Raw genomic sequence first — 50,217 nt, 5'->3', positions numbered from 1 at the left:
GGTTCTCGGCAACAAGCCTCGCCTTCATCCAGACCGCGATGATCAAGCTCATGACAAGGCGGCTCGCCCGCTATCCGCTTTCTTGAACAGACTCTCAGTGACATTCACAATTATAGGATTATTTTCTTATAAAGCAATCATTAGTTGCATAATGGTTGTATTTTTTCGTTTGCAAACAGCGCAAGCTGGGCAACGCCGCCCGCGCATACGAAGTACAAAGAGAGCTAAAGACAGATCATCACGCGATCCTTATCAGCCGCTCTTTTCCCGCACCCAACATCGTTACAAGCCAAGCAGGCCTGCACCTCGCCAGTGAGATGAATTTGAGATTCGCCTCACTATTACAGCAACCTCGAGTGCAAACTGAAAATTCGAAAAACACAATATAAACAAAACCTTGCTCATCCCTTTCTTGAATCTGACGTTCGTTCAGAGCAAGCGGAACAATGAGACGCACTTCAGATCCGGATAACTGGGGAACTTTATCCACTGTTACAAAAGCTTCAAATATCTGAAACGCAATTGTCGTGCCGAGCCGCCATAGAGCGATTGCAAGCGCGTGCAAACCTATCTTTGGCCATTATTGCACGCGCGTGCATTTTCATTTTGAATTTCACGGCAGGATACGTTTAAAGATGATCAAGCTCACCACCAAACTGACTGTAGCGGCTGCCCTTCTGGCCGTTACTGCCCTTTCTGCCCAGGCAGAAGATGTCAATATCACCGTCTGGTCCGGCGGCACCGGAGATTCGGCAAACTACCGTGTCGACAACATCGAGATCGCAGCAGACATTCTGGAGCGAGAAGCAGAAATCCGCGGCGACGATCTGAACATCAACATTGAAAAGCAGGTCTGGTCGGGCTGGGATGACTTCCGTCAGGCTGTAACGCTGGCAGGCGAAGCAGGCAACGGCCCGAATATCATTGTCGCGGGCCATGATGATATTCCGACATGGTCGCAGGCCGGACTTCTGCGTCCAGTTGAAGACTATGTCTACCTCGACACCTACCCGCTTAATCAGGTCTACTCGAACCTCTGGGATGTCGTGACCTTTAATGATCAGGTATGGGGCGTTCCGCAGGATGCCGAAGCACGTGTTATGTTCTGGTCGATCCCAGGTCTGAAGGCCATTGGCTGGAGCGATGCCGAAATCGATGCTCTGCCGGAGAAGGTCAGAAGCGGCGAATTCACACTTTACGATATGCTTGACGCTGTAAAGAAGATGCAGGACGAAGGCGTCATCGAAGAAGGCAAAGGCTTTGCACCGCGTCCGAGCAATGGGCTCGATTACTGGCAGTTCTACCAGTCATTCGGCGGCGAACTTTCCGATCCTGAAACCGGCAAGCTGGTTCTCGATACAGAAGCCATGCAACAGGCCTATCAGTTCTTCGCTGATGCGGTTTCACAAGGCGTTGTCCCGGCAACCTACCTCGGATTGCCGTGGGACACCTGGCATGGTTCGGTCGCTGACAATCAGTATGGCGCATGGCATGGCGGTTCATGGCACTATGCGCAGTGGACACGCCAGTCCGGCATGGACGATTTCTTCGGCAATGTTCAGTACACCCTGATTCCAGCTGGCGATGAAGATGGCCGCGCCAATTCCATCACGCATCCGCTGGCCTATCTCTTGTCATCTGAAGGCAGCGAAGCTGATGCAGAAATTTCCGCACAGCTGATTGCCATCGCAACCAATCCCGAGCTGAACGCCCTTCATGCCGTTAAATCCGGCCATCTGGCGATCGGCAAGGATGAAGTCAACGTTCCGCTTTATGCTGAAGATCGCTGGCTTTCCGAAGCAAGCGCATTCCTGCCAGATGCCAACGCGGTGCCTAACAACGTCAATGCGGGTCTTTACCAGAACGCCATGTTTGCAGGCCTCGAAGCTGCCTGGACGGGTGCCCTCACACCTGAAGAAGCGGTTAATGAACTGAAGGCAAAAGTTCAGGCTGATCTGGGCGACGCCATCATCATCCGCTGATTTTACGCAGCCCATCAGGCGGCCCGGCACGGACCGGGCCGCCACAATGAGATTAACCGGAATGGCGGAAACCGCATCTCCTGCATGAACCGCCTCCATCAAAAGCGAACCCGCTGAACAGGTATTGCTCAGCCTCGCTTTGTTTCCCGCAAGGCCAAGAACGCGATGCGATCAAAAGCAAATGTTCTGGGGCTGGTGTTCATGGCACCGACCCTTTTAATCCTTCTGATTTTCTTCATTGCACCGGTGATTTTCACAGGCGTTTTTTCCTTTACCAATATGAGCACCTCCACCGGCATCGGTGCAGGCGAGTACGTGCTCACGCCCAACCTCGTGCGTGACCTCAAGGCAGAAGGGGTCGACGCGAAAGCCCTCGATGCCATTTCCAGCGAAACGCTTTCCGTCGACGAAACAACGCTGAAAGCAGCGGCTGACGCCGGCGTTGACCCTCGTTTTCTGGAGGACATTCGCTCGACGCTTATCGGCCGGAGCTTTTCCAGCAGTCGCGATTTTGTGCGGGAACTTCGGGGGTTTTCATCTGCTCCACGTTCGCCGCGTCAACTGAAGGAAGCTGCACGCGCCTTCACGCTGACCGCCATGAATGAACGTTTTGCCTCAGCCGATGAACTTTCAGCCATGCTGACCGAAGTCGCTCCTGAAGTCGAAGCAGAAACCCGCGACCTAATCATCAAACGCAGCTATACCGGCCCTGTCTACACGACAGAGAATTTTGAAAAGCTTGCCACCACACCGGCAACAGCACGCCTGATCGGGAATACATTCCTCTATGTCGGACTGACCCTTGCTTTGTTCAATGTCGGCCTGGGACTGGCTCTGGCCATTATGATGTTTTACCTGCCAAAGCGCGTCAGCGGGATCTTCACCGCGCTTTGGCTCCTGCCGCGCATCACGCCGGTCGTGCTTTATGCCGTGCTCTGGAAATGGTTTACTTGGGATTCTGGCTTTCTGCCCACACTTGCAGCGCATTTCGGCCTGCCGAGCTTCAACTATATGAAGGGCTCCGTCACCTCTGCCTGGATCACGCTGATCTGTTCAAACGGCTTCATCGGCGCCTCTTTCGGTCTGATCCTGTTTTCAGGTGCATTGAGAGCCATCCCCTCCCAGCAGCTCTGGGCCTCAGAAGTCGACGGTGCCAGCCGGTTTCAGCAGGTCCGGCGCATCATTCTGCCGCAGATGCGCTGGCCGATCCTGTTCGTCACATCTTACCAGACCATGTCGCTTCTGGCCTCCTATGACCTGATCTGGCTGACCACCGATGGCGGCCCCGGCAATGCAACCACCGTCTGGTCACTGGCAGCCTTCAAGACGGCGCTCTTCAACTATACCGGAAATCTTCAATACGGCCTTGGCGCTGCAATGGCTTTGGTTCTGGTGGTTATCGGCCTTATCGCCTCCGTGCTCTATCTCCGGCTCTTCAAGTTTCATGAGCTTGTCGCCAAACCGAAAATTGAATTCTGAGGCCGTCATGACACGTAATTTTACTTTATTTCCGGTGATCGCGCTTCTGGGACTACTGAGCCTGCCGATCTTCATTATGTATGCCTTTCTGATGATCGATACGTTTTCGAACACCCCGCCTGGCGCATTGTTTCCAAATGAGTTCACGCTGGAACACTGGCGGTTCCTGTTCGATCCGTCGATTGCAGGCAACATCTGGGCCGCGACCGCAAACTCGTTGCTTTTCGCTATTTCGGTTGTCGTCATCGTGCTTCTGATCTCATCGACGGGCGGTTATGCGCTTTCGCGGCTCAACATGCCATTTCGTGCTTTCTTTCTCGGAAGCATCCTGGTGCTCCATGCCTTCCCGGCGGTCACACTTCTGATTGGTATTTTTCTGATTTTGAATTTCACCGGCCTTTACAACACGATCAGTGGCGTCGTCCTGGTTAAGGCGGCACTCACTCTGCCGCTTGGAATCTGGATCATGAAAGGGTTTTACGACACGGTTCCCTGGGAGATTGAGATGGCAGGCGTGCAGGATGGAGCAAGCCGCTTCACCGTCTGGCGGCGTCTGGTCCTGCCGCAGGTCAGGCCCGGCTTTGTTGCACTTGGTGCCTTCGCTTTTCTGGATGGCTGGGGAGAATTCCTTTTACCCCGCGTCCTCGCCCCCAGTGCCAATTTTGAAGTGCTGTCAGTTTTTCTCAGCACACTCGCTGCGCCAGACACCGTAGACTACGACTTTTCACTGTTTCAGGCGGTCGGCCTTTTCTACACCCTGCCGGTCCTTTTGCTGTTTGTGTTTTTTCAGGACCGTTTGATGAACATTTTTAACGGAGGCACGAAGGGCTGATGCGTCTCGTACTCGACAATTTTACCAAAAGTTTCGATGGCACCAACGTCATCGAAAACATGAACCTGACCGTCGAAGATGGCGAAATGCTCGCGCTTCTCGGCCCATCAGGCTGCGGCAAATCCACGACCCTATTTTCGATTTGTGGAATTCATCGCGTCAATGGCGGTCGTATTCTTTTCGGCGACAAGGACGTCTCCGATCTGCCGTCTCAGAAACGCAATGTCGGCGTAGTGTTTCAAAACTATGCGCTTTATCCGCACATGACGGTTTTTGAAAACATCGCCTTTCCGCTGGAAGTGCAGAAACGCGACAAAGCCGAAATCGAAAAATCGGTTCATGAAATCGCCGAACTGATACACATTGAGGAATTGCTGAAGCGCCGTCCGTCACAGCTTTCCGGTGGCCAGCAACAGCGCGTTGCATTGGCGCGTGCACTGGTGCGGCGCCCGAATGTGCTTTTGCTGGATGAACCCCTTGCCAATCTGGATGCCAAGCTCCGCCTCGAGATGCGCTCGGAGATCCGTCGTATTCAGCTGGAAACCGGCATCACAGCCATTCTCGTCACCCACGATCAGGTCGAAGCCATGAGCATGTGTGATCGTGTAGCAATCATGAATAAGGGCGAGATCCTGCAGATTGATCGACCGACAGAGATGTACCGTGCACCGGAAAACCGCTTTGTTGCCGGTTTTCTCGGCAACCCGCCAATTGTCTTCGTAGAAGGTTTCGTTGGGGGCAATGCGACGTTTGAAAAAGACGGGGTAATGCATCTTCCCTTGCCCGCGCATCTTTCAGGCCTTGAACACGGAAAGCCCGTTACAGTTGGCATAAGGCCGGAGCATTTCGGCACGCGCGGACACGCAGAGCTTTCCGGCAAGGTGCGCTTTATCGAACCACAGGGGCGTGAAATGCTCTTCGATGTTGAAGCCGCTCCCGGTGTTTTGCTGCGATCGATCCAGCCTGTGCGTGCCGACATCGCCGTGGGGGATGAGGTGACATGGAAGGTCGATACCGACCATTTGCTTGTCTTCGATGATCAGGGCCAGCGGCTTTGATATGAAAACAACCTCTCTGGAAACATGGCCTGCGCGTCGCTTTCGCGGCCGCCCTTCTGTCATCGCTCATCGCGGAGCATCGGCGTATGCGCGTGAAAACACGCTCGCTGCCTTTAATGCAGCCGCTGATCTTGGCGCAGATATGTGGGAGCTGGATTTGCGTCTCACCCGCGACGGTATTCCGGTGATCTCACATGATGATCATACGGGTACAGTGTTCGGAACAAATCTCACGATATCCAAAACGGATGGAGCGGAACTGTTCAAAGCGGTACCGGAGATTCCAACCCTGAAATCTGTTGTGGCACTGGCAGCGCGGCGAAAGCAGGCACTTTATATCGAAGTCAAAGCCCCCGGCGCTGGTCGTGTCGGGCTGGCCTGTCTTGAAAAATGGGGCTTTAACGATGCGGTTTTCGGCAGCTTCAACCATGCGGAAGTGCACGATATGGTTTCAGCCGGAAGCCAGTTTTCGATTTCGGTGCTGGTGCGTCAGGGCGAAGACCCTTTTGAGGCCCGGAAGCGCACCGGCGCCGGGATCGTTCACCTGTGCTGGGAAAAGGCGTCTCCCCGCCCGCAGGAACTGGTCACACCGGAACTGCTTTCCCGTGCTGAAGCCGAAAATATCGGCATCGTCTTGTGGCATGAAGAGCGCCCGGAAGTGCTGGATGCGCTCGTCCGTTTACCCGTCCTTGGCATTTGCTCCAATCAGCCGGAACTGATCGGCGGCTATTCAAGCCTTGCGGAATCCGGCATTTCTGTTGTCTGCCACCGCGGCATGAACCATCTGGCGCCGGAAAACACGACAGCTGCCGCCAGCCTGGCATTCAACCTCGGCTGTGAATGGTTGGAACTGGATGTCCGCCAGACCGCAGACGGTGAAATCGTGGTTATGCATGATCCGACACTTGAACGGACAACTGACGGTTCTGGAAAGTTGTCGGAAACACCTCTGGCTGCGCTTTCCGGCCTTGACGCCGGAGGCTGGTTTTCGTCTTTCTATCAGGGAGAAAAGGTGCAGACCTTGCGCGAGGCCATCGCCTTTAGCTGCGAGCGGGGAAAAAAGATGTATATCGAGAATAAGGATGTGCCCGGCAAAAAACTTGTCAGCCTTGTCGAGGACCTTGATTTCCTGCCCGATTGCATTTTCTGGTCGGCCAATATGCAGCTGATGGATGAGATGCGGGCCGCATCACCCAATGCCCGGCTGAAATCCAATATTGCACAACATGGGTCCCTCGAGGCCATGAAGGCCCGGCTTAACCCGGCAGTTTGCGAGATAAGACCGGAATGCTGGGAGCACGAAGCTCCCCTTTGCAGACAGGCCGGTATCACGCCGATGCTTCACTATTTTGGCGAAGACCCAGACATGTTTGAGACCATCGCACAATGGCGACCGGAAATGGTCAACCTGAACCGCGCCGACATGCTGCTGAACGTTCTGAAGGAACGGGCTGCATGAGTGACGAAGCCAGCCAGCAGGCACGGCCGGCAACCGCCGACGACGTGGCCCGGCTTGCCGGTGTTTCACGTTCGGCTGTTTCACGCACCTTCACGAAGGGGGCCAGTGTGTCCCCGGCCACGCGGGATAAAGTGCTGGAGGCTGCGGCGACGCTTGGGTATCGGGTCAACTTTCTGGCGCGGTCGCTTTCAATGCAGCGCACCAATCTGGTCGCGATGGTGGTCTCGGATATGGATCATTCGCTGCGTGCACTGCTGGTTGACCGCCTTGCCCGCAATCTGGTCGCCCATGATTTCCGTCCATTTTTGCTGCCATGGAGCACGGGCGATGAAGTCGGACGGCTCACCGATATGATGCTGCACTATAACGTCTCCGGTGCCATCGTCACATCTGATACGCCGCCGAAAGCCATTGCCGCAGAATGCGCGCGCCATAACGTGCCGTTGGTGCTGGTTGAAAAGGCCCCCATTGGCGGGCGGGTCGGCAGCGTCGGACACGATCATGAGAAAGCGGGTCGGCTGGCGGCCGAGGAGCTTTACCGCTCCGGCTGCAGACGCATCGCCTATGCAGCGCAGCACCGCCCCTCTCATTCGATCGGTGAACGTCGCCGGGCATTCGAGCAGACGGCCGCAGAGCTTGGCATCACAATTTCACACCGTTTTTACGGCGCGCGGCAGAACTATGACGGCGGCCTGGAAGCTGCGGAAGCGTTCTGGGCCGTATCCCCGTCCGTCGATGGCTTCTACTGTGCCAACGACTTTCTGGCGCTCGGCTTCATGGATGGCCTGCGCCGTAGAGAAAACATCCGGTTTCCGGATGATTTTTCGCTCGTTGCTTCCGATGATATTCCCGAAGCGTCATGGTCGAGTTACGATATCACCACAGTCCGGCAAAATCCGGATCATGTGGCCGAGGCAACGCTTGAAGCGCTCATCACCTGTATGAAGCCTGACGGAAGCGTGCCTGAAACTCAGAAGATTGATGTCGAACTTGTCCGGCGAAGCACAACAAAAACTTAAGAATAAAAAGACAGAGTATTGAATATAAATGACAATCAATAATCAGGATACACCTCGCGACGAACGTCTTGTCGCGGCAAAAACCATCATCAAAGACGCCGGTGAACTGGCGCTCCATTACTTCCGCAAGCTTGAAAGCCTCACCATTGAGCGCAAAACCAGCGGACAGGACACAGTAAGCGAGGCGGATCGCAACGTTGAAACAGCCATTCGCAAGGCTCTTGCGGACGTATTTCCGGATGACGGCTTGTGGGGCGAAGAACATGGTCGTCAGAGCGGGACATCAGGCTTTGACTGGGTGATCGACCCGATTGATGGCACCACTGCTTTCCTGCATGGAATTCCCAACTGGACCGTTGTGATTGCTCTTCTGGAGAACAACAAACCTGTCCTTGGTCTTGTGCTCGTTCCGGCACAAGGAAAACTTTACTGGGCAGAAGATGGCGCTGGCGCCTATTGCGGCGACAATCCAATCCACGTTGATGATCTCTCACCACTCGACAGCGGTCTCTTCGTCGTCGGCCCAGGTGGACGGCAGTTCTCCGATCACGTTGGCGGCATTATTACGCGACTGATGGATAAGGGCGGCATGTTTATTCGCTTCGGCTCAGCCGCCCATTCACTGGCACTGATCGCCGCTGGCCATCTCTCAGGCTTTTATGAGCCACGCCTGAATGCATGGGATTGCCTCGCCGGGCAACTTCTGGTGCGCGAAGCTGGCGGTAAAACACGAGGCTTTGATGCTGGAAGCGACTGGAGCCAGCGGCAGCCCGTCTTCGCCGCCGCCTGCGAAGTTGCAGCCGAATTTTCCGATATCATCGGGCCGGCGGTCTGATGAACGTCATCGGTCGACGACCAGACCGTCCTGCAGCGTAACACAGCGATCCATGCGGGCAGCAAGATCCAGATTGTGGGTCGCAACAAGCGCTGCCAGCCCGGACTGCTTCACAAGCGCTTCCAGCGCTTCAAAAACATAGCCAGCCGTTTCGGGATCGAGATTCCCGGTCGGCTCATCCGCCAGAAGAAGACTGGGCGCATTGGCGACAGCACGCGCAATGGCGACGCGCTGCTGTTCACCGCCGGACAATTCAGCCGGACGGTGCTCTGCGCGATGGCCGATCTTCAGATAGCTCAGCATCTGCTCGGCGCGCTCATAGGCTTCATTCTGCGGCAAACCAGCGATCAGCTGTGGCAACATGATGTTTTCACGCGCCGAGAATTCCGGCAGCAGATGATGGAATTGATAGACGAAGCCAATGGTATTGCGCCGAAGGGCAGTTCTGTCATCATCTTCGAGTGATGAAGCATCATGGCCACCGACAATGACATCGCCTGACGTCGGTTGCTCCAACAAGCCAGCGATCTGCAAAAGCGTCGACTTGCCGGTTCCAGACGGAGCGACCAGAGCCACCATCTCGCCTGCATTGACAGTCAGTTCGGCGCCTTTCAACACATGCAGTACACCGTCACCCTGCCCATAATCCTGCCTGATCGATCTCAGTTCCAGCGCTGCATCAGCCACGGAAGTGTCTCCTTATTCGTAGCGCAGAGCCTGAACCGGATCCAGACGGGAGGCCCGCCATGCCGGGAAAATGGTTGCGATGAAAGACAGTGTCAACGACATGATTACGACCGTCAGCGTCTCGCTGAGACTCATCTCTGCCGGAAGCGTGCTCAAGAAATAAACCTGCGGATCAAAGATGACCGTGCCGGATATCCAGGAGAAAAATTCGCGGATCGATTCAATGTTCAGGCAGACGACAACGCCGAGGAACACACCAGCCAGCGTGCCAACAATTCCGATTGCTGCGCCAGTCATGAAGAAGATACGCATGATCGAACCGGAGGTCGCTCCCATGGTTCTCAGGATCGCAATATCCGGCCCCTTATCCTTCACCAGCATGATCAGCCCGGAGATGATGTTCAGGGCCGCAACGATGACAATCAGCGTAAGGATCATAAACATCACGTTGCGCTCCACTTCAAGCGCAGAGAAGAACGTGCGGTTATTCTGCCGCCAGTCTGATATCATGACATCCTGACCAGCCGCAGCGCGGATCTTCGGAATGATCGCGTCTACATCGTCCGGATGATCAACGAAGACCTCAATGCTCTGAACAGTATCACCGGCATTGAAATAGGCCTGCGCTTCGGAAAGTGGCATGAAAACGATAGAGGCATCGTATTCCGACATACCGATCTCAAAAATCCCGGAAATCGGATAGGCCTTGACCCGCGGATTAACACCGAAGGGCGTGACATCACCATCTGGCGAAATCATCGTAATCTTGTCACCGGCAAAAAGCCCCAGATTGGTTCCCATTCGCGAGCCAACCAGAACGCCTGTCCCGGCAGTATAGCCGACCATATCGCCCTGAATAATGTTGTCAGAGACAGTCTGAAGCTTCAGGAGATCATCGGGCCGGATACCGCGTACCAGCGCACCGCTACCGGCACCATTAGCACCGGACACAAGGGCCTGTCCCTCCACGAGCGGGAAAGCAAGCCGCACACCATCGACCCCGGCGATACGCTGTGTCAGAGCTGCATAATCGTCGAAAGGCTCACCGGAGGGCATAACGACAATATGCCCGTTCAGCCCGAGGATCCGGCTTACAAGCTCACTGCGAAAGCCGTTCATAACCGCCATAACGATAATCAGGGTCGCGACGCCGAGCATAATGCCGACAAAGGAAAACCCTGCGATCACCGAAATGAAAGCTTCTTTGCGGCGCGAACGCAAATAGCGCCACGCCACCATGCGTTCGAAAACAGAGAATGGCCGCGCTTTGGGCGGCAGTTCAGCACTTGCCGTTTCAGTTTCGGCCGCAACCATGAAAAAGCTCTTTCGTTTTATCGACCTTCGGTCAGTTTCGCGATAGCCGCTTCAACCGTCATGGTTTCGCGCTCACCAGTTTTACGATCTTTCAACTCGATTTCGCCATTGGCGACACCGCGCGGTCCGATCACAACCTGATCAGGCACACCGATCAGGTCTGCAGTGGCAAACTTACCCCCTGCCCGTTCATCGGTATCATCATAAAGAACGTCGATACCCGCATTCAGCAGTGCCTCATAGAGACGCTCGCTGACGGCGTTGCAGGCATCATCGGAGACTTTCATATTGATCAGAGCGACCTCGAAAGGCGCGACAGAACGCGGCCAGATGATTCCGTTATCATCATGAGAAGCTTCGATGATGGCGGGAACAAGGCGGGTCGGCCCGATACCATAGGAGCCCATGTGAACAGGATGCTCCTTGCCGTCCGGCCCCTGAACCTTCGCATTCATCGGTTCGGAGTATTTGGTCCCGAAATAGAAGATGTGCCCCACTTCGATACCGCGGGCTGAAAGACGCTCGCTTTCCGGCAGTTTATCAAATGCCTCGGCCTCATGCATCTCGTCCGTCGCGGCGTAAAGCGACGTCCACTTGTTGAAAACACCTTCCATAACCTCGGTGCTGTCAAAATCGACGTCTTCCGGCGGAATATCAAAATTGACAAAATCCTTGTGGCAGAACACTTCGGATTCACCGGTTTCGGCCAGAATGATAAATTCATGGCTGAGATTACCACCGATCGGACCTGTATCTGCCCGCATCGGGATCGCGCGAAGGCCCAGCCGGTCAAACGTGCGCAGATATGCGGTGAACATTTTCTTGTAGGAGTGTTCGGCACCTTCCCGCGTCAGATCGAAGGAATAAGCATCCTTCATCATGAACTCCCGTGAACGCATCGTGCCGAAACGCGGACGGATCTCGTCACGGAACTTCCACTGGATATGATAAAGGTTCAGCGGCAAATGCTTGTAAGACTTCACATATGAGCGGAAGATCTCGGTGATCATCTCCTCATTGGTCGGGCCGAAAAGCATAGGCCGCTCCTGACGGTCAGTGATGCGCAGCATCTCCTTGCCGTAAGCTTCATAACGACCGCTTTCCATCCAGAGATCGGCAGACTGCATCGTCGGCATCAAAAGCTCGACAGCGCCAGAGCGGTCCTGCTCCTCACGAATGATCCGGTTAACCTTATCCAGAACCCGTTTACCCAGGGGCAACCAAGAATAAATGCCCTGTGAATGCTGGCGGATCATTCCCGCACGCAACATAAAGCGGTGCGAAACGATCTCCGCTTCCTTGGGGTTTTCCTTCAGGATCGGCAGAAAATACCGGGACAGACGCATGGTGCCGCTTTCTTCATCTTTGCCCCGGAAAACCGGGAATCAATATTTGCGTTCAGTTAAACCGGCATCCTTGTAGCGGCTTACCGCCGATAATTAAAGACGCCAAAGCGCCGGGCAAATGATAAAGAAGGAGCAGAAACAACATATCTTGATATATGCTAATTCATTGAAACGTTGCAGATTGCACACAGGGATATGTCAAACGCAAAAAGTGCTTTGACAGTCTTAAAAATGCAAAATAAAGGATGACAAGGCCTAATCATTAGGCTAGCTTTAGCCCATAAAACAGGCAGGAAGATTAAATTCTTGCCTCATACTTCGCGGTCAAGTCTTGGGAGGATGGATCTTGGCGCGCTCGTTCGCAGCCCCGGCAACGGAACGGATCAACGCGATACTTTGGAAAACAAGGCACTTGCTGCCTTGTTTTTTTTTGCTCATTTTTTAAGCTGATTATCACAGCAGCACTTCAGACTTCCTTAATCATCGCAACACTCTGATGCCAGCAGGAATTGACCTGGCGGCAGCACTCAAGCACGACTCCTCAGGAAAAAGCCTTTTCCGGAGATTGCTGTTGCACGCCATAGTCAAAAAACAACGTCTAAAGCGTGCAAGCGCAGCAGCACTGCTTTCAGTGTCGCTGCCGTCAATCGCACCTGCCGCCGACCTCTCTGACGTCTTTTATCTGGATCTTTCCGCCGGACCGTCCACGTTTATGCTTCACATGGATGACAGCTCGATCAACGATGCCCTTGCCAACAACTATTGGGGCATTGATGGGCGTCTTGGCCTCTGCAGCAAGGGACTGATCGGGGTTTGCGGCGGCCTGAACGGCTTCAACAGCCTCGGGAGCACCTCACAGACACTCACCAGCTCTGCTGGCGGCGGTGAAACGGAGACGGCAATTCGCTCCGTCGGCGCCTATGTTCAGGCGAAAGCCAATCTCGGCGTTATCACACTCTCCCCATATGCCGGATACAGACAGGTCTATGGCGATGTGTCGGTGAGGAATAATACGCAGTTCAGCACAAACGACATTGACACCGGCGCTTACTATGGTGGCATCGAAAGCACTATTCGTTTTCTGCCGACGAACCTCGAAGTCGGCGCACGCTTCGAATACGGGAAATCGACCGGAAACGCAGCTTTCACCGACTATAGCTACGGAGCAGGCTCGGCCTTCTTGCGAATGCGATTTTGATGGCCAGATCGCAATATTTTACTTTTAAAACAAATATTTATTCAAAATTCCGAAAGTTAACGTGCTGCGTTTAAAGCATGGTATTAACATGCCAACAACCAGCTTTATAAAAGGCTCACAAGTTATTGTTAACCATAAATTATCTACGAGCAGATTAGCTCTATCTTGACGGCTTACCAGAACAGGTTGGAGAAATCTTCAAAACCAAAGCCTTTATAAACGGCGATAAACCACCAGATTGCAAAGATAATTGCAGCAACAACAGAGGTACTGAAGATGACCCGCAGCGGCCGAAAGTGAGACGGCGCGCTTTCCGTTGTCCCCGGTACAATATCTCCCTCCTCATCCTGCGTACGCAGCCCGAAGGGGAGAACGGCGAACAGCGTCACCCACCAGATGACAAAATACACCGCAAAAGCTGAAAAAAAGGTCAATGACCGCTCCCGTTCCATGTCCCCTTTGAGCGCACGATACGGTCAAAACGCAACAGATGACAACCGCCTCTCCGCCCCCCTTTTCTGGCGACAACATCTCGCCCTTAAAAAAAGCCGGACCGCCCGACATCGGACGACCCGACCTTAAAAGCAGACGGAACCGCGGTTCGGTAAGTTTTCTTCGCGCGCCCGCCTCTCATCTTCGATGAATTTTGACGAGCATCAGGCGTTTTTGCCTGAAATAATAACAACCTTAGAGCGTCCTTTGTGCATCCAATCGAATGCACAAAGGACGCTCTTACCTTTTGAATCTGTGCATCGTAATTTCCGAAAAGCGATCCCGATTTTCGGGCCGATGCTGTAAACTGAGACTGTGCCAGAATGGCACCCGCGACTTCAGGCTTTCGTGACAAAAACCGTGACGACAGGCTTCTTGCCCCAGCACTCATTGGCAGCAGCGCGAACTGAACGGCGGACAGCCTCACGCACCATGCCGAGATCTTTGCGGCGAGACCGGGGAATGCTTTCAACGGCCCCCAGCACAGCATCAAAAAGCACGTCTTCCATCCGCTCATCGTCATCATCAAAACCCGGAAGACCGACAGGAACCACATCGGGATCACCGGAAAATTCCAGCTTGGAATTCAGAACGACATTGACCGCCACGTGACCAACGAAGGAAAGCTTGCGACGCTCGCCAATGCCAAGCTCGTCAAAGGAACCTATCAGCTTGCCATCTTTGAAAATGCGCCCTGTCTGCACTTCGCCGATGACCGACGGCTCACCGGGAGCAAGACGCAGCATATCGCCATTGCGTACGCGCGGAACGAATTTGATGCCAGCCTGCTCACCAAGCTCCTTCTGAGCCGTCAGGTGAGCGGCTTCACCATGAACCGGCACCAGAATTTCCGGGCGCACCCATTCATACATCTGTTTCAGTTCATTGCGGCGCGGGTGCCCGGAGACATGAACCAGCGCTTCGCTGTCTGTGATGATATGCACACCCTGTTCAATCAGGCCGTTCTTGATGTCCTGAATGGCTTTTTCATTACCGGGAATGGCACGTGAAGAGAAAATCACCTGATCGCCGGCTGCAAGTGAAATATTGCGCATTTCATCGCGTGAAATCTTGGCCAGCGCTGCGCGGGGCTCGCCCTGCGACCCTGTCAGAATCGCAACGACCTTATCCCGCGGGATATAACCGAATTCATCTTCATCGACGAACGGTTCAATCCCCTCCATCAGGCCGATATCACGCGCAACGGAAACGGCGCGTTTCAGCGAAGAGCCAAGCAACAGCACCTTGCGACCGGCATCGGAAGCCGCCTTTGCTATGGAACGAATGCGCCCGATATTGGACGAGAAGCTCGTAAAGGCAACGCGTCCTTCGGCGCTCTCGATGATCTTGCGCAGACTTTCCGAAACCTCCTGCTCCGATGGTGAAACGCCATCTCGCAGTGCATTGGTCGAATCGCACATCAGCGCCAGAACACCCTCATCACCGAGCGCGCGGAACCGGGCTTCATCGGTTTTGGGTTCCAGAGACGGGGCATGGTCGATCTTCCAGTCACCGGTATGCACCAGACGCCCAAGCGGTGTCCGGATTGAAAGCGCCATCGGCTCGGGAATCGAGTGATTGACGGCAATCGCCTCCACCTCAAACGAACCCGCGTGAATGGTATCACCGGCCTTGAAGATCGTAATCGGGATTTCACCGAGCGAGCCTTCATATTCCCGCTTGGCCTCAAGCAGGCCTGCCGTGAATGGCGATGCATAGATCGGCACATTCAGCCCCGGCCAGAGATCGTTGATGGCACCGAAATGATCTTCATGGGCATGGGTGATAATCATGCCTTTCAGATTGTCGCGTTGCTCACGCACAAACTCGATGTCAGGCAGCACAAGATCAACACCGGGCAATTCAGGACCGGGAAATGTTACGCCGCAATCGACCATGATCCATTCGCGCTTTTCCGCAGGCCCGTAGCCATAAAGCGCAAGGTTCATACCAATTTCGCCGAGCCCGCCGAGCGGCAGGAAAACCAGTTCAGCGTTAGGATCCGCCATTATTATTTCTATTCCAGTTCAGTTATCGAAAAAGACATCGCCAGCAGCAAACATGCGCGTGCCTTCATCGGTTTCAAGTCTCAACATGCCATCGTCATCTATACCGGAAAAACGGCCACGAACCTGCGCATTGGGCAAATTTACCGTGATACGCTCACCTATGCCATGCGCCGCTCTTCGCCAGCGCTCAACCGTATGACTGACGCCGGCTCCCTTATCCCAGATCGCCAGCTCTTCCGACATGGTCTCAAACAGGCGTGCAAACAGCATTGATGCATCAGCACCGGCAGCATAGTCACTCAGCCGTGCCACCGGATAGGGAGCACTATCCGGGCAGATCGAGACATTTACGCCAATTCCGATGACGACCGCAAGCCGCCCGTCGGCAAGGCGCTCCGCCTCAAGCAGTATTCCACTCACCTTCCGACCTTCAATCAGAACGTCGTTCGGCCATTTAATGGAGGTTATTCTCGTCAGCCCCGGTAACGACGCGGCAATCGCACGCTCGACAGCGTTTGCCGCAACCAGAGGCAAGGATCCTGTCTGCGACTGAACAGCCGGATCAATAAGCAAAAGCGAGGCATAAAGATTGCCTCGCTCTGACATCCAGCCGCGGCCTCTTCGCCCGCGCCCGGAAAGTTGCCTCGACGCTGTCAGCCACAACGCGCCCGGATCACCATTCCGAGCGCGTTGCATCAGTTCACTATTGGTAGACTGCACCGTATCCAGATGCTCGTGCCGGAAAGCTCCGGCACGCGTTTTGAGCACCTCCGAGCCCGTCATTTAGAACAGGGCTGCAGCGGCTACACCGGCTGCATTGTTCAGTGGACCACCGAACAGCAGATAGCCGATGGCAAACAGGCCCCCCAGACCAAAGACGAAACGCAGCTCACCAGCAACCCGCGAGAACTCTACCGTCGGACTGTCAAACCACATCACCTTGATCACACGCAGATAGTAGAAGGCAGCGACAACGGAGGACAGAACACCGATGATTGCCAGTGCGTAAAGCTGCGCATGGATGGCGGCGAGGAAGACAAAGTACTTGCCGAAGAAACCAGCCAGCGGCGGAACGCCTGCAAGCGAGAACATCAGCATGGTCAGAACAAATGCCATAACCGGATTGGTAGAAGACAGACCGGCGAGGTCATCAATGTTTTCAACATTGCCGCCCTCTTTCAGGCGCATCGCCATGATGATGGCAAACGTGCCAAGCGTCATGAACAGGTAGATCGCCATATAGATCGCCACCCCCTGAACACCTTCCTGACTATCCGCCGCGACGCCAACAAGTGCATAGCCCATATGCGTGATCGAGGAATAAGCCATCAGGCGTTTGATGTTGGTCTGGCCGATCGCAGCAAATGCGCCAAGAAGCATCGAGGCAATCGAAATAAAGACCACAACCTGGCGCCACTGATCAGCAGCCGGACCAAACGCCTCCATCAGAAGCCGAATGATGATTGCCATTGCGGCGATCTTCGGCGCTGAAGCAAAGAAGGCCGTCACCGGTGTCGGTGCACCTTCATAAACGTCCGGCGTCCACATATGGAACGGAACGGCCGAAATCTTGAAGGTGATACCAGCCAGTACGAAAACCATGCCGAAGATGAAACCAAGGCCAGTCTCACCGAGCTGAATCTGATTGGCAACGGCTTCAAAACCGATGTTTCCGGTAAAGCCATAAATCAGCGAAATACCGTAAAGCAGCATGCCTGAAGACAATGAACCCAGCACGAAGTATTTCAGACCGGCTTCAGTCGAACGCAGGCTGTCGCGATTGATGGCCGCGATAACATAAAGCGGCAGCGACATCAGCTCGAGGCCCATATAGAACGCCAGCATGTCGTTGGCGGAAATCATCAGCATCATGCCGGTCGTCGACAAAAGCATCAGGACCGGGAATTCGAAGCGATCCAGATATTCCGGCTCTTCATGCCCCACAGACAGGATCATGGAGAGCACAGCACCAATCAGCACAAGCACCTTCATAAAATGTGTAAAGCTGTTCGATACCACAGAGCCACCAAAGGCCGTGCCCTGACCTGACCAGAACATCACCAGACCGGCAATGATCAGAAGGGCAACTGCGAGGCCGATAATCGTCGGCCCGCTCTTTTTCCCGGCGAAAGCACCAATCATCAACAGGACCATAGCACCGATCGCAATGATCAGTTCCGGCATGATCAGTTTCAGACTTGAGAGTAAAAGTTCCGATGTCATGTCCAAATGATCCTGTATCAGTATACCGGCAGAGCGATCTGCCTGGTGGCTTCGAGTACTTCGCCATAATGCTGGACGATCAGATTAACCGGGCCATGGATGGCTGCGAAAATTGGTTCGGGATAAACACCGAAGAAGATCGTCAGGAAAATAAGCGGGTACAGAACGAATTTCTCACGCAATGACAAATCAAGCAGCGCCTTGAGGCTGTCTTTTTCGAGTGCGCCAAAAATAATGCGACGGTAAAGCCAGAGTGCATAAGCTGCGGAGAGTATGAGGCCTGTGGCGGCAAAGACCGCTACCCAGGTGTTAACCTGGAACACGCCAACCACGGTGAGAAACTCACCGATAAACCCGGACGTGCCCGGTAGCCCGACATTCGCCATGGTGAAGATCATGAATGCCACGGCAAATTTCGGCATGTTGTTCACGAGACCACCAAAGGCAGCGATGTCACGCGTATGCATGCGGTCGTAGACGACACCAACGCAGAAGAACAGTGCGCCGGAAACGATACCGTGAGACAGCATAAGGTAGATCGAACCCTCGATACCTTCCGGTGTTGCCGAGAACATCCCCATCGTAACGTAGCCCATGTGGGCAACGGACGAATAAGCGATAAGCTTCTTCATATCGGTCTGCATCAGCGCCACAAGCGAAGCATAAACAATAGCGATGACCGACAGCGCGAAAATAAACGGCGCAAAATAGTAGGATGCGTCGGGGAACATCGGCATCGAGTAGCGAAGGACACCAAAACCGCCGAGCTTCAGAAGAACCCCAGCAAGAACACCGGACGCCGCCGTCGGCGCCTCAACGTGTGCATCCGGAAGCCACGTATGCACGGGCCACATCGGCATTTTCACGGCAAAGGAAGCGAAGAAACCGAGGAACAGCCAGTACTGCATGCCGACCGGGAAGTCATAGTTGAGCAAGACAGGCACGCTCGTCGTTCCGGTTTCCCAATACATCGCCATGATGGCAAGCAGCATGAATACCGAGCCAAGGAACGTGTAGAGGAAGAACTTCAGCGAAGCATAAACCCGTCGGTCGTGCCCCCAGATACCGATGATCAGATACATCGGAATAAGGCCCGCTTCGAAGAAGATGTAGAACATCACGATATCGAGTGAAACGAACACACCGATGATCAGCGTTTCCAGAATAAGGAACGCGATCATATAAGCCTTGACCCGGTATGTAATCGCTTCCCAGGAGGCCAGAATACAAAGCGGCATCAGCACAGTCGTCAGCAGAATGAACAGTATCGAAATACCGTCAACACCGAGATGATATGAAACGCCAGTGCCCATCCACGGATGCTCTTCGATCATCTGGAAGCCCGGATTGGACGGATCGAATTTAAGCCAGACGAACAGAGAAACGATAAAGGTAAACAGCGTGGTCAGCAGCGCAACATTTCGAATGTTGCGAAGACCTGCCTCGTTATCATCCCTTGTGAAAAGGATCAGCACCACGCCGATCAGCGGCAAAAAGGTGACCGTTGAAAGAATAGGCCAGTCGCTCATTACAGCGCCCCTCCGAACGTCATCCAGGTTATAAGTCCGGCAAGGCCGATCAGCATTGCAAATGCATAGTGATAAACATATCCGGATTGAAGTTTAACGACCCTGTTGGTCACGTCGAGAACACGTGCCGCAACCCCGTTGGGACCGTATCGGTCAATAAATCCGACATCGCCCTTCTGCCACAGGAAGTGACCAAATGCCTTAGCCGGCCGGACAAACAGAAAATCATACAACTCGTCGAAATACCATTTGTTGAGAAGGAATGCATAAAGCCGCGGGAACATGTTCGCCAGAGCCTTCGCCGAAGCCGGCCTGATGAGATACATGTAAATTGCGACAACCGTTCCCAGGAGCATCGCGATGAACGGTGCAAGCTTCACCCAGGTCGGAACATCGTGATGTTCTTCAAGCACCTCGTTATGCGGCCCTGTAAACAGAGCACCCTTCCAGAATTCATCGTAATGGTGGCCGTAGAAGTAGCCAATAAAGACCACACCGGCGAACAGCGCACCAACCGACAGAATGATCAAAGGCAATGTCATGACCCACGGCGATTCATGCACGTGATGCATGACATCAGCGGAGGCACGCGGCTTGCCAAAGAAGGTCATGAAGATCAGGCGCCATGAGTAGAATGCGGTCAGGACAGCTGCAATGACCAGCGCCCAGAATGAAAAGGATGCAAGCGGGCTGGCCGAAACAAACGCAGCTTCAATGATTGCGTCTTTCGAGAAGAAACCGGCCGCGCCGAAGACCGTACCGGGAATACCGACACCGGTGATCGCCAGTGTGCCGAAGATCATCCCCCAGAAGGTGATCGGGATGTGTTTGCGAAGCCCACCCATACGCCGCATGTCCTGGTCGCCGGAAACGGCATGGATAACCGAGCCAGCGCAAAGGAACAGAAGCGCCTTGAAGAAAGCATGCGTGAACAGGTGAAAGACCGCAGCACCGTAAGCACCGGCTCCAAGCGCAGCAAACATATAGCCAAGCTGAGAACAGGTCGAATAGGCAATCACGCGTTTGATATCGTTTTGTACGAGACCGATCGTTGCCGCAAACAGCGCTGTGATCGACCCGATCAATGTCACGAACGTCAGAGCTGAAGGCGAAAGTTCGAACAGCGGAGACATGCGGGCGACCAGGAAAACACCCGCCGTCACCATCGTCGCAGCGTGGATCAAGGCAGAAACCGGAGTCGGGCCTTCCATGGCATCAGGCAGCCAGGTGTGCAGAAGAAACTGAGCCGATTTACCCATCGCACCCATGAACAGTAACAGACAGACAGCGGTAATCGCATGCATCACATCAAGGTTCATGCCAAGGAGGTGAAGAACCTCCGGCTGGGTTCCGGCTGCTTCTGCCGCCTGGTGTCCTTCAGCCAGCGTCTCGGCAGCTGCAAAAATCGGATCGAAATTCACCGTATGTGAGAGGAAAAACAACCCGGCAATGCCAAGCAGAAAACCGAAGTCGCCGACACGGTTGACGATGAAGGCTTTCATCGCTGCGGCACAGGCCGACGGCTTCTTATACCAGAACCCGATCAGCAGATATGATGCCAGGCCGACGCCTTCCCAGCCGAAGAACATCTGAACCAGATTGTCTGCCGTTACCAACGAAAGCATCGCGAAGGTGAACAGCGACAGGTAGGCAAAGAAACGCGGACGATGGGGATCGTCGTGCATATAGCCGACAGAATAGAGATGAACCAGGCAGGAGACTGTATTGACAACGACCAGCATGACAGCGGTCAGCGTATCGATACGCAAGGACCACATGACATCGATACCGCCGGAATTGATCCAGGTCATAATCGGAATCTGGATCAGCAGGTCTTCCTGATGCGAAATAAAACCGACAGAAATGAATACATACCAGGACAGAATGGCAGCAATCGCCATAAAGGCGATTGTTACCCACTCCGTAGCCTTGGCGCCAATGCGGTTTCCGAAGAGGCCGGCGATAAGGAAGCCAAGCAGTGGCAGAAAAATGATGAGTTTATAAATCATCTGAAGATCAGCCCTTCATCATATTGACGTCTTCGACCGCGATGGAGCCGCGATTGCGGTAGAACACCACAAGGATCGCAAGTCCGATCGCCGCTTCGGCCGCCGCGACTGTCAGAATGAACAGCGCGAAGACCTGGCCGACGATGTCGTTCAGGAATGCCGAGAAGGCGACCATGTTGAGATTGACCGAAAGAAGGATCAGCTCAATGGACATGAGAATGATGATCACGTTTTTCCGGTTCAAAAAGATGCCGAAAACACCGATCGTAAAAAGTATGGCACTCACCGTGAGGTAGTGGGAAAGTCCGATTTCCATTGCCTTGTCCTTAGGTCCCGTAATCCCTGCGTAATTTCTTGTTTCAGATGCCCTGGCCAGGCTTAACCTTGACCACTTCGTGCGCATTTTCCTTCGTGCGGGCGACCTGCTTGCCGATATCCTGACGCTTCACATCACTGCGATGCTTCAATGTCAGAACAATCGCGCCAATCATGGCAACCAGCAGAATAAGACCGGCGATCTGGAAGAAATACGCATAATGCGTGTAGATCACATCGCCGATGGCACGGATGCTCGACGACTGATCAAGCGGTGCCATCGGCATCGCTGTATTGGCTGTCACTTCCGGCGGAATAACCGCACCACCGACGATGACGATAAGCTCTGCGAGCAGCACGACCCCGATCAGCGCGCCCACCGGAGCATATCGCAATATGCCGGACCGCAGAGCCGTGAAGTCGATATCGAGCATCATCACGACGAAAAGGAACAGCACTGCGACGGCGCCCACGTAAACGACAAGAAGCAGCAGGCCGATATATTCCGCACCCGAAAGGATGAACAGGCCGGCGGCGTTAACGAACACAAGGATCAGGAACAACACGGAATGAACCGGGTTTTTCGCTGAAATCACCATGAATGCCGACGCCACGGCAACAAATGCGAAAATATAGAAAAAAAGAGCCTGGAGACCCATTTTGGTGCCTTCTCTTCGTGATTGCGGCGGCAAAAACCGCACGCGTTTTCCGGAAAACCTGCCTGAAAGCCAGACCGGTCTGCCATTTTAAAAGATCGATACCGGCCGGTTTTGCCACCCGCCCGGCGTTTTGCTTCAGAATTCAGCGATAAGGCGCGTCCATCGAGATGTTGCGCGCTATCTCGCGCTCCCACCGGTCGCCATTGGCGAGCAGGCGATCCTTATCGTAATAAAGCTCTTCGCGCGTTTCGGTCGCAAACTCGAAGTTTGGTCCTTCCACGATAGCATCAACGGGACAAGCCTCCTGACAGAAGCCGCAGTAGATGCATTTGACCATATCGATATCGTAACGAACCGTACGGCGCGTGCCGTCATTGCGTCGCGGTCCCGCTTCAATCGTGATGGCCTGAGCAGGACAGATCGCCTCGCACAGCTTGCATGCAATACACCGCTCTTCGCCGTTCGGATAACGTCGCAACGCATGTTCACCACGGAAACGCGGGCTGACCGGTCCCTTCTCAAAGGGGTAATTCACGGTTGATTTCTGGCCGAAGAAATAGCGCATCGTCAGAAAGAAGGCGCCAACAAACTCCTTCAGAAAAACCGAATTGAAAGCCTGAGCAACAGAACTCATTTTCAAAATCTCCAATCAGGTACTTTTGACAGCACCATCATCAGCCGATCCAGCCGGTCAGTTTGACGACGAAAGCAACAATCACAACCATTGCCAGCGACAGCGGAAGGAAGACCTTCCAGCCAAGGCGCATGAGCTGGTCATAGCGATAGCGCGGGACGAATGCCTTCACCATGCCGAACATGAAGAAGCAAAGCAGAAGCTTGATCACGAACCAGATGATGCCCGGAACCCAGTTCAGCACCGCGATGTCAACAATCGGCAGCCATCCACCAAGAAACAGCGTCGTGGTCAGCGCGCACATCAGAACGATCGCGGCATACTCACCGAGCATGAACATCATGTAAGGCGTGGAGCCATACTCGACCATGAAACCTGCAACCAGCTCGGATTCAGCTTCCGGCAAATCGAAAGGCGGCCGGTTGGTTTCAGCAAGCGCTGAAATGAAGAACACGATGAACATCGGGAACAGCGCCAGCCAGTTCCAGTCGAGGAACGAATTCGGCAAGCCAATCATCGTACCAAGCCCGGTCTGCTGCGCATAAACGATGTCTGACATGTTCAACGAACCGGCAGTCAACAGAACCGTGACGATCACGAGACCGATCGAAACTTCATAAGACACCATTTGCGCAGCAGAGCGCAGGGAGCCAAGAAACGCGTATTTCGAGTTAGAAGCCCAGCCACCCATAATAACGCCATAAACTTCAAGCGAAGATATAGCGAAGATATAAAGGATACCGATGTTGATATTTGCGATCACCCAGCCATCTGCGACCGGAACAACAGCCCAGGTTGCCAGAGCCAGCGTCACCGAAATCAAAGGGGCCAGCAGGAACACGACCTTATCCGCACTCGCAGGAATGATCGGTTCTTTCAGCACGAATTTCAAAAGGTCGGCAAAGGACTGAAGAAGACCGAAGGGACCGACGACATTCGGCCCGCGACGCATCTGAACGGCCGCCCAGATCTTACGGTCGGCCAGAAGGATGAACGCAATACCAATCAGCAGAATGACCAGAAGCAAAAGGGACTGGCCGACCATGATCAGCGCGGGCCAGAGATAGGTTGAAAGAAAAGAATCCATTTTTCGGTCCTTACTCCGCCGCAGCCTTGAAATTGTTACGCGCCAGCGCCGAGCATTCCGCCATCACAGCCGACGCCCGCGCAATCGGATTTGTGAGGTAGAAATCGCTAACCGGCGAGATGAAGGGCTGATCAGACATTTCACCACCCTTTTCAGCCGCAGCGTTGATTGCATATTCATCGCTTTCAGCGACTTCATCGATATCGGCAAAATGCGGGAATTCCGCATAAAGCGCAGCACGCAGCGCCCCAAGTGAATCGTAAGGCAACGTTTTCCCGAGAACGCCGGAAAGCGCCCTGAGAATAGCCCAGTCCTCACGTGCATCACCCGGTGCGAAACCGGCACGGCTGGTCATCTGGGCACGGCCTTCCGTGTTCACCCAGGTTCCCGATTTCTCGGTATAGGTCGCACCCGGCAGAACAACATCGGCGTTCATGGCACCGGCATCACCATGGCTGCCGATATAAACCGTAAATTTCGCCTTTTTGGCGCTCATGTCCATTTCGTCTGCGCCGAGGAGGAACAGAACATCCATGGATTGCAGCATGGTTGCCGCATCAGCGCCCCCCTCACCGGGAACAAAGCCGAGGTCAAGACCACCAACACGCGAAGCAGCCGTGTGCAGAACGGCAAATCCGTTCCAGTTTGAACTCACTGCACCAACATCCCTGGCCAGCTGAGCGGCCCTGGACAGAACAGCCATACCATCTTCACGCGACAAAGCGCCCTGCCCGATCACGATGATCGGACGTTTTGCGTTTTTCAGCGTTTCAGCGAAGGAAAGCTGCCCGCCCGCCAGATCGTTCAGTGTCTGCGGGCCAGCACCCAGATATTCATATTCATAACGCAAATCTGCATTCTCACCGATCACGCCGATCGGGAACGGGCCCTTGCGGAAACGCTTGCGGATGCGTGCGTTCAGAACCGACGCTTCGAAACGTGGATTGGAACCGATAATCAGCAGCGCATCAGCGTCTTCGATCCCTTCGATTGTGGGGTTGAAGATGTAGCTGCCACGGCCAAGTTCCGGATCAAGCTTCGTGCCGTCCTGACGACAGTCAACATTGGAAGACCCCAGAGAGGCCATAAGGCTCTTCAGCGCGTACATTTCCTCAACACTCGCCAGATCACCGGCTATAGAACCGATCTTGTCACCGCTGGTCTTGGCCACTTCGGCTGCAATCGCTTCAAACGCCTGCTGCCATGTCGCTGGCTGAAGCCGGTTCTGAACGCGGATATAGGGCTTATCGATACGCTGTGTGCGCAAACCATCCCAGATGAAGCGCGTCTTGTCGGAAATCCACTCTTCGTTGATCTCCTCATTAACACGCGGCATGATCCGCATGACCTCACGCCCACGGGTATCGACCCGGATCGCAGAGCCAAGCGCGTCCATCACATCGATGCTTTCCGTCTTGTTCAACTCCCACGGGCGCGCCGTGAAAGCGAAAGGCTTGGAGGTCAGAGCACCCACAGGGCAAAGATCAACGACGTTGCCCTGCATTTCAGAGGTCATTGCCTGTTCCAGATAGGTTGTGATCTCTGCATCCTCACCACGACCAATCAGCCCCAGCTCGGAAATACCGGCAACCTCGGTGGTGAAGCGAACGCACCGCGTGCAGTGGATGCACCGGTTCATCACCGTTTTGACGAGCGGACCAATATACTTGTCTTCAACCGCGCGCTTGTCTTCCTGATAGCGCGATGCATCAATGCCGAATGCCATCGCCTGATCCTGAAGATCACATTCACCGCCCTGATCGCAAATCGGGCAATCGAGCGGATGGTTGATCAGGAGAAACTCCATCACACCTTCACGCGCCTTTTTGACCATCGGCGTGTTTGTGCAAATCTCCGGCAGCTCACCATCACGTCCGCCACGGATATTCGTGACCCCCATGGCGCAGGATGCAGCCGGCTTCGGCGGACCATACTTCACTTCCACCAGGCACATGCGGCAATTGCCTGCAATCGACAACCGCTCATGGAAACAGAAGCGTGGAATTTCAGCACCCGCCGCCTCCGCTGCCTGCAGCAGCGTATAGTGGTCGGGAACCTCGATTTCCTTGCCGTCAACGATGAGCTTAACCATATCCGTCTTTCCCGCTTCGCCGTTGCCTTAAGCCCCGGCTCTCAAGATATCCATGACCCGGCCCCGCCCGACCGGGACCGGCAGAATTAAAAAATCACTTACTCAGCCGCTTCCATAACCGCGCCTTCCGACGTGGCATTGGCTGTATACTGATCGATCCGCTGCTCAATCTCCGGCCGGAAGTTGCGGATCAGCCCCTGAATCGGCCATGCCGCAGCATCACCAAGAGCACAGATCGTGTGCCCTTCAACCTGTTTGGTGACTTCAAGAAGCATATCGATCTCGCGCTTCTGCGCCTTGCCGACGACCATGCGTTCCATCACGCGCCACATCCAGCCAGTGCCTTCACGGCACGGCGTGCACTGGCCGCAGCTTTCATGCTTGAAGAACTGCGCCAGACGGGCAATGGCCTTGATGATGTCGGTGGATTTGTCCATCACGATCGCGCCGCCGGTACCGAAGGATGACTTGACGCTCTTGAGACCATCAAAGTCCATCTGAACGTCCATCATATCTTCAGCGCGAACTACCGGGCATGATGCGCCACCAGGAACAACAGCCAGAAGATTATCCCAGCCACCGCGAATGCCGCCGCAATGCTTCTCGATCAGCTCGCGGAACGTGATGCCGAGACTTTCCTCGACAACACAGGGCCGTTCGACATGACCGGAGACCATGAAAACCTTTGTCCCGACATTATTGGGACGGCCGAAAGAGGAGAACCAGCTGGCACCGCGACGCAGAATTGTCGGTGCGACAGCAATCGACTCGACGTTATTCACCGTCGTCGGCATACCGTAAAGACCGACATTCGCGGGGAATGGGGGCTTAAGCCGTGGCTGTCCCTTCTTGCCTTCAAGGCTCTCCAGAAGCGCAGTCTCTTCACCGCAGATATATGCGCCTGCACCGTGATGCAGGACAACGTCCATATCCCAGCCGCACTTGTTATCCTTGCCCAGAAGACCAGCGTCGTAGCATTCATCAATCGCAACCTGAAGCGCTTCACGCTCACGCATGAATTCACCGCGAATGTAAATGTAGGCGGTGTGCGCGCCCATACCGACACCGGCCAGAAGGCAACCTTCGATCAGGTGATGCGGATCGTGCCGCATGATCTCACGGTCTTTACATGTTCCCGGCTCGGACTCATCGGCATTGACTACCAGATAATGCGGCCGGCCATCGTCACCCTTCGGCATGAACGACCATTTCAAACCGGTCGGAAAGCCAGCGCCGCCACGGCCGCGCAATCCGGAATCCTTCATTTCCTGAACGATCCAGTCACGGCCCTTATCGACAAGCGCCTTCGTATTATCCCAACAGCCGCGCGCCATAGCTCCCTTCAGAGACTTATCCCTGTGGCCGTAGAGGTTTGTGAAGATGCGATCTTTATCCTTTAACATGCTTCACCTCCTGTCACGGCTTTCTGCCGAATACTTTTTCATATTCTTCAACGCCGCCGCGCGAAAGAACACCGGCCTGGCGCACCCATTCATCGCGTTCGATACGTCCACGGAACTTAAGGTAGTCATCAACCCAGATACATTCTGCAGGCGTCCAGGCCGCAATCTGCGCAAAAGTATAGACACCGAGTCCGTTGAGAAGAGATTCAATTTTCGGACCAATGCCGGAAATCAGTTTGAGATCATCTGTCTCTTCCGGCTTGTCATTAAGGACCGGCGGTTTGCTACCAGATGCAGCGGCGATCGCCTCATCCGAACCTGCGCCATCCTCTACATCATCGCTGACCGAATGATCAACAGAATCATCATTATCTGTCAGAGACGTCAAACCACCTTCAGGCGCTGAGAACCAGCGATCAATCTGCGGGCCTGTTTTAACCTGTTCGCCACGACCGGCTTCAAATTCATCAATAATCTCTTCCAGGCGTTCAGGCGTCAGATCCTCATAAGCATCCTTGAAGATCATCACCATCGGCGCGTTGGCACAAGCCCCCTGACACTCCACCTCTTCCCAGGAAAGCGTGCCATCAGCGTTGGGCTCAAAAGCCTTTGCGTTGATCTTCTTTTTACAGACGTTAATCAGATCACCCGCGCCGCGCAGCATGCAGGGCGTTGTGCCGCAAACCTGGACATGCGCCCTTGTGCCTACCGGCTTCAGCTGAAACTGCGTGTAGAAGGTCGCGACCTCCAGAACGCGAATCAAAGGCATCGACAGCATAGCAGCGACTTTTTCAATCGCCGCACGCGTCACCCAGCCTTCCTGCTCCTGCGCCCGCATCAACAGCGGGATAACAGCGGATTGCTGCCGGCCTTCGGGATATTTCCGGATCGTAGCTTCAGCCCAGGCGGCATTTTCTTCCGAAAAGGCAAATACTTCCGGCTGAACATTATCATCGGCGAGTCGACGAACGGACATGCTCTCTCACACCTCTTTGGAGGTTACTGTCACGGTTCCGGCATAACCCGACACAAAAGGCCGACTCAATGCCGGCACGGGACAGCTGGAAACGGCTTTCAATTTCATTTCAGCGCTCACGGTCACCGGTCCACCTCTCCGAACACGATGTCGAGCGTACCAATAATCGCAGTCACATCAGCCAGCTGATGGCCCTTCGACATGAAATCCATGGCGGAAAGGTGAGCGAACCCCGGAGCGCGGATCTTGCAACGGTAAGGCTTGTTCGAACCATCTGATACCAGATAGACACCAAACTCACCCTTAGGTGCTTCGACGGAGGCGTATACCTCACCTTCCGGCACATGGTAACCTTCGGTGTAAAGCTTGAAGTGATGAATCAAAGCTTCCATCGAACGCTTCATCTGACCGCGCTTGGGCGGCACGACTTTACCGTCCATCGAATTGAACGGACCGACCTTCGCATCGCCAAGCAAGCGCTCAACGCACTGCTTCATGATCTTCACAGATTCGCGCATCTCGTTGATACGTACCACCCAGCGGTCATAACAGTCGCCATGCTTACCGATCACGACATCAAAGTCGAGATCGGAATAACACTCGTACGGCTGCGCCTTACGCAGGTCCCAGGCAGCGCCTGAGCCACGAACCATCGGACCGGAGAAGCCCCATGCAAACGCATCCTCAAGAGAGATCACACCGATATCGACATTACGCTGTTTGAAAATCCGGTTCCCGGCGAGAAGCGCTTCAATGTCATCAAGCTTGGCAGGAAACTCTTCACACCACTTGCCGATATCCTCAACCAGCTCCGGCGGGAGGTCCTGATGAACACCACCTGGACGGAAATAGGCCGCGTGCATACGCGCGCCACAGGCACGTTCGTAAAACACCATCAGCTTTTCACGCTCTTCGAAGCCCCAAAGCGGCGGCGTCAGCGCGCCGACGTCCATGGCAGCCGTCGTCGTATTCAGAAGATGGTTGAGTACACGCCCGATTTCCGAGAACAACACACGAATCAACTGACCGCGAATCGGAATTTCAACGTCGAGCAATCTTTCAACTGCGAGCGCGAACGCATGTTCCTGATTCATCGGCGCGACATAATCGAGCCGGTCAAAATAGGGAACGGCCTGCAGAAAAGTCTTCGTTTCGATCAGCTTCTCAGTACCGCGATGCAAAAGGCCGATATGCGGATCCACACGCTCGACAATCTCGCCATCAAGCTCAAGCACAAGACGCAACACACCGTGTGCCGAAGGATGTTCGGGACCGAAGTTGATCGTAAAGTTACGGACATTATGTTCAGTCATGCTGATGGCCCTGTTCCGACGCATAGGCTGCAAAAAACTCTGCCGACGTCATCTTCTTTGTATCGTTGGCGAATGCGTAATTGTCCGGTTTCTCGTCAACAAAAATCTCGCTGACAAACCGGAACGCATCTGCATCATCAAAGGCCTGAGATGAAACAACGGTATCGGAACCGTCCTGCATCCGCCAGAACAACGTGCTGCCGCAGGTTTTGCAAAACACCCGCTCGCCGTATTCCGAAGACGGATAGACGCCAAGCGCGGCCTCATTCTCAACCTTGACACTGGTTCCGCATTCGACACCCAGAAATCCTGCACCACCGGACCAACGGCGACACAGACTGCAGTGACACGCCCCCATTTCCATGCTCTTTGGTACAGCCGAAAAGCGAACATCTCCACAGATACAGCCACCGGTCATATGTTCAACCATCGAAGCCACCTCAATTCGCTTTCTCATCTCCGGGAAGAACATAATCCGTTCCTTCCCAAGGACTCATGAAGTCGAAACTACGGAACTCCTGCTTCAGATCGACAGGCTCGTAAATCACGCGCTTGGCTTCCGAATCGTACCGCAACTCGACAAAACCGGTTGTCGGAAAGTCTTTGCGAAGCGGATGCCCTTCAAAACCGTAATCGGTCAGGATCCGGCGAAGATCCGGATGGCCACTGAACGGAACACCGTAAAGATCCCAGGTCTCGCGTTCAAACCAGTCTGCACCGGGGAAAATCGGCGTGATGGATGGCACAACTTCATCCTCGGCAGCCTGCAACTTCACGCGGATGCGCAAATTCTGTGTCGGCGACAGGAAGTGATAGACAATATCGAAGCGCTTTTCGCGCTGCGGCCAGTCGACACCGCAGACATCAATGATATTGACGAAGGCGCACTGGCCGTCATCGCGCAGGAATTTTGCGACATCGACAATAGCATCCGGCGACGTGAAAACGGTCAGCTCGCCGTATTCAACCTTCATATCCGTGACGCCCTGACACACTTCCCGAATATGTGCGCCAAGCTCGTTCAAAACTTCACTCATTTTGCCCTCTCGGCTTTATCGCTCGATTGTGCCTGTGCGCCGAATCTTCTTCTGCAACAGAAGCACGCCATAAAGCAGCGCCTCTGCTGTGGGCGGACAGCCCGGCACATAGATATCGACCGGCACAACCCGGTCACAGCCACGCACAACAGAGTAGGAATAGTGATAATAGCCACCGCCATTGGCACATGAACCCATCGAGATCACGTAACGTGGTTCAGGCATCTGGTCATAAACCTTGCGCAGCGCGGGCGCCATTTTATTGGTCAGTGTTCCGGCCACAATCATAACATCAGACTGGCGCGGAGATGCACGCGGCGCAAAACCGAAGCGCTCGCAATCATAGCGCGGCATCGACATCTGCATCATCTCGACAGCACAGCATGCAAGACCAAACTGCATCCACATCAGCGAGCCGGTTCTGGCCCACGTGATCAGCTGCGCTGCGGAGGTTACGAGAAACCCCTTATCGGCCAGCTCGTTATTGATCTCACCGAAGAAACGATCGTCTGAACCAACGGGCTTGCCGGTCGAGGGATCGATAACGCCCTTGGGCTGAGGTGCCACCAGCGTCTCGTTCGAGCCTACTCCCATTCCAGCGCTCCCTTCTTCCATTCATAGATAAAGCCGATGGTCAGAACTCCGAGGAAGACCATCATCGACCAGAAGCCAAACCAGCCCACATCCCCGAACGATGCCGCCCAGGGAAACAGGAACGCCACTTCAAGGTCAAAGATAATGAAGAGAATCGCGACCAGATAGAATCGGATATCAAACTTCATGCGGGCATCATCAAAAGCGTTAAACCCGCATTCATATGCCGAGAGTTTTTCCGCATCGGGTGCTTTGAAAGCCAGCGCAAATGGCGCGACCATCAAAGCAAGCCCGATGATGAGACAGATTGCGATGAAGATGACGATCGGAACGTAAGAACTGAGCATGTCAGCCATGAAATCACCCTTGCCATTGTAGAGACGCACGGGGCGCGGCGTCTGCGCAGGATAAACTGCGGTAGCAAAAATTGATAGATGTTGAGGTGTGGTTAGCGCAGCAAGCGGCTCGGCGCAAGCCATTCAGGTTTCATTTCATGGCAGCGCAGCAAGGTTTTCCCGCGCTCACCCCACCAGACATGGCATTTTTGAGGCAGAAATCAAAAACGCGTCATTTTGAAGCGGTCTACGATTATTTTACATGATTAAAATACTCAGATTTGATGACTGAGAATTTCGCGCGTTCTGACAGGCCTTTGCAAAAGCGACGACCAAAGCTTTGCAGCGCAGCGCAGCAGAACAGATTGCAAAAAAAAGCAAATTAAAGAGAAGAATGGCGCGAGTGACGGGGCTCGAACCCGCGACCTCCGGCGTGACAGGCCGGCACTCTAACCAGCTGAGCTACACCCGCGCATTTCGCTCAAACCAACGCTTGAAGCCTCTTTGCGAAGCGCGTTTCCGTCTGGCGTGAGCGGCTGTTTAAGGCCGGCACAGCAGACTGTCAAGCGGTCGTCATAAAGAAGGTTTACGAAATCGAAAAAGAATCCACACCCAAGCGAGCAGCGAGTTGCTCTGACAAAAATAAGAAGATGAGGGAAGATTAAATGGCGCGAGTGACGGGGCTCGAACCCGCGACCTCCGGCGTGACAGGCCGGCACTCTAACCAGCTGAGCTACACCCGCGCATTTCACTCAAACCAACGCTTGAAGCCTCTTTGCGAAGCGCGTTTCCGTCTGGCGTGAGCGGCTGTTTAAGGGGGGCACGCCAGACTGTCAAGCAGCATCTAACGTATTTTGGCTTTTTTATCAGGCCTGCTTTCAAAACACCCATAAACCCTGAAAGACAGACTGGCGATTTTTGGAAACACCGGCCTGCTTTTCATCAGCTTGCGGATAAAAGAGGCGCTGCTTCTTCAGAATCACTCCTCCCTCAAGACATTCTGAACCGCGCTCAAAGGTCGCTCATATCTGGTTTTCCTATTTTCCTTCGGCAAAGCTTTTGCAGCGCGCACTCATATCCGGTTCAGCACCGGTCGCATCCGGTTCCGACCGCGAGAGCCATGACGTCCTTCTTGTGGATGGTTGGCAGCTTCGCCCGTCGGTCGATCATTCAAACTCCCCTGCACCTCATCACGAACCGATCAGCGCCCCCCAAAAAAGTCACATCGCGAGGGCCGGAAAATCGGGCTTCTTCAGCGACCTTTCAAAAAAAACACAAAAAACATTTTGAAGGGGCTTGCGGTTTTCTCCGGTTCCGCATAGTTAAGCGCCACCAACGCGGTCGGGCGATTAGCTCAGTTGGTAGAGCGCCTCGTTTACACCGAGGATGTCGGGAGTTCGAGCCTCTCATCGCCCACCATTCTTCCCACGTTTGCGCAGACTATAATTGTTGTTGCTCGAGTTTCGTTTGAGGCTTATCATCCCGTTCAGGGAGAGAGCATCATGGCACGTTACACATGTATCGAATGCCAGATGATTCAAAGCACAGGACGTGTTTGCAGCCGCTGCGGGGGTTACAGCCTTGAGTCTTTGGAGACGCATGATAGCGCTCCAAGAACGAGCAAAAACCCACCGGCACGGACGGAACCCAGCAACACACCGGTCTGGCTTTCACTCATCGGCATCGCATTTCTGACAAGCTACTTGCTGGTTTTTCACCTGTGACGGCTGACACTCAGGCGCCTTTTGTTGTACGCTGCAAGCAGCAGCATCCGGCTTCAAAAACGTCTGACGTCGTCACGGAATCCAGCCGCTTGCGCTATACCGGCGGACTGGACGTGGTTCTGGCACTCAAGGATTGCTGTTTACTGAACCTGCTGGCCTTCAACAAAAGAGCATCAGCCAGCCTACAGCCTGAGACAGGCGCACACACAAGGAGAGACCTGTGCGAGACCACCTCAAAAGCGGTCCGACAGGCCAGTCAGCCCAATAAGAGCGGTATTTCAGTTTTCAGAAAAAGTTTGTCAGGCCGTACGGCTTTTCTGACCATCAGAAAACAGAGACTTGCCGTTCTGATCGATAATCTGTTTGCCTTTTTTCAGGCTCCATTCAATCGCTTCATCCTGTGAGGCGAAAAGATCAGCACGGATAAAGGTGCGCGTAAAAGTCTCGTCGCCAACCTCTTTTTCGATTCGCCCCTGCAGGCGGTACTGACTTCCCTCTTTCGTCGGCTCTGCAAAGATGATGCAATCTTCATGAACAAGCGACTTAACGGCCTGCTCGTTTTCCTGGCCAGCCTCACCTGCCCCGCCTGAAAACAAGGAACCGAGTTTCGAGAAAAACGACGCCATATTAAAAACTCCCTTTTTTGAAAGTCATACCCGATCGGGAAACCGTATGCCACCCTGCCGCAAGCCTGAAAAAGCGGCGCAGGTTAGCGTGTCATCATAAAAAGATACGCGCTATGCCTTCGATCAGATAATCAAATTCGCGAGAATTTCATTCTCGGTTATGTCCTGATATTTCAGCCCGTTGCGATCAAGGTTTGCAAAGAGAGCTGAAAAGTTTTCAGGCCGCGCGGTCTCAATCCCGATGAGAATGGAACCAAAGTTTCGGGCTGTCTTCTTGAGATACTCGAATCGCGCAATGTCATCTTCCGGCCCCAGCAGCCCCAGAAAATCTTTCAAAGCGCCCGGCCGCTGTGGCAGCCGCAGAATCAGATATTTCTTAACCCCGGAATAGCGCATCGCCCGCTCTTTCACGTCCGGAAGCCGGTCGAAATCGAAATTTCCGCCGGAAACAAGAACGATGATCTTCTTGCCTGAAATGGCCTGCCGATCCATCTGCCTGAGCGCGGTCAGCGCAAGCGCGCCGGCTGGCTCCAGAACCACCCCTTCAACATTCAGCATTTCACTCATCGTGACGCAGATTGCGTTTTCAGGCACGAGGATCACCTGCTGTGCCGAAAAGCGTTTCAGCGCCTCAAAATTGCTGTCACCAATCCGCGCGACGGCTGCACCATCGACAAAGTTGTCGACCTCATCCAGCGCAACGATTTCACCTGCTTCCAGCGTGCGTTTCAGACTTGGCGCACCACAAGGCTCTGCAAATATGAATGTCTCATCGGCAAGTCGGCCATTGAAAAAACCGGTAATGCCAGCCGAGAGACCGCCGCCACCGACTGGCATGACAACAAGATCCGGATCTCCGTCTTCATTCTGCCAGGCGTCGGCGATTTCCGCTGCAACAGTTGCCTGCCCCTCAATAATATCCGGGTGGTCAAAGGGCGGCACCATCACCCCGTTATTATCTTCAACAAACCGGCGGGCCGCCGCGTAGCAGACATCGAATATGTCGCCGACCAGTTCGATGCGGATATAGCCTTCCCCGAAGGTTTTCGTCTTTTCGATCTTTTGCTGAGGCGTTGTCACCGGCATGAAAATCACACCCTGGACACCGAAATGCCGGCAGCAGAAGGCAAAGCCCTGGGCATGATTCCCGGCAGAAGCGCAGGCAAACACACGATCATTGCGCCCAGCCGCAATCTCCTTGCGCATGAAATTAAAAGCGCCACGCAGTTTATAGGAGCGAACCGGCGTAAGATCTTCGCGTTTGAGATAGATATCCGCCCCGAAAACATTGCTCAGATGAACATTGCGCTGCAACGGCGTTGCCTCAAAAAGATCACGAAGAGCCAGTTTCGCAGCGATCACATCTTCCAGCATTTGTCATCTTTCCATTGAGCTTGTCTTGTTTCACCGGTATGGCATAAACCAGCGGCTATAAAAAAGCCCGATTGTAACTTTAGCGTCTGACGGGGAACGTCTCCTTGAACGCCACTCTTTTGCGGTCCGCCTTTTATATCGCTGCTATTTGCGGGCTTTATCTCGCTGCCGCGATGTTCGTTCCGGCTATGGCCGATCTTTATTACGCCAACCGCGACTGGCAGGTCTTTGCCATCTGTGGCTTCATGGTTGGCGGTATCAGCGCGGTAACCGCTGTCGCCATGCGCGGAAACCCGCCGCCGTTTTCACGCAGGCTTGGCTTCTTCCTCGTCAATCTGCTGTGGGTCACTTTTGCGCTCGTCGGTTCCATTCCGCTTTATCTGGCCGGACCAGACCTCAGCTTCGCGCAATCCCTGTTTGAATCCGTTTCCGCCATTACCACAACAGGATCAACCGTGCTGACAGGCCTTGATCACATGGCGCCTGGACTTCTCCTCTGGCGGTCTCTGCTGCAGTGGATGGGCGGCATCGGTATTGTCGCACTCGGTCTGTTCATCCTGCCGTTTCTGCGCATTGGCGGTATGGCATTCTTCAAGATGGAATCGTCCGATACAAGCGACAAGCCCTTCGCCCGCATGGCCAGTTTCACGCGCGCCTTTCTGGCGATTTATGTTGGCATCACGATTGTCTGCGCCATCTCTTACGATGTCGCCGGGATGTCCCATTTCGACGCGGTCAACCATGCGCTTACCACAGTTGCGACCGGCGGCTTTTCGACCCATGACGCATCGTTCGGTTATTTCGACAATCCGGAACTGTTGTGGATCGCTGCTTTCTTTATGACGGTGTGCAGCCTGCCGTTCTCGATCCTGATTCTGTTTATCGTGCGCGGACGTCTCGACACGCTTCGCGACCCGCAGATCATGCTGTTTCTGATGTATCTTCTGATCGCCGCGTTCCTGCTGGCACTCTACATCAGTCTTGATGGACAAATGAGCTTCACAGCCGGACTGACACAGGCCATTTTCAATGTCTCATCGGTTCTATCGACGACAGGATATGCCAGTGCTGACTACATGACCTGGGGCAGCTTCGCCATCGTGATGGTGTTTTTCCTGATGTTTATGGGCGGTTGCTCGGGCTCCACGGCGGGCGGGATCAAGTCCTACCGCTTTCTGGTTCTCTTCAATATGTTGAAGACAGGTCTGAAAAAGCTGATCTATCCGAACGCCGTTTATTCGGTTCGGTATGGCACGCTGACCGTCGACTCGGACACGCAGCGAGCCGTCTCGATGTTTTTCAGCGCCTACATTCTTTTGTGGGCAGTTGGCAGCATCGCGATGGCGGCTCTCGGCTACGATCTTATCACTTCAACATCGGCGGTTTTGACAGCACTTTCCAATGTCGGGCCGGGTCTTGGCGATATTATCGGTCCGGCGGGCAATTTCTCGACAATGGCAGATCCGGAATTGCTTCTGCTGACGGTTCTTATGTTGCTTGGACGTCTCGAAATTCTGACGGTCGTCGTCATCCTGATGCCGATGTACTGGCGCGGTTAGACCTTTCATCTTTCGCTCAACGGCGTGGGAAAACCGAAATTCCGGTCGCCTCGCATTTGAACTTGCGTTAATGAAGTGCAAAATCAGACTTATGTAAAAGAAAACCAAAGCGGGATTCTGGTTCCTCATGACCCTTTCAAACAGTCAGGCCATCACCCCTGAACTCATCGAAGCACACGGTTTGAAGCCGGACGAGTACGAGCACATTCTCGAGCTGATCGGCCGGGAACCCTCCTTTACAGAACTCGGCATCTTCTCCGCCATGTGGAACGAGCATTGTTCCTATAAATCATCGAAGCGCTGGCTCAGAACACTGCCGACAACAGGACGCCGTGTCATTCAGGGGCCAGGTGAAAATGCAGGCATCGTCGATATCGATGATGGTGACTGCGTCGTCTTCAAAATGGAAAGCCACAACCACCCGTCCTTCATCGAGCCCTATCAGGGCGCGGCAACAGGAGTCGGTGGTATCCTTCGCGATATCTTCACGATGGGCGCACGTCCGGTGGCTGCCATGAATGCCTTACGTTTCGGCGAGCCGGACCACCCCAAAACCCGTCACCTGGTCTCAGGCGTGGTTGCCGGTGTTGGCGGCTATGGCAACTCGTTTGGTGTCCCCACGATTGGTGGTGAAGTTGAATTTGATGCCCGCTATAACGGCAATATTCTCGTCAACGCTTTTGCGGCCGGCATCGCCAAATCCGATGCGATTTTTTATTCCGAAGCAAAAGGCGTAGGCCTGCCGGTGGTTTATCTCGGAGCCAAGACCGGGCGCGACGGCGTTGGCGGCGCGACCATGGCTTCCGCCGAATTTGACGAAGCGATCGACGAGAAGCGCCCAACCGTTCAGGTGGGAGACCCCTTCACCGAAAAATGCCTGCTTGAAGCCTGTATGGAGTTGATGACCACAGGTGCGGTCATTGCAATTCAGGATATGGGTGCTGCGGGGCTGACGTGTTCTGCCGTCGAAATGGGTGCAAAGGGTAATCTTGGCGTTGAGCTGGATCTCGATAAGGTTCCGGTGCGTGAAGAAAACATGACCGCCTATGAAATGATGCTCTCGGAAAGCCAGGAGCGTATGCTCATGGTGCTCGATCCGGAAAAAGAAGAAGAGGCCGAAGCAATCTTCAAAAAGTGGGGCCTTGATTTCGCTATTGTTGGCACGACAACCGATGATCTGCGCTTCAGGGTTCTGCATCAGGGCGAGGAAGTCGCCAATCTCCCGATCAAGGAGCTGGGTGACGAGGCGCCGGAATATGACCGCCCATGGCGCGAACCTGATACACGCGGATCGCTGCCCTCGCACCTGGTCGATGCCCCTGAAGATTATAATGCCGCTCTGCTGAAGATCATCGGCAGTGCCAACCAATCCAGCCGCCGCTGGGTCTATGAGCAATATGATACACTCATTCAGGGCAATTCGCTGCAGCTTCCAGGCGGCGATGCGGGTGTCGTGCGCGTTGACGGGCATCCGCTCAAAGCGCTCGCCTTCGTCTGCGATGTCACGCCTCACTATGTCGAAGCTGATCCTTATGAAGGCGGCAAGCAGGCCGTTGCAGAATGCTGGCGCAACCTGACAGCGACAGGTGCAGAACCACTCGCGACGACCGATAACCTCAATTTCGGCAATCCGGAAAAGCCGGAAATCATGGGCCAGCTTGTGAAAGCCATTGAGGGCATCGGCGAGGCTTGTCAGGCGCTCGAATTTCCGATCGTTTCGGGCAATGTCTCACTTTACAACGAGACCAACGGTGAAGCGATCCTTCCAACGCCGACGATTGGCGGTGTCGGGCTGATTGCTGACTGGCGCAAAATGGCGCGGATCGGCACCTTCAGTGATGGCGATGAGATCATTCTGATTGGAGCGGACGGCGATCACCTCGGAGCAACGGCCTATATGCGCGATTTCCTCGGCCTTCTGGATGGTCCGGCGCCGACGGTCGATCTCTACGTCGAGCGCCGAAATGGCGATTTCATCCGCTCAGCGATCAACAACGGTCAGGTCACAGCCTGCCATGACATTTCAGCTGGCGGCCTCGCGATCACACTCGCGGAAATGTGCATGTCAGCTGGCAAGGGTATGAGCCTCAGCCTCAACCAGGCCCGGGGCCTGCCGCATGCATTGCTTTTCGGAGAGGATCAGGCACGCTATGTCGTTGCAGTTCCATCTGAGCTGGCCAACTTCATCTGCGCCTCAGCGGAAGGAAGCGGCGTTCCCTTCTGTCGTCTGGGCAAAGCCGGTGGTGACAGTCTCCAGATTGATGACCTGATCAATATCACGGTTGAAATGTTGCAGAATACACATGAATCGTGGTTCCCTGATTTCATGGCAGCCGCCGTAAACAGTGATAACCCGGCGGAAGAACCGGCAGACAGCAAGGAGCAGTAAAATGGCTATGAGTGCGGGCGAAATCGAAGATATGATCAAAGCTGCCATTCCCGATGCCGAGGTGACAATTCGTGACCTTGCCGGTGACGGAGATCACTTTGCCGCCGAAGTCGTTTCGGAATCCTTCCGGGGTAAATCACGCGTGCAGCAGCATCAGATGGTTTACGATGCCCTGAAAGGCAATATGGGCGGCGTTCTTCATGCGCTGGCTCTGCAGACATCGGCTCCGCAATAAACTTGGCTGCACGCACCTGCCTCGGCAGGCTTTGAAAATGATATCGCAACCAATCGGTTCGAGTGGCGTTTCGCATCCTTCGGGGGTTGGCGAAACTCAATCGATCGATTATATGCTGAAAGCAGATAAACGCTTACGGACCTTGACCCGTATGTGAAAGGATTTCTCAATGAGTGACATTCAGGACTTCATCAAAAGCGAAGTCAGTGCCAACGACACGGTTCTGTTCATGAAAGGCACGCCGCAGTTTCCGCAGTGTGGCTTTTCCGGTCAGGCCGTGCAGATCCTCGAATATCTCGGTGTTGATTACAAAGGTATCAATGTTCTGGAGAGCGACGATCTGCGGCAGGGCATCAAGGATTTCTCCAACTGGCCGACGATTCCGCAGCTTTACGTCAAAGGCGAGTTTGTCGGTGGGTGCGACATCATCCGTGAGATGTTCCAGGCCGGAGAACTTCAGGAACACTTCAACAGCAAAGGCATCGCCGCGCGCGGTGCTGCCTGAGGCCTCTTCAGGCCCGGCGACTAAACAGAATTGAATTCCGGCCAGCTTTAGGCCGGTTGTTGTGCGGGGCCGTTTTCGGCCCTCCACGTTTTTTGGACAGGCGTTGCATTGGCAACGCCTTATTTTTGCTTTCAGGATATTTGTTGTGACAAACGCAGACCAGTCGATATCACCGGTAGCGGCCAAAGCACCACCGGGAAAATGGGAGCTCGTGGCGATGATGGCAGCGCTTATGGCGCTGAATGCGCTGGCCATCGATATCATGCTTCCCGGACTTCCGCAGATCGGAGCAAGCCTTGGGGTTGCCGATGAAAACCAGCATCAGTTTATCGTAACATCATATGTTCTAGGGTTTGGCATCGCTCAGCTGGCCTACGGCCCGCTTTCGGACCGTTTCGGACGAAAATTCCCGCTGATTGCCGGCCTTGCGATCTATTTTGTCGGCGCTCTTTTCTGTGCCATCGTTCCCAGCTTCACGATGCTGTTGCTTGTTCGTTTTTTCCAGGGCCTTGGCGCTGCGGCAACGCGTGTCATCTCGGTTGCTGTCGTGCGTGACCTTTACGGCGGCCGAAAGATGGCAGAGATCATGTCGCTGATCATGATGGTTTTCATGGTGATTCCGATCATTGCCCCGACGATCGGTCAAACCATCATGTTTGCCGGTGAATGGCACCTGATTTTCTTTTTCCTTGCAGGCGCAGGTCTGATCAACATCTTCTGGGTTTCGTTCCGCCTTCCCGAAACGCAGCACCCTGAAGATGTTCGTCCGCTCACACCAAAGGCCATTGCCAGCAGCTTCTATACGGTTTTATCGAACCGCATCGCCTTCTTCTATACGCTGGCAACGATGTTCATCATGGGCTGCATTTTTGGCTTTGTGACATCTGCACCACAGGTCTTCCTGAGTGTGTTTGAACTCGGCACATTGTTTCCGCTGGCCTTCGCCGGAATCGGCGTTACCATGGCGTTCTCATCACTGATGAATTCACGGATCGTTGGCAAATTGGGAATGCGCAAACTCTCTCATGGCGCGCTCATCGGCTTTACGACGACAACAGGTCTATGGCTGCTGATTGATCTGGCCTTCGGCGGGCTGATGCCCTTCTGGCTGTTTTATGTCATGTTCCTCGTCGCGTGGTTTCAGTTTGGCTGGATTGCACCGAACTTCAATTCGCTGGCGATGGAGCCTCTCGGCCATGTTGCCGGGGCCGCCTCATCCCTGCTGGGCTTTGCGACAACCGCAGGTTCGGCACTTCTCGGCTCGGTGATCGGCCTTTCTTTCAACGGTACGACAACACCGATGATCACAGGCTTCTTCTGCTTTGCTGTACTGGCGCTTGGCCTGACCGTGATCGCGGAAAAGGGCAAGCTCATGCAACCGCATAACCCTGAAGTTTAGATCGCAGATTAACAAAGGCGCGGAACATCAACCGCGCTTTTGCTTTTTCGGGCTTCGTGATGCGCTATGCTCGCAATCACCAATCTGAATTGGTTGACTTTAAAGAACGCCGCAATGACCCAGACAAAAGCCACCTCTCCGGCAGAACAGAAAAGGCTTCCGAAATGGGAGCTTGTGATCATGATGGCTCTACTGATGGCGCTGAATGCGCTGGCCATCGACATCATGTTGCCGGGCCTCCAGCAGATCGGTGCAAGCCTCGGTGTTGATGACGAAAACCAGCGTCAGTTTGTTGTCACGGCCTATATGATCGGCATGGGGCTTGGACAATTATTCTTCGGCCCGCTGTCTGACCGTTTTGGCCGCAAGCCCGCCCTTCTGGCTGGGCTGATCGTATACATATCTGCTTCGGTGTTCGCCGGTTTCGTGCCAACCTTCGCAACGTTGCTTGCGGTGCGGTTTATTCAAGGTGTTGGTTCGGCCGCAACCCGTGTGATTGCCATTTCTGTTGTCAGAGACCTTTATGGTGGACGCGGTATGGCCGAAGTGATGTCACTGATCATGATGGTGTTCATGGTGATCCCGATCATTGCACCGACAATCGGACAAAGCATTCTCTTTGTCGGCGAGTGGCACCTGATCTTTCTGTTTCTGGCGCTGTTTTCAGCCTGCATGTTCGTTTGGGTGCTGGGCCGGCTGCCGGAAAGCCTGAAACCGGCAGACAGGCGCGCCTTCAACGTGAGTTCAATTCTGGCCGGTTTTAAAATCGTCCTGTCGAACCGCACGGCAACGCTTTATATTCTGGCTACAACCTCTGTTCAGGCCTGTATGTTTGGCTACATCTCCTCCGCCCAGCAGGTCTACATCGACGTTTTCGCTATCGGACCGCTGTTTCCCATTGCCTTTGCAGGCATCGGCGTTGTCATGTCCGTATCTGCCCTTGCCAATTCGCGCATGGTCGGACGCTTCGGAATGCGACGGCTGTCCCAGTCCGCTCTGATTGGCTTCACGCTGACGATGGGCATCTGGCTCGCTGTCGATCTGCTTTATAACGGGATTATGCCGTTCTGGATGTTTTATGGCTTCTTTGCCATTGGCTGGTTCCAGTTCGGCTGGCTCGGTGCCAATTTCAATACGCTCGCGATGGAACCTCTCGGCCATATCGCAGGGCTTGGCTCTTCCATTCTCGGCTTCACCAGCACGGCGGGTTCGGCCCTTTTAGGCTCTTTGATCGGTCTGAACTTTAATGGCACAACCACACCGCTGATTATCGGTTTTTTCTGCTTTGCTATTGTGACCCTTATCATCACGATAGTCGCTGAAAACGGAAAGCTGTTTCAGGCGCCAAACGCGCCGGACTGAAGCATCGTGAAAAACAGGCAACTGAAAGGCGCGGCCTGATACCGCGCCTTTTTCTGTGCCTAGAACATCGCATGATGCTCTAGATTCCAAGGTTTGACACGTCGGGACGGCGAAAAACCAGTTTCCACTCCTCCGCCCGACGCTTTAGATCGTAAAGACTTTTTCACGCAGTTCGCGCCAGCTCTCTTTGTCTGTTGCCCCCAGCAAGCCGCCGTCGAGATTTTCAGGCCGGTAAGGCGAACCGTCATATCGGGCGATATAGCCGCCGGCTTCCTGACCAATGAGCACACCGGCAAGATGATCCCATGGCATCAGCTTCATATAGGTGAAAAAGCTCAAGCCCCCTGAAGCAAAGGCACGATACTCAACCGCCGCGCAGCGGTAGCTTGCGGCAAAACGCACTTTCGCAGTATTGGCCAGAAGCTGACCGCGCTTTTCAGACGATGTAAAGGAAACCGATGCTGCGCCAATCATCTGGTCCAGTGGGACCGGTTCCGCGACCGTCATTTTCTGCGATGAGCCATCGGACCGTTTCAGCCACGACCCTGACCCTTTTTCTGCAACCATGAAATCATCGCCCATGGGATCATAGATCAGACCGGCAATTGTTTCGCCGTTCTTTACAATGGCAAGCATCACGCCGAAGGCCGAAATGCCATTGGCGAAATTAAATGTCCCGTCAATTGGATCGACAACCACCGCAAGATCCGCATCTTTGAGCTTCGGCAACAGGTCAGGATCAGCGGCAACACCTTCCTCCCCGATAAAAAGCGCTTCTGGTAAAAGCTCAGCAATACCGGCCTTGATCACGCGCTCAGCGCCGGTGTCGGCAACGGTGACAAGGTCGCTGGGTTCTGATTTTGACGAGACCTCGCCGGTTTGCAGGTGGCGAAACCGCGGAAGTATCTCTTCTTTTGCAGCCCGACGCATAAGGACGGCGATGGCACTGATGGTGTCGCTTGAAACAGTCATATTGATATTCCGGTTCTGAATAACTTTGAAAAAGGACAGTCATGTTTAAACATGGGCACCCGGTCAGGTCTATGCTGAGCCTGGAAAAGCAACATGACGGTTCCGACCTAAGTTGACATTTTCCCGAAAGCCGACTATGTCCGCGCGAACACTGACTGAACGTCTGGTGTTACCACCGACATGTCCCGTGGTTTTCCGGGCGCTTTTTTCCGTGAAAACCTGTCAGGCTCCCGTAATCCGGGAACCAAAGGAGGGCGTGTTTCCTTGGGACCTGCCACAAGGCCGGTTCTTTTGTTTTGAGATAAGGAAATACGATGAGCAAGCGCGAATCGTCCAAGCATAAAATTGACCGCCGTATGGGCGAAAACATCTGGGGCCGTCCGAAGTCACCAGTGAACCGCCGCGAATACGGCCCCGGCCAGCATGGTCAGCGCCGCAAGGGCAAGATGTCCGACTTCGGTGTTCAGCTGCGCGCTAAGCAGAAGCTTAAAGGTTATTACGGCGAGCTGCGCGAAAAGCAGTTCCTGGCCATCTTTGAGGAAGCGAACCGCCGCAAGGGCGACACTGGTGAAAACCTCGTTGGCCTGCTCGAAAGCCGTCTGGATGCAATCGTTTATCGCGCAAAGTTCGTACCGACCGTTTTTGCTGCACGTCAGTTCATCAACCACGGCCACGTGATGGTCAACGGCCAGAAGGTCAATGTTGGCTCCTATCGCTGCAAGCCGGGTGATGTGATCGAAGTGCGTGAGCGTTCGAAGCAGCTGGCAAGCGTCATCGAAGCCACACAGCTGGCTGAACGTGATGTTCCTGAATATATCGACGCCGACCATAACAAGATGGTTGCGACCTACGTACGGGTTCCGGCTCTCGCCGACATCCCCTACCCGGTCATCATGGAACCGAACCTCGTGGTCGAGTTCTATTCGCGTTGATTTTTCAGCCGATACGATCTTTGGAAAGCCGCCTTATCGGGCGGCTTTTCTGTTTTCAGCCTTCCGTTGCTCTGCAACGATATAAGCGTAAACAGCACGAGGCCGCCATGGATCTGCAAGCCATCATCGACGACATTACTGCCGAGCTTTCCCCGCGGCTGGGAGAAGGCAATGTCGCTGACTACATCCCGGAACTGGCCAAGATCGACCCCAAACAATTCGGTATCGCGATCACGACTGTCGATGGAAACACCTATCAGGCAGGCAACGCAGGCACAGCCTTTTCAGTTCAGAGTATCTCGAAAGTCTTCATGCTCACTCTGGCGCTTGGCAAAGCCGGTGAAAGCATGTGGAAACGGGTTGGGCGAGAGCCATCCGGCTCTGCTTTCAACTCTATTGTCCAGCTTGAACACGAAAACGGCATTCCACGAAATCCGTTCATCAATGCTGGTGCCATTGTCGTAACGGACATGGTTCTGGCCGGGCATCAGCCGCGGGAGGCAATCGGAGAGTTTCTGCGGTTTATTCACTACCTCGCAAATGATGATACGATCTCGATCGACCGGCGCGTGGCAAAGTCAGAGCAAAAAACCGGTTTCAGAAACATCGCGCTGGCAAATTTCATGCGCGGTTTCGACAATATAAAACATCCCGTCGAAATGGTGCTGGGCACATATTTTCATCAATGCGCGCTTTCGATGAACTGCGTCCAACTGGCAAATGCAGGGCTGTTTCTTGCCAATCGCGGCACCAACCCGCTGACTGGTTTTTCTGTGGTTTCAGCAAGACGCGCACGGCGCATCAATGCACTGATGCTGACTTGTGGCCATTACGACGGTTCCGGCGAGTTTGCCTATCGGGTTGGTCTTCCGGGAAAATCCGGCGTCGGCGGCGGTATTCTGGCTATTGCACCGGGCAAGGCATCAATCGCGGTCTGGTCGCCGGGTCTGAACGAGGTTGGCAACTCAAAACTTGGGTCTGTCGCGCTGGAAGTGTTGGCAGCACGAACAGGCTGGTCCGTTTTTGGCCCTTGATCTGAACACAGAGACGATGCATTGCCTCAACGACTGAAAACATTTGGTGAAAGATACAAAGACGAATGAGCGATACCGCCGAACAGCAAAATCAAGATGAGATGGCGTTCCGGGCGCTTTTTGCAAATGCGCCGGACACGGTCTCTTTTGCCAAGCTGCGCAAGCGGCTGATGCGACAGACACGGCAGGCTATCGAAGATTTTTCAATGCTATCGGGACAGAAGCGATGGCTCGTCGCCCTTTCCGGTGGCAAAGACAGTTACGGGCTACTCGCGGTTCTTATGGAGCTGAAATGGCGCGGTCTGTTGCCCGTCGAAATTGTTGCCTGCAATCTCGATCAGGGACAGCCGAATTTTCCAAAGCACATACTGCCGGAATATCTGACCGAAATCGGTGTGCCTCATCGTATTGAATACCGTGACACGTATTCGATCGTCACCGACAAGCTGGCGCCGGGCTCGACCTATTGCTCCCTGTGCTCAAGGCTGAGGCGCGGGCATCTATACCGCATTGCACGCGAAGAAGGCTGCGATGCACTGGTTTTAGGCCATCACCGGGAGGACATTCTTGAAACCTTTTTCATGAATCTTTTCCACGGTGGCAAGCTGGCGACAATGCCGCCAAAGCTTCTGAATGACGAGGGTGATCTGACAGTTCTGCGACCACTGGCCTACGCCGCAGAAGACGATCTGGCAAAATTTGCCGAAGCCATGCAGTTTCCGATTATTCCCTGCGATCTTTGTGGCTCACAGGACGGCCTGCAGCGCAATTCCATGAAGCAAATGCTGGCCGATATGGAAACGCGTATGCCCGGACGAAAAGATACGATGCTGCGTGCACTCTCACACGTCAATGCATCACATCTGCTGGATACCGGGCTGTTTGATTTTGCAGGTCTTACTGCCAGAAAAGAAGAATAGGGCCAGCCTTCCATACTCTTTGCGCCACACGCACTATGTGAAAGTTTCGCTAAACTTGAATGGAATGACCTGAAATAAAACTGTTTCAGGTCTCCGGCCCTTGCCGTTTCCGCGCTGCAATGCCACAAAAGAGCGACCATAAAGCACTGGAGGTGACGACGTGGAAAAGGCAGAAATCGGACTGATCGGTCTGGGTGTGATGGGCTCAAACCTCGCCCTGAACATCGCCGAAAAAGGCAATAAAATCGCCGTTTACAACAGAACCGTAGACAAGACCCGCGCGTTTTATGCGAATGCAGGCGAACTTCAGGACAATATCGTTCCGACAGAATCGCTTTCAGAATTCGTTGCGGCAATCCGTCCGCCGCGCCCGATCATTATCATGATCAAGGCAGGCGATCCGGTTGATCAGGAAATCGAAAAGCTGCGCCCCTATCTGGGCAAGGGTGACATCCTGATTGATGCGGGCAATGCGAACTTCCACGATACGCGCCGCCGTTTCCAGGAACTGGAAGGAACAGGCCTGACCTTCATCGGCATGGGTGTCTCTGGCGGTGAAGAAGGCGCACGCCACGGTCCCTCGATCATGGTCGGCGGCACTGAAGACTCGTATAAACGCGTTGAGAAGGTACTCACCTCAATCTCCGCTAAATATGCAGAAGATCCGTGCTGCGCCTGGCTTGGCCCCGATGGTGCCGGACACTTTGTCAAAACCATTCATAACGGCATTGAATATGCCGACATGCAGATGATCGCGGAAATCTACGGTGTTCTGCGTGACGGCGTCGGCATGAGTGCACCGGAAATTGCGCATATCTTCGGCGAATGGAACCACGGCCGCCTTAACTCCTTCCTGATTGAAATCACTGAGAAGGTGCTGCTGGCCACGGATCCGGAAACCGGAAAACACATGCCTGACATCATCGTCGATGCTGCTGGGCAGAAAGGTACCGGACGCTGGTCGGCCATTGAAGCGCAGCAACTGGCCGTTCCCGCAACCGTCATTGAAGCTGCGGTTGCCGCACGTTGCCTTTCGGCCATGCGTGGCGAGCGCAAGGATGCAGAGAAACTCTTCAATAAAGAAGACCTCGCATTCCACATCGCGCCCGGTCCTTGGCTCAACAAAGACCTTGAGCTTGCTCTGCTTGCAGCCAAGATTGCCGCTTATGCACAGGGCTTTGATGTAATGGCAAGCGCTTCGGAAGAATATGGCTGGAACCTGCCGATGCCGGAAATCGCACGCATCTGGCGTGCGGGCTGCATCATCCGGTCACAGTTCCTCGACGAGATCACACAGGCCTTTACCGAGAAACCGGATGTGGCAAATCTGATTGTCACGCCGGCCTTCTCCAAGACCCTCAATGAATGCCTGCCGGCGCTTCGCCGCATCGTGTCAGCAGCAACGGCTGCCGGTCTTCCGGTTCCCGGCCTTGCCTCGGCACTGACCTATTTCGATGCGTATCGCCAGTCACGTGGTACAGCGAACTTGATTCAGGCGCAGCGTGACTTTTTCGGCGCTCATGGATTTGACCGTCTCGATGGTCTGGACATCCACCATGGCCCATGGGGCAGCGGCGCCAGTGCTGAAAAAGGCTAAAAGCCGCCCGATTATAAAGCTCCGGTTTCGGCCGGGGCTTTTTTGTAAGACGCCACTTATAAACTAAATATCCGTATCATATCCATAAACAGAGACCCTGTTTCTACCCGCCTGCTTTGCGGTGTAGAGTGCCTCATCGGCTCTTTTGATCACATCTTTTATGGTTTGATTGCTGCCGTCTGATTGTGCAACACCTGCGCTCACCGTGACGGATACCTTGCTGCCATCACAGTTATAAACGTCAGACGCGATCTGAGCACGGATGTCCTCTGCAACCCTTGCTGCATTGTGCTTTCTGCTTTCAGGGACGACCACACAGATCTCCTCACCGCCGTATCGCACGACAATATCGGTCTGGCGCATTCGACCGGAAATCGTTGAACAAACCTGGGCAAGCACCTGATCTCCGACCGGGTGCCCATAAATATCATTCACTCGCTTGAAATGATCAATATCGAACAGGATAACGGAGAAAACGGAATTTTCCGCTTTGGCTGAAGCCTCAAGACGGGCTGAAAAGAGATTGAGGGCACGCCGGTTGCTCAATCCGGTCATCGGGTCGCGCTGGGCCTGCCGCTTAAAGGTCAGAAATTCGCATTCCTGACGATCCCCAATCGCCAGTAGATAGCCGATGATCACGGTTCCCAGTATATTTCGGATAAACACTATGGGGGCGACATCAAGGACTGCATGCATATAATTGGAAGGTAAGACAATCAGGGTAACATAGCTCATGGTTACAAGTAGCCCCAGTAACGCAAGCCCCGGAATATCCCGCCGGTTTCCACTGAATCGCGCATAGGCCAAACCGATAAGTGCTGACAGAAAAATTGCAGCAATCCCGGGCACAGTACCGACGCCGCCCAGGAACAGACGTGCTAAAATCGTCGCGCATGAGACGATAACAGTTGCCCCCACACCGCCAAATAATGCAGCCAAACCAATCATCACCGTGCGACTGTCCAGTATAACACCCGGCCTGAGTATGACCGGATCAAGCATCGTCAATACAGAACCGATGCTAGGTCATGTTGACAAACTCCGGATCCAGAGTCGGGCGGAGACGATGTGAACGATGGCAAGATAGCTTGCAGCTGTTTTGTCATAGCGGGTAGCGAGCCGCCTGGCGCATTTGAGCTTGTTGAAGCATCGCTCGATCTGGTTTCGGAGGGCATACACGAAGCCATCGACGGGGATCGGCTGTTTGCGATTTGCTCTGCCGGGAATGACGGCTGTTCCGCCGCGCGCCTCGGTGTCGTCGCGGATGTGATCGGAATCGTATCCGCGGTCCGCGATCAGAACCCTGGCTTTGGGCAGGTCCTCATCGACGAGCACGTCATAGCCCTTGTAGTCCGAGACTTCGCCGCCAGTGATCTCGGCCCTGACCGGCAGGCCCCAGGCATTGGCGATCAGATGAATCTTGGTCGTGAAGCCACCTTTTGAACGGCCAAAACCTTCCTTCTGAGTCCCCTTTTTGCGCCTGCCGCCTGATGGTGGGCCCGGATGATGGTGGAGTCGATCATTTGAACCTGGGGTGGGGCCGCCCCGCTTTCGTTCAAGGTATCAAGGATCAGCTCCCTATAGCGCGACAATCTGTCTGAGACGCCGGCGACAATCTGTCTGAGATTCTATGTCGCGTCATTTGTGATGTTATCATCCTGATTGCCGCTGGC

Annotated in this window: 44 protein-coding genes, 3 tRNA genes and 1 pseudogene; 20 read left to right on the top strand and 28 right to left on the bottom strand. The window is 54.2% G+C overall.

Annotated elements, in window-relative coordinates; translation table 11 throughout:
• The 8 genes from EDC90_RS21080 to EDC90_RS15620 form a co-directional block, all read left to right on the top strand.
• The coding region (locus EDC90_RS21080) for a hypothetical protein (protein WP_207903932.1) at positions 1 to 316 on the top strand (316 nt) is incomplete at its 5' end.
• A 319-nt stretch (positions 317 to 635) separates the two neighbouring features.
• The gene (locus EDC90_RS15650; RefSeq protein WP_132313289.1) at positions 636 to 1,982 is read left to right on the top strand and encodes a sugar ABC transporter substrate-binding protein; all 1,347 of its coding nucleotides are present in this window, start codon (positions 636 to 638) and stop codon (positions 1,980 to 1,982) included.
• A gap of 165 nt (positions 1,983 to 2,147) precedes the next feature.
• Complete coding sequence (locus EDC90_RS15645) at positions 2,148 to 3,461, top strand: carbohydrate ABC transporter permease (RefSeq protein ID WP_132313287.1); 1,314 nt, start codon at positions 2,148 to 2,150, stop codon at positions 3,459 to 3,461.
• A gap of 7 nt (positions 3,462 to 3,468) precedes the next feature.
• Positions 3,469 to 4,293, top strand: coding sequence for a carbohydrate ABC transporter permease (locus EDC90_RS15640; protein WP_132313285.1), 825 nt, complete (start codon positions 3,469 to 3,471; stop codon positions 4,291 to 4,293).
• On the top strand, positions 4,293 to 5,351 hold the full coding sequence (locus EDC90_RS15635) for an ABC transporter ATP-binding protein (RefSeq protein ID WP_132313283.1): 1,059 nt from the start codon (positions 4,293 to 4,295) through the stop codon (positions 5,349 to 5,351). The genes EDC90_RS15640 and EDC90_RS15635 overlap by 1 nt, the downstream gene beginning before the upstream one ends.
• 1 nt (position 5,352) lies before the next feature.
• Entirely contained in the window at positions 5,353 to 6,810 is a 1,458-nt protein-coding gene (locus EDC90_RS15630) for a glycerophosphodiester phosphodiesterase (protein WP_207903931.1), read from the top strand.
• Positions 6,807 to 7,829 carry a LacI family DNA-binding transcriptional regulator gene (locus EDC90_RS15625; RefSeq protein WP_132313280.1) on the top strand — a complete coding sequence of 341 codons (1,023 nt, stop codon included), beginning with the start codon at positions 6,807 to 6,809 and terminating at the stop codon, positions 7,827 to 7,829. The genes EDC90_RS15630 and EDC90_RS15625 overlap by 4 nt, the downstream gene beginning before the upstream one ends.
• A 28-nt stretch (positions 7,830 to 7,857) precedes the next feature.
• Positions 7,858 to 8,664, top strand: coding sequence for an inositol monophosphatase family protein (locus EDC90_RS15620; RefSeq protein ID WP_132313278.1), 807 nt, complete (start codon positions 7,858 to 7,860; stop codon positions 8,662 to 8,664).
• Between the two features lie 6 nt (positions 8,665 to 8,670).
• Here the strand turns inward: EDC90_RS15620 and EDC90_RS15615 are convergent, their stop codons facing one another.
• Genes EDC90_RS15615 through proS form a run of 3 tightly spaced genes read right to left on the bottom strand, consistent with a single transcriptional unit; the run spans position 8,671 to position 12,011 of the window.
• The gene (locus EDC90_RS15615) at positions 8,671 to 9,351 is read right to left on the bottom strand and encodes an ABC transporter ATP-binding protein (protein WP_165972856.1); all 681 of its coding nucleotides are present in this window, start codon (positions 9,349 to 9,351) and stop codon (positions 8,671 to 8,673) included.
• Between the two features lie 12 nt (positions 9,352 to 9,363).
• Positions 9,364 to 10,665: a lipoprotein-releasing ABC transporter permease subunit gene (locus tag EDC90_RS15610; RefSeq protein WP_132313276.1), complete on the bottom strand. Its 1,302-nt coding sequence runs from the start codon at positions 10,663 to 10,665 to the stop codon at positions 9,364 to 9,366.
• 17 nt (positions 10,666 to 10,682) lie between these two features.
• Positions 10,683 to 12,011, bottom strand: a complete 1,329-nt coding sequence (proS, locus tag EDC90_RS15605; RefSeq protein WP_132313274.1) for a proline--tRNA ligase — start codon at positions 12,009 to 12,011, stop codon at positions 10,683 to 10,685.
• 571 nt (positions 12,012 to 12,582) lie between these two features.
• Here proS and EDC90_RS15600 point away from each other — a divergent pair.
• Positions 12,583 to 13,209 (top strand): hypothetical protein, encoded by a 627-nt coding sequence (locus EDC90_RS15600; RefSeq protein ID WP_132313272.1) that lies wholly within the window; start codon positions 12,583 to 12,585, stop codon positions 13,207 to 13,209.
• 173 nt (positions 13,210 to 13,382) lie between these two features.
• Here EDC90_RS15600 and EDC90_RS15595 read toward each other — a convergent pair whose 3' ends face one another.
• From EDC90_RS15595 to EDC90_RS15500, 20 genes are all read right to left on the bottom strand, one after another.
• Positions 13,383 to 13,643: a DUF1467 family protein gene (locus EDC90_RS15595; RefSeq protein WP_207903930.1), complete on the bottom strand. Its 261-nt coding sequence runs from the start codon at positions 13,641 to 13,643 to the stop codon at positions 13,383 to 13,385.
• Between the two features lie 396 nt (positions 13,644 to 14,039).
• Complete coding sequence (locus EDC90_RS15590) at positions 14,040 to 15,710, bottom strand: ribonuclease J (RefSeq protein WP_132313268.1); 1,671 nt, start codon at positions 15,708 to 15,710, stop codon at positions 14,040 to 14,042.
• 18 nt (positions 15,711 to 15,728) lie between these two features.
• On the bottom strand, positions 15,729 to 16,493 hold the full coding sequence (locus tag EDC90_RS15585) for a biotin--[acetyl-CoA-carboxylase] ligase (protein ID WP_132313266.1): 765 nt from the start codon (positions 16,491 to 16,493) through the stop codon (positions 15,729 to 15,731).
• Complete coding sequence (gene nuoN / locus EDC90_RS15580; protein ID WP_132313264.1) at positions 16,494 to 17,933, bottom strand: NADH-quinone oxidoreductase subunit NuoN; 1,440 nt, start codon at positions 17,931 to 17,933, stop codon at positions 16,494 to 16,496.
• A gap of 17 nt (positions 17,934 to 17,950) precedes the next feature.
• On the bottom strand, positions 17,951 to 19,462 hold the full coding sequence (locus EDC90_RS15575; RefSeq protein WP_132313262.1) for an NADH-quinone oxidoreductase subunit M: 1,512 nt from the start codon (positions 19,460 to 19,462) through the stop codon (positions 17,951 to 17,953).
• Positions 19,462 to 21,471 carry an NADH-quinone oxidoreductase subunit L gene (nuoL, locus tag EDC90_RS15570; protein WP_132313260.1) on the bottom strand — a complete coding sequence of 670 codons (2,010 nt, stop codon included), beginning with the start codon at positions 21,469 to 21,471 and terminating at the stop codon, positions 19,462 to 19,464. Before nuoL ends, EDC90_RS15575 begins: the two co-directional genes overlap by 1 nt.
• A gap of 7 nt (positions 21,472 to 21,478) precedes the next feature.
• Positions 21,479 to 21,787 carry an NADH-quinone oxidoreductase subunit NuoK gene (gene nuoK / locus EDC90_RS15565; RefSeq protein WP_132313258.1) on the bottom strand — a complete coding sequence of 103 codons (309 nt, stop codon included), beginning with the start codon at positions 21,785 to 21,787 and terminating at the stop codon, positions 21,479 to 21,481.
• A 43-nt stretch (positions 21,788 to 21,830) separates the two neighbouring features.
• Positions 21,831 to 22,445, bottom strand: coding sequence for an NADH-quinone oxidoreductase subunit J (locus tag EDC90_RS15560; RefSeq protein ID WP_132313256.1), 615 nt, complete (start codon positions 22,443 to 22,445; stop codon positions 21,831 to 21,833).
• A gap of 142 nt (positions 22,446 to 22,587) precedes the next feature.
• Positions 22,588 to 23,079, bottom strand: a complete 492-nt coding sequence (gene nuoI, locus EDC90_RS15555; RefSeq protein WP_132313254.1) for an NADH-quinone oxidoreductase subunit NuoI — start codon at positions 23,077 to 23,079, stop codon at positions 22,588 to 22,590.
• A gap of 40 nt (positions 23,080 to 23,119) precedes the next feature.
• Positions 23,120 to 24,166, bottom strand: coding sequence for an NADH-quinone oxidoreductase subunit NuoH (nuoH, locus tag EDC90_RS15550; protein ID WP_132313252.1), 1,047 nt, complete (start codon positions 24,164 to 24,166; stop codon positions 23,120 to 23,122).
• Positions 24,167 to 24,176: 10 nt separating this feature from the next.
• Entirely contained in the window at positions 24,177 to 26,258 is a 2,082-nt protein-coding gene (nuoG, locus tag EDC90_RS15545; protein ID WP_132313250.1) for an NADH-quinone oxidoreductase subunit NuoG, read from the bottom strand.
• Between the two features lie 98 nt (positions 26,259 to 26,356).
• Positions 26,357 to 27,661, bottom strand: a complete 1,305-nt coding sequence (nuoF, locus tag EDC90_RS15540; RefSeq protein ID WP_132313248.1) for an NADH-quinone oxidoreductase subunit NuoF — start codon at positions 27,659 to 27,661, stop codon at positions 26,357 to 26,359.
• 13 nt (positions 27,662 to 27,674) lie between these two features.
• Complete coding sequence (gene nuoE, locus EDC90_RS15535; RefSeq protein ID WP_132313246.1) at positions 27,675 to 28,637, bottom strand: NADH-quinone oxidoreductase subunit NuoE; 963 nt, start codon at positions 28,635 to 28,637, stop codon at positions 27,675 to 27,677.
• A 122-nt stretch (positions 28,638 to 28,759) separates the two neighbouring features.
• On the bottom strand, positions 28,760 to 29,950 hold the full coding sequence (locus EDC90_RS15530; RefSeq protein ID WP_132313244.1) for an NADH-quinone oxidoreductase subunit D: 1,191 nt from the start codon (positions 29,948 to 29,950) through the stop codon (positions 28,760 to 28,762).
• A complete protein-coding gene (locus tag EDC90_RS15525) occupies positions 29,943 to 30,380 on the bottom strand; it encodes a GFA family protein (protein WP_132313242.1) in 438 nt (145 codons plus the stop codon). Before EDC90_RS15525 ends, EDC90_RS15530 begins: the two co-directional genes overlap by 8 nt.
• 10 nt (positions 30,381 to 30,390) lie before the next feature.
• Complete coding sequence (locus EDC90_RS15520) at positions 30,391 to 30,987, bottom strand: NADH-quinone oxidoreductase subunit C (RefSeq protein ID WP_132313240.1); 597 nt, start codon at positions 30,985 to 30,987, stop codon at positions 30,391 to 30,393.
• Between the two features lie 15 nt (positions 30,988 to 31,002).
• Positions 31,003 to 31,581 (bottom strand): NuoB/complex I 20 kDa subunit family protein, encoded by a 579-nt coding sequence (locus EDC90_RS15515; RefSeq protein WP_132313238.1) that lies wholly within the window; start codon positions 31,579 to 31,581, stop codon positions 31,003 to 31,005.
• Positions 31,572 to 31,937 carry an NADH-quinone oxidoreductase subunit A gene (locus EDC90_RS15510; RefSeq protein WP_132313236.1) on the bottom strand — a complete coding sequence of 122 codons (366 nt, stop codon included), beginning with the start codon at positions 31,935 to 31,937 and terminating at the stop codon, positions 31,572 to 31,574. Before EDC90_RS15510 ends, EDC90_RS15515 begins: the two co-directional genes overlap by 10 nt.
• A 374-nt stretch (positions 31,938 to 32,311) precedes the next feature.
• Positions 32,312 to 32,388 (bottom strand) — tRNA-Asp (locus tag EDC90_RS15505).
• Positions 32,389 to 32,582: 194 nt separating this feature from the next.
• A tRNA-Asp gene (locus EDC90_RS15500) sits at positions 32,583 to 32,659 on the bottom strand.
• 600 nt (positions 32,660 to 33,259) lie between these two features.
• On the opposite strand from EDC90_RS15500, the gene EDC90_RS15495 reads away from it, so the two are divergent.
• A tRNA-Val gene (locus EDC90_RS15495) sits at positions 33,260 to 33,335 on the top strand.
• 604 nt (positions 33,336 to 33,939) lie between these two features.
• On the opposite strand, the gene EDC90_RS15490 is transcribed toward EDC90_RS15495, so the two are convergent.
• Both EDC90_RS15490 and ilvA read right to left on the bottom strand, forming a co-directional pair.
• Positions 33,940 to 34,266 carry an HlyU family transcriptional regulator gene (locus EDC90_RS15490; RefSeq protein WP_132313234.1) on the bottom strand — a complete coding sequence of 109 codons (327 nt, stop codon included), beginning with the start codon at positions 34,264 to 34,266 and terminating at the stop codon, positions 33,940 to 33,942.
• 123 nt (positions 34,267 to 34,389) lie between these two features.
• Complete coding sequence (ilvA, locus tag EDC90_RS15485; protein ID WP_132313232.1) at positions 34,390 to 35,640, bottom strand: threonine ammonia-lyase; 1,251 nt, start codon at positions 35,638 to 35,640, stop codon at positions 34,390 to 34,392.
• Between the two features lie 104 nt (positions 35,641 to 35,744).
• On the opposite strand from ilvA, the gene EDC90_RS15480 reads away from it, so the two are divergent.
• From EDC90_RS15480 to EDC90_RS15455, 6 genes are all read left to right on the top strand, one after another.
• A complete protein-coding gene (locus EDC90_RS15480; RefSeq protein ID WP_132313230.1) occupies positions 35,745 to 37,199 on the top strand; it encodes a TrkH family potassium uptake protein in 1,455 nt (484 codons plus the stop codon).
• A gap of 127 nt (positions 37,200 to 37,326) precedes the next feature.
• A complete protein-coding gene (gene purL / locus EDC90_RS15475) occupies positions 37,327 to 39,588 on the top strand; it encodes a phosphoribosylformylglycinamidine synthase subunit PurL (RefSeq protein ID WP_132313228.1) in 2,262 nt (753 codons plus the stop codon).
• A 1-nt stretch (position 39,589) separates the two neighbouring features.
• Positions 39,590 to 39,823: a BolA family protein gene (locus EDC90_RS15470; protein ID WP_132313226.1), complete on the top strand. Its 234-nt coding sequence runs from the start codon at positions 39,590 to 39,592 to the stop codon at positions 39,821 to 39,823.
• Between the two features lie 169 nt (positions 39,824 to 39,992).
• Positions 39,993 to 40,328: a Grx4 family monothiol glutaredoxin gene (gene grxD, locus EDC90_RS15465; protein WP_132313224.1), complete on the top strand. Its 336-nt coding sequence runs from the start codon at positions 39,993 to 39,995 to the stop codon at positions 40,326 to 40,328.
• A gap of 145 nt (positions 40,329 to 40,473) precedes the next feature.
• The gene (locus EDC90_RS15460) at positions 40,474 to 41,727 is read left to right on the top strand and encodes a multidrug effflux MFS transporter (RefSeq protein WP_245511081.1); all 1,254 of its coding nucleotides are present in this window, start codon (positions 40,474 to 40,476) and stop codon (positions 41,725 to 41,727) included.
• 114 nt (positions 41,728 to 41,841) lie between these two features.
• On the top strand, positions 41,842 to 43,089 hold the full coding sequence (locus EDC90_RS15455; RefSeq protein WP_207903929.1) for a multidrug effflux MFS transporter: 1,248 nt from the start codon (positions 41,842 to 41,844) through the stop codon (positions 43,087 to 43,089).
• Positions 43,090 to 43,233: 144 nt separating this feature from the next.
• Here EDC90_RS15455 and EDC90_RS15450 read toward each other — a convergent pair whose 3' ends face one another.
• The gene (locus EDC90_RS15450; protein WP_132313222.1) at positions 43,234 to 44,061 is read right to left on the bottom strand and encodes an inositol monophosphatase family protein; all 828 of its coding nucleotides are present in this window, start codon (positions 44,059 to 44,061) and stop codon (positions 43,234 to 43,236) included.
• Between the two features lie 314 nt (positions 44,062 to 44,375).
• Here EDC90_RS15450 and rpsD point away from each other — a divergent pair, with 314 nt between their 5' ends.
• The 4 genes from rpsD to gndA all read left to right on the top strand — a co-directional run bounded on the left by rpsD (position 44,376) and on the right by gndA (position 48,544).
• A complete protein-coding gene (rpsD, locus tag EDC90_RS15445; protein ID WP_132313220.1) occupies positions 44,376 to 44,993 on the top strand; it encodes a 30S ribosomal protein S4 in 618 nt (205 codons plus the stop codon).
• Positions 44,994 to 45,100: 107 nt separating this feature from the next.
• Entirely contained in the window at positions 45,101 to 46,027 is a 927-nt protein-coding gene (locus EDC90_RS15440; RefSeq protein WP_132313218.1) for a glutaminase, read from the top strand.
• A 65-nt stretch (positions 46,028 to 46,092) separates the two neighbouring features.
• Positions 46,093 to 46,947, top strand: coding sequence for a tRNA 2-thiocytidine(32) synthetase TtcA (gene ttcA, locus EDC90_RS15435; RefSeq protein ID WP_132313216.1), 855 nt, complete (start codon positions 46,093 to 46,095; stop codon positions 46,945 to 46,947).
• A gap of 160 nt (positions 46,948 to 47,107) precedes the next feature.
• Entirely contained in the window at positions 47,108 to 48,544 is a 1,437-nt protein-coding gene (gene gndA, locus EDC90_RS15430) for an NADP-dependent phosphogluconate dehydrogenase (protein ID WP_132313214.1), read from the top strand.
• Positions 48,545 to 48,607: 63 nt separating this feature from the next.
• On the opposite strand, the gene EDC90_RS15425 is transcribed toward gndA, so the two are convergent.
• Together EDC90_RS15425 and EDC90_RS15420 are read right to left on the bottom strand one after the other, a co-directional pair.
• Positions 48,608 to 49,552 carry a diguanylate cyclase gene (locus EDC90_RS15425; RefSeq protein WP_132313212.1) on the bottom strand — a complete coding sequence of 315 codons (945 nt, stop codon included), beginning with the start codon at positions 49,550 to 49,552 and terminating at the stop codon, positions 48,608 to 48,610.
• 18 nt (positions 49,553 to 49,570) lie between these two features.
• A pseudogene (locus EDC90_RS15420) lies at positions 49,571 to 50,121 on the bottom strand (IS5 family transposase); the annotation flags it as partial.
• Between the last annotated feature and the right edge of the window lie 96 nt (positions 50,122 to 50,217).

The sequence above is a fragment of the Martelella mediterranea genome, assembly GCF_004342225.1.
Classification (GTDB): Bacteria; Pseudomonadota; Alphaproteobacteria; order Rhizobiales; family Rhizobiaceae; genus Martelella; species Martelella mediterranea_B.
Note: the sequence above shows the minus strand (reverse complement) of the source record. Positions and strands in the feature narration are given on the sequence as shown.

What these genes read in the sequence shown, in the direction of transcription:
- rpsD (WP_132313220.1), top strand. Translation starts at nt 44,376, where the DNA reads ATGAGCAAGCGCGAATCGTCCAAGCATAAAATTGACCGCCGTATGGGC.
- EDC90_RS15590 (WP_132313268.1), bottom strand. Translation starts at nt 15,710, where the DNA reads ATGGCGGATCCTAACGCTGAACTGGTTTTCCTGCCGCTCGGCGGGCTC.
- nuoN (WP_132313264.1), bottom strand. Translation starts at nt 17,933, where the DNA reads ATGACATCGGAACTTTTACTCTCAAGTCTGAAACTGATCATGCCGGAA.
- EDC90_RS15490 (WP_132313234.1), bottom strand. Translation starts at nt 34,266, where the DNA reads ATGGCGTCGTTTTTCTCGAAACTCGGTTCCTTGTTTTCAGGCGGGGCA.
- nuoK (WP_132313258.1), bottom strand. Translation starts at nt 21,787, where the DNA reads ATGGAAATCGGACTTTCCCACTACCTCACGGTGAGTGCCATACTTTTT.
- nuoG (WP_132313250.1), bottom strand. Translation starts at nt 26,258, where the DNA reads ATGGTTAAGCTCATCGTTGACGGCAAGGAAATCGAGGTTCCCGACCAC.
- EDC90_RS15560 (WP_132313256.1), bottom strand. Translation starts at nt 22,445, where the DNA reads ATGGGTCTCCAGGCTCTTTTTTTCTATATTTTCGCATTTGTTGCCGTG.
- EDC90_RS15625 (WP_132313280.1), top strand. Translation starts at nt 6,807, where the DNA reads ATGAGTGACGAAGCCAGCCAGCAGGCACGGCCGGCAACCGCCGACGAC.
- EDC90_RS15525 (WP_132313242.1), bottom strand. Translation starts at nt 30,380, where the DNA reads ATGGTTGAACATATGACCGGTGGCTGTATCTGTGGAGATGTTCGCTTT.
- EDC90_RS15510 (WP_132313236.1), bottom strand. Translation starts at nt 31,937, where the DNA reads ATGGCTGACATGCTCAGTTCTTACGTTCCGATCGTCATCTTCATCGCA.
- ttcA (WP_132313216.1), top strand. Translation starts at nt 46,093, where the DNA reads ATGAGCGATACCGCCGAACAGCAAAATCAAGATGAGATGGCGTTCCGG.
- EDC90_RS15520 (WP_132313240.1), bottom strand. Translation starts at nt 30,987, where the DNA reads ATGAGTGAAGTTTTGAACGAGCTTGGCGCACATATTCGGGAAGTGTGT.
- EDC90_RS15450 (WP_132313222.1), bottom strand. Translation starts at nt 44,061, where the DNA reads ATGACTGTTTCAAGCGACACCATCAGTGCCATCGCCGTCCTTATGCGT.
- EDC90_RS15650 (WP_132313289.1), top strand. Translation starts at nt 636, where the DNA reads ATGATCAAGCTCACCACCAAACTGACTGTAGCGGCTGCCCTTCTGGCC.
- proS (WP_132313274.1), bottom strand. Translation starts at nt 12,011, where the DNA reads ATGCGTCTGTCCCGGTATTTTCTGCCGATCCTGAAGGAAAACCCCAAG.
- EDC90_RS15530 (WP_132313244.1), bottom strand. Translation starts at nt 29,950, where the DNA reads ATGACTGAACATAATGTCCGTAACTTTACGATCAACTTCGGTCCCGAA.
- EDC90_RS15620 (WP_132313278.1), top strand. Translation starts at nt 7,858, where the DNA reads ATGACAATCAATAATCAGGATACACCTCGCGACGAACGTCTTGTCGCG.
- EDC90_RS15585 (WP_132313266.1), bottom strand. Translation starts at nt 16,493, where the DNA reads ATGACGGGCTCGGAGGTGCTCAAAACGCGTGCCGGAGCTTTCCGGCAC.
- EDC90_RS15455 (WP_207903929.1), top strand. Translation starts at nt 41,842, where the DNA reads ATGACCCAGACAAAAGCCACCTCTCCGGCAGAACAGAAAAGGCTTCCG.
- nuoI (WP_132313254.1), bottom strand. Translation starts at nt 23,079, where the DNA reads ATGAGTTCTGTTGCTCAGGCTTTCAATTCGGTTTTTCTGAAGGAGTTT.
- EDC90_RS15635 (WP_132313283.1), top strand. Translation starts at nt 4,293, where the DNA reads ATGCGTCTCGTACTCGACAATTTTACCAAAAGTTTCGATGGCACCAAC.
- EDC90_RS15630 (WP_207903931.1), top strand. Translation starts at nt 5,353, where the DNA reads ATGAAAACAACCTCTCTGGAAACATGGCCTGCGCGTCGCTTTCGCGGC.
- nuoL (WP_132313260.1), bottom strand. Translation starts at nt 21,471, where the DNA reads ATGATTTATAAACTCATCATTTTTCTGCCACTGCTTGGCTTCCTTATC.
- nuoE (WP_132313246.1), bottom strand. Translation starts at nt 28,637, where the DNA reads ATGTCCGTTCGTCGACTCGCCGATGATAATGTTCAGCCGGAAGTATTT.
- nuoF (WP_132313248.1), bottom strand. Translation starts at nt 27,661, where the DNA reads ATGTTAAAGGATAAAGATCGCATCTTCACAAACCTCTACGGCCACAGG.
- EDC90_RS15640 (WP_132313285.1), top strand. Translation starts at nt 3,469, where the DNA reads ATGACACGTAATTTTACTTTATTTCCGGTGATCGCGCTTCTGGGACTA.
- EDC90_RS15575 (WP_132313262.1), bottom strand. Translation starts at nt 19,462, where the DNA reads ATGAGCGACTGGCCTATTCTTTCAACGGTCACCTTTTTGCCGCTGATC.
- EDC90_RS15440 (WP_132313218.1), top strand. Translation starts at nt 45,101, where the DNA reads ATGGATCTGCAAGCCATCATCGACGACATTACTGCCGAGCTTTCCCCG.
- ilvA (WP_132313232.1), bottom strand. Translation starts at nt 35,640, where the DNA reads ATGCTGGAAGATGTGATCGCTGCGAAACTGGCTCTTCGTGATCTTTTT.
- grxD (WP_132313224.1), top strand. Translation starts at nt 39,993, where the DNA reads ATGAGTGACATTCAGGACTTCATCAAAAGCGAAGTCAGTGCCAACGAC.
- purL (WP_132313228.1), top strand. Translation starts at nt 37,327, where the DNA reads ATGACCCTTTCAAACAGTCAGGCCATCACCCCTGAACTCATCGAAGCA.
- EDC90_RS15645 (WP_132313287.1), top strand. Translation starts at nt 2,148, where the DNA reads ATGCGATCAAAAGCAAATGTTCTGGGGCTGGTGTTCATGGCACCGACC.
- EDC90_RS15470 (WP_132313226.1), top strand. Translation starts at nt 39,590, where the DNA reads ATGGCTATGAGTGCGGGCGAAATCGAAGATATGATCAAAGCTGCCATT.
- nuoH (WP_132313252.1), bottom strand. Translation starts at nt 24,166, where the DNA reads ATGGATTCTTTTCTTTCAACCTATCTCTGGCCCGCGCTGATCATGGTC.
- EDC90_RS15610 (WP_132313276.1), bottom strand. Translation starts at nt 10,665, where the DNA reads ATGGTTGCGGCCGAAACTGAAACGGCAAGTGCTGAACTGCCGCCCAAA.
- EDC90_RS15515 (WP_132313238.1), bottom strand. Translation starts at nt 31,581, where the DNA reads ATGGGAGTAGGCTCGAACGAGACGCTGGTGGCACCTCAGCCCAAGGGC.